Origin of the sequence: Leptotrichia trevisanii DSM 22070 (genome assembly GCF_000482505.1) — a bacterium.
Classification (GTDB): Bacteria; Fusobacteriota; Fusobacteriia; order Fusobacteriales; family Leptotrichiaceae; genus Leptotrichia; species Leptotrichia trevisanii.
This window is the reverse complement of record NZ_AXVL01000004.1, coordinates 1-57,671: the sequence shown is the minus strand read 5'-3', so window position 1 is coordinate 57,671 and position 57,671 is coordinate 1. Positions and strand designations below refer to the sequence as shown.

The 57,671-nt window shown below is 27.7% G+C and carries 60 protein-coding genes and 1 pseudogene (1 of these 61 running past the window's edge); 26 read left to right on the top strand and 35 right to left on the bottom strand.

Going from position 1 to position 57,671, the window contains the following annotated elements; all coding sequences use genetic code 11:
* From hisF to K324_RS0100220, 17 genes are all read left to right on the top strand, one after another.
* Positions 1-194: the end of an imidazole glycerol phosphate synthase subunit HisF gene (gene hisF, locus K324_RS0100305; RefSeq protein WP_026747377.1), read on the top strand. The gene continues 562 nt to the left of window position 1, outside the view; 194 of the gene's 756 nt are visible here — the last part of the coding sequence; the start codon falls outside the window, past its left edge; the stop codon is at positions 192-194.
* 39 nt (positions 195-233) lie between these two features.
* Positions 234-1,121, top strand: a complete 888-nt coding sequence (locus tag K324_RS0100300; RefSeq protein ID WP_026747376.1) for a ketopantoate reductase family protein — start codon at positions 234-236, stop codon at positions 1,119-1,121.
* 117 nt (positions 1,122-1,238) lie between these two features.
* Positions 1,239-1,892, top strand: a complete 654-nt coding sequence (hisIE, locus tag K324_RS0100290) for a bifunctional phosphoribosyl-AMP cyclohydrolase/phosphoribosyl-ATP diphosphatase HisIE (protein WP_026747375.1) — start codon at positions 1,239-1,241, stop codon at positions 1,890-1,892.
* A 102-nt stretch (positions 1,893-1,994) separates the two neighbouring features.
* On the top strand, positions 1,995-2,306 hold the full coding sequence (locus K324_RS0100285; RefSeq protein WP_026747374.1) for a YhfC family intramembrane metalloprotease: 312 nt from the start codon (positions 1,995-1,997) through the stop codon (positions 2,304-2,306).
* Positions 2,234-2,788, top strand: coding sequence for a YhfC family glutamic-type intramembrane protease (locus K324_RS0100280; RefSeq protein ID WP_084533499.1), 555 nt, complete (start codon positions 2,234-2,236; stop codon positions 2,786-2,788). The genes K324_RS0100285 and K324_RS0100280 overlap by 73 nt, the downstream gene beginning before the upstream one ends.
* 123 nt (positions 2,789-2,911) lie before the next feature.
* On the top strand, positions 2,912-3,763 hold the full coding sequence (hisJ, locus tag K324_RS0100275; protein WP_026747372.1) for a histidinol-phosphatase HisJ: 852 nt from the start codon (positions 2,912-2,914) through the stop codon (positions 3,761-3,763).
* A 32-nt stretch (positions 3,764-3,795) separates the two neighbouring features.
* Positions 3,796-4,110 carry a hypothetical protein gene (locus K324_RS0100270; RefSeq protein WP_026747371.1) on the top strand — a complete coding sequence of 105 codons (315 nt, stop codon included), beginning with the start codon at positions 3,796-3,798 and terminating at the stop codon, positions 4,108-4,110.
* Between the two features lie 241 nt (positions 4,111-4,351).
* Positions 4,352-5,404 (top strand): OmpA family protein, encoded by a 1,053-nt coding sequence (locus K324_RS0100265; RefSeq protein ID WP_428829212.1) that lies wholly within the window; start codon positions 4,352-4,354, stop codon positions 5,402-5,404.
* 565 nt (positions 5,405-5,969) lie between these two features.
* A complete protein-coding gene (locus tag K324_RS0100260) occupies positions 5,970-7,454 on the top strand; it encodes a hypothetical protein (RefSeq protein ID WP_026747369.1) in 1,485 nt (494 codons plus the stop codon).
* Positions 7,455-7,513: 59 nt separating this feature from the next.
* Positions 7,514-8,146: a M15 family metallopeptidase gene (locus tag K324_RS14030; protein WP_051354347.1), complete on the top strand. Its 633-nt coding sequence runs from the start codon at positions 7,514-7,516 to the stop codon at positions 8,144-8,146.
* A 33-nt stretch (positions 8,147-8,179) separates the two neighbouring features.
* Positions 8,180-9,691: a bifunctional ADP-dependent NAD(P)H-hydrate dehydratase/NAD(P)H-hydrate epimerase gene (locus K324_RS0100250; protein WP_026747368.1), complete on the top strand. Its 1,512-nt coding sequence runs from the start codon at positions 8,180-8,182 to the stop codon at positions 9,689-9,691.
* Positions 9,692-9,803: 112 nt separating this feature from the next.
* Positions 9,804-10,307, top strand: coding sequence for a bactofilin family protein (locus K324_RS0100245; RefSeq protein ID WP_026747367.1), 504 nt, complete (start codon positions 9,804-9,806; stop codon positions 10,305-10,307).
* A 208-nt stretch (positions 10,308-10,515) separates the two neighbouring features.
* Positions 10,516-11,517: a bifunctional riboflavin kinase/FAD synthetase gene (locus K324_RS0100240; RefSeq protein ID WP_026747366.1), complete on the top strand. Its 1,002-nt coding sequence runs from the start codon at positions 10,516-10,518 to the stop codon at positions 11,515-11,517.
* Between the two features lie 7 nt (positions 11,518-11,524).
* Positions 11,525-12,250, top strand: coding sequence for a segregation and condensation protein A (locus tag K324_RS0100235; RefSeq protein WP_026747365.1), 726 nt, complete (start codon positions 11,525-11,527; stop codon positions 12,248-12,250).
* Between the two features lie 25 nt (positions 12,251-12,275).
* Complete coding sequence (gene murJ, locus K324_RS0100230; protein ID WP_026747364.1) at positions 12,276-13,790, top strand: murein biosynthesis integral membrane protein MurJ; 1,515 nt, start codon at positions 12,276-12,278, stop codon at positions 13,788-13,790.
* A gap of 2 nt (positions 13,791-13,792) precedes the next feature.
* Positions 13,793-14,158, top strand: a complete 366-nt coding sequence (locus K324_RS0100225) for a PBECR3 domain-containing polyvalent protein (RefSeq protein WP_026747363.1) — start codon at positions 13,793-13,795, stop codon at positions 14,156-14,158.
* A 545-nt stretch (positions 14,159-14,703) separates the two neighbouring features.
* The gene (locus K324_RS0100220; RefSeq protein ID WP_026747362.1) at positions 14,704-15,054 is read left to right on the top strand and encodes a hypothetical protein; all 351 of its coding nucleotides are present in this window, start codon (positions 14,704-14,706) and stop codon (positions 15,052-15,054) included.
* 195 nt (positions 15,055-15,249) lie between these two features.
* On the opposite strand, the gene K324_RS0100215 is transcribed toward K324_RS0100220, so the two are convergent.
* Positions 15,250-16,359: a tyrosine-type recombinase/integrase gene (locus K324_RS0100215; RefSeq protein ID WP_026747361.1), complete on the bottom strand. Its 1,110-nt coding sequence runs from the start codon at positions 16,357-16,359 to the stop codon at positions 15,250-15,252.
* Positions 16,360-16,532: 173 nt separating this feature from the next.
* Between K324_RS0100215 and K324_RS16275 the strand changes: the two genes are divergently transcribed.
* Together K324_RS16275 and K324_RS16270 are read left to right on the top strand one after the other, a co-directional pair.
* Positions 16,533-17,084 carry a hypothetical protein gene (locus K324_RS16275; protein WP_248615313.1) on the top strand — a complete coding sequence of 184 codons (552 nt, stop codon included), beginning with the start codon at positions 16,533-16,535 and terminating at the stop codon, positions 17,082-17,084.
* Complete coding sequence (locus K324_RS16270; RefSeq protein WP_248615311.1) at positions 17,074-17,496, top strand: hypothetical protein; 423 nt, start codon at positions 17,074-17,076, stop codon at positions 17,494-17,496. Before K324_RS16275 ends, K324_RS16270 begins: the two co-directional genes overlap by 11 nt.
* 349 nt (positions 17,497-17,845) lie before the next feature.
* Here the strand turns inward: K324_RS16270 and K324_RS0100205 are convergent, their stop codons facing one another.
* The 7 genes from K324_RS0100205 to vapD all read right to left on the bottom strand — a co-directional run bounded on the left by K324_RS0100205 (position 17,846) and on the right by vapD (position 26,411).
* A complete protein-coding gene (locus K324_RS0100205) occupies positions 17,846-18,310 on the bottom strand; it encodes a hypothetical protein (RefSeq protein WP_026747360.1) in 465 nt (154 codons plus the stop codon).
* Positions 18,311-18,437: 127 nt separating this feature from the next.
* Entirely contained in the window at positions 18,438-21,710 is a 3,273-nt protein-coding gene (locus K324_RS0100200; protein WP_026747359.1) for a DUF3427 domain-containing protein, read from the bottom strand.
* 63 nt (positions 21,711-21,773) lie between these two features.
* Positions 21,774-22,412, bottom strand: coding sequence for a 3'-5' exonuclease (locus K324_RS0100195; RefSeq protein ID WP_026747358.1), 639 nt, complete (start codon positions 22,410-22,412; stop codon positions 21,774-21,776).
* 42 nt (positions 22,413-22,454) lie between these two features.
* Entirely contained in the window at positions 22,455-24,251 is a 1,797-nt protein-coding gene (gene lepA, locus K324_RS0100190; RefSeq protein ID WP_026747357.1) for a translation elongation factor 4, read from the bottom strand.
* Between the two features lie 162 nt (positions 24,252-24,413).
* A complete protein-coding gene (locus tag K324_RS0100185) occupies positions 24,414-25,076 on the bottom strand; it encodes a YdcF family protein (RefSeq protein WP_026747356.1) in 663 nt (220 codons plus the stop codon).
* 116 nt (positions 25,077-25,192) lie between these two features.
* The gene (locus K324_RS0100180; protein WP_026747355.1) at positions 25,193-26,104 is read right to left on the bottom strand and encodes an MFS transporter; all 912 of its coding nucleotides are present in this window, start codon (positions 26,102-26,104) and stop codon (positions 25,193-25,195) included.
* Positions 26,105-26,126: 22 nt separating this feature from the next.
* Positions 26,127-26,411 carry an endoribonuclease VapD gene (gene vapD / locus K324_RS0100175; RefSeq protein ID WP_026747354.1) on the bottom strand — a complete coding sequence of 95 codons (285 nt, stop codon included), beginning with the start codon at positions 26,409-26,411 and terminating at the stop codon, positions 26,127-26,129.
* A 163-nt stretch (positions 26,412-26,574) separates the two neighbouring features.
* Here vapD and K324_RS0100170 point away from each other — a divergent pair, with 163 nt between their 5' ends.
* Together K324_RS0100170 and K324_RS16480 are read left to right on the top strand one after the other, a co-directional pair.
* Positions 26,575-27,561: a hypothetical protein gene (locus tag K324_RS0100170; protein ID WP_051354346.1), complete on the top strand. Its 987-nt coding sequence runs from the start codon at positions 26,575-26,577 to the stop codon at positions 27,559-27,561.
* A gap of 124 nt (positions 27,562-27,685) precedes the next feature.
* A pseudogene (locus tag K324_RS16480) lies at positions 27,686-27,907 on the top strand (type II toxin-antitoxin system YoeB family toxin); the annotation flags it as partial.
* Positions 27,908-28,013: 106 nt separating this feature from the next.
* On the opposite strand, the gene K324_RS0100165 reads toward K324_RS16480, so the two are convergent.
* From K324_RS0100165 to K324_RS0100150, 4 genes are all read right to left on the bottom strand, one after another.
* Complete coding sequence (locus K324_RS0100165; protein ID WP_026747352.1) at positions 28,014-29,909, bottom strand: ABC transporter ATP-binding protein; 1,896 nt, start codon at positions 29,907-29,909, stop codon at positions 28,014-28,016.
* Positions 29,909-31,648, bottom strand: a complete 1,740-nt coding sequence (locus K324_RS0100160; protein WP_026747351.1) for an ABC transporter ATP-binding protein — start codon at positions 31,646-31,648, stop codon at positions 29,909-29,911. Before K324_RS0100160 ends, K324_RS0100165 begins: the two co-directional genes overlap by 1 nt.
* 163 nt (positions 31,649-31,811) lie before the next feature.
* Entirely contained in the window at positions 31,812-32,549 is a 738-nt protein-coding gene (locus K324_RS0100155) for an esterase family protein (protein WP_026747350.1), read from the bottom strand.
* 27 nt (positions 32,550-32,576) lie between these two features.
* Positions 32,577-33,782, bottom strand: a complete 1,206-nt coding sequence (locus K324_RS0100150; RefSeq protein ID WP_026747349.1) for an ATP-grasp domain-containing protein — start codon at positions 33,780-33,782, stop codon at positions 32,577-32,579.
* Positions 33,783-34,021: 239 nt separating this feature from the next.
* Here K324_RS0100150 and K324_RS14020 point away from each other — a divergent pair, with 239 nt between their 5' ends.
* Positions 34,022-34,816: an ATP-binding protein gene (locus tag K324_RS14020; protein WP_248615310.1), complete on the top strand. Its 795-nt coding sequence runs from the start codon at positions 34,022-34,024 to the stop codon at positions 34,814-34,816.
* A gap of 128 nt (positions 34,817-34,944) precedes the next feature.
* Here the strand turns inward: K324_RS14020 and K324_RS0100140 are convergent, their stop codons facing one another.
* Both K324_RS0100140 and hisB read right to left on the bottom strand, forming a co-directional pair.
* Positions 34,945-35,124 (bottom strand): hypothetical protein, encoded by a 180-nt coding sequence (locus tag K324_RS0100140; RefSeq protein WP_026747348.1) that lies wholly within the window; start codon positions 35,122-35,124, stop codon positions 34,945-34,947.
* Positions 35,124-35,714 (bottom strand): imidazoleglycerol-phosphate dehydratase HisB, encoded by a 591-nt coding sequence (gene hisB, locus K324_RS0100135; protein WP_026747347.1) that lies wholly within the window; start codon positions 35,712-35,714, stop codon positions 35,124-35,126. The genes K324_RS0100140 and hisB overlap by 1 nt, the downstream gene beginning before the upstream one ends.
* A 149-nt stretch (positions 35,715-35,863) precedes the next feature.
* On the opposite strand from hisB, the gene K324_RS0100130 reads away from it, so the two are divergent.
* Positions 35,864-36,235, top strand: coding sequence for a hypothetical protein (locus tag K324_RS0100130; protein ID WP_026747346.1), 372 nt, complete (start codon positions 35,864-35,866; stop codon positions 36,233-36,235).
* A gap of 63 nt (positions 36,236-36,298) precedes the next feature.
* Here K324_RS0100130 and hisC read toward each other — a convergent pair whose 3' ends face one another.
* The 21 genes from hisC to K324_RS0100025 form a co-directional block, all read right to left on the bottom strand.
* The gene (hisC, locus tag K324_RS0100125; RefSeq protein WP_026747345.1) at positions 36,299-37,378 is read right to left on the bottom strand and encodes a histidinol-phosphate transaminase; all 1,080 of its coding nucleotides are present in this window, start codon (positions 37,376-37,378) and stop codon (positions 36,299-36,301) included.
* Between the two features lie 33 nt (positions 37,379-37,411).
* Entirely contained in the window at positions 37,412-38,134 is a 723-nt protein-coding gene (locus K324_RS0100120; protein WP_006804151.1) for a hypothetical protein, read from the bottom strand.
* A 39-nt stretch (positions 38,135-38,173) separates the two neighbouring features.
* Positions 38,174-39,373 carry an ATP-binding protein gene (locus K324_RS0100115; protein ID WP_026747344.1) on the bottom strand — a complete coding sequence of 400 codons (1,200 nt, stop codon included), beginning with the start codon at positions 39,371-39,373 and terminating at the stop codon, positions 38,174-38,176.
* A 245-nt stretch (positions 39,374-39,618) separates the two neighbouring features.
* A complete protein-coding gene (gene hisD / locus K324_RS0100110; protein WP_026747343.1) occupies positions 39,619-40,899 on the bottom strand; it encodes a histidinol dehydrogenase in 1,281 nt (426 codons plus the stop codon).
* A 129-nt stretch (positions 40,900-41,028) separates the two neighbouring features.
* Complete coding sequence (hisG, locus tag K324_RS0100105; protein WP_026747342.1) at positions 41,029-41,646, bottom strand: ATP phosphoribosyltransferase; 618 nt, start codon at positions 41,644-41,646, stop codon at positions 41,029-41,031.
* A gap of 1 nt (position 41,647) precedes the next feature.
* On the bottom strand, positions 41,648-42,781 hold the full coding sequence (locus K324_RS0100100; RefSeq protein ID WP_026747341.1) for an ATP phosphoribosyltransferase regulatory subunit: 1,134 nt from the start codon (positions 42,779-42,781) through the stop codon (positions 41,648-41,650).
* A gap of 113 nt (positions 42,782-42,894) precedes the next feature.
* Positions 42,895-43,530: a methyltransferase domain-containing protein gene (locus K324_RS0100095; RefSeq protein ID WP_026747340.1), complete on the bottom strand. Its 636-nt coding sequence runs from the start codon at positions 43,528-43,530 to the stop codon at positions 42,895-42,897.
* Between the two features lie 107 nt (positions 43,531-43,637).
* Positions 43,638-44,174 (bottom strand): NUDIX domain-containing protein, encoded by a 537-nt coding sequence (locus tag K324_RS0100090; protein WP_026747339.1) that lies wholly within the window; start codon positions 44,172-44,174, stop codon positions 43,638-43,640.
* Between the two features lie 12 nt (positions 44,175-44,186).
* Positions 44,187-44,936, bottom strand: coding sequence for a hypothetical protein (locus tag K324_RS0100085; RefSeq protein WP_156906948.1), 750 nt, complete (start codon positions 44,934-44,936; stop codon positions 44,187-44,189).
* 34 nt (positions 44,937-44,970) lie between these two features.
* Positions 44,971-45,105 carry a hypothetical protein gene (locus tag K324_RS16475; RefSeq protein WP_282705561.1) on the bottom strand — a complete coding sequence of 45 codons (135 nt, stop codon included), beginning with the start codon at positions 45,103-45,105 and terminating at the stop codon, positions 44,971-44,973.
* A gap of 68 nt (positions 45,106-45,173) precedes the next feature.
* The gene (gene folP, locus K324_RS0100075; protein WP_084533497.1) at positions 45,174-46,256 is read right to left on the bottom strand and encodes a dihydropteroate synthase; all 1,083 of its coding nucleotides are present in this window, start codon (positions 46,254-46,256) and stop codon (positions 45,174-45,176) included.
* A gap of 67 nt (positions 46,257-46,323) precedes the next feature.
* A complete protein-coding gene (locus K324_RS0100070) occupies positions 46,324-47,703 on the bottom strand; it encodes a bifunctional folylpolyglutamate synthase/dihydrofolate synthase (protein ID WP_026747336.1) in 1,380 nt (459 codons plus the stop codon).
* 67 nt (positions 47,704-47,770) lie between these two features.
* Positions 47,771-48,319, bottom strand: coding sequence for a T6SS immunity protein Tdi1 domain-containing protein (locus tag K324_RS0100065; RefSeq protein ID WP_026747335.1), 549 nt, complete (start codon positions 48,317-48,319; stop codon positions 47,771-47,773).
* Between the two features lie 60 nt (positions 48,320-48,379).
* Complete coding sequence (locus tag K324_RS0100060; RefSeq protein WP_169720552.1) at positions 48,380-48,829, bottom strand: hypothetical protein; 450 nt, start codon at positions 48,827-48,829, stop codon at positions 48,380-48,382.
* An 8-nt stretch (positions 48,830-48,837) separates the two neighbouring features.
* Entirely contained in the window at positions 48,838-50,304 is a 1,467-nt protein-coding gene (locus tag K324_RS0100055) for a hypothetical protein (RefSeq protein ID WP_026747333.1), read from the bottom strand.
* 35 nt (positions 50,305-50,339) lie between these two features.
* Complete coding sequence (gene folE, locus K324_RS0100050) at positions 50,340-50,930, bottom strand: GTP cyclohydrolase I FolE (RefSeq protein ID WP_036094824.1); 591 nt, start codon at positions 50,928-50,930, stop codon at positions 50,340-50,342.
* A gap of 432 nt (positions 50,931-51,362) precedes the next feature.
* Entirely contained in the window at positions 51,363-51,851 is a 489-nt protein-coding gene (gene folK, locus K324_RS0100045) for a 2-amino-4-hydroxy-6-hydroxymethyldihydropteridine diphosphokinase (RefSeq protein WP_026747331.1), read from the bottom strand.
* Positions 51,852-51,878: 27 nt separating this feature from the next.
* The gene (gene folB, locus K324_RS0100040; protein ID WP_197735083.1) at positions 51,879-52,235 is read right to left on the bottom strand and encodes a dihydroneopterin aldolase; all 357 of its coding nucleotides are present in this window, start codon (positions 52,233-52,235) and stop codon (positions 51,879-51,881) included.
* A 119-nt stretch (positions 52,236-52,354) separates the two neighbouring features.
* Positions 52,355-53,257 (bottom strand): UTP--glucose-1-phosphate uridylyltransferase GalU, encoded by a 903-nt coding sequence (gene galU / locus K324_RS0100035; protein WP_026747329.1) that lies wholly within the window; start codon positions 53,255-53,257, stop codon positions 52,355-52,357.
* Between the two features lie 133 nt (positions 53,258-53,390).
* Positions 53,391-53,936: a hypothetical protein gene (locus tag K324_RS0100030; RefSeq protein ID WP_026747328.1), complete on the bottom strand. Its 546-nt coding sequence runs from the start codon at positions 53,934-53,936 to the stop codon at positions 53,391-53,393.
* A 179-nt stretch (positions 53,937-54,115) separates the two neighbouring features.
* Positions 54,116-54,628 carry a PH domain-containing protein gene (locus K324_RS0100025; RefSeq protein WP_026747327.1) on the bottom strand — a complete coding sequence of 171 codons (513 nt, stop codon included), beginning with the start codon at positions 54,626-54,628 and terminating at the stop codon, positions 54,116-54,118.
* A 362-nt stretch (positions 54,629-54,990) separates the two neighbouring features.
* Between K324_RS0100025 and K324_RS15085 the strand changes: the two genes are divergently transcribed.
* The 3 genes from K324_RS15085 (at position 54,991) to mscL (ending at position 56,663) form a co-directional block, all read left to right on the top strand.
* Positions 54,991-55,668, top strand: coding sequence for an XRE family transcriptional regulator (locus K324_RS15085; protein WP_051354345.1), 678 nt, complete (start codon positions 54,991-54,993; stop codon positions 55,666-55,668).
* 38 nt (positions 55,669-55,706) lie between these two features.
* Entirely contained in the window at positions 55,707-56,051 is a 345-nt protein-coding gene (locus tag K324_RS0100010; protein WP_026747326.1) for a hypothetical protein, read from the top strand.
* Positions 56,052-56,261: 210 nt separating this feature from the next.
* The gene (gene mscL / locus K324_RS0100005; protein ID WP_036094820.1) at positions 56,262-56,663 is read left to right on the top strand and encodes a large-conductance mechanosensitive channel protein MscL; all 402 of its coding nucleotides are present in this window, start codon (positions 56,262-56,264) and stop codon (positions 56,661-56,663) included.
* The last annotated feature ends 1,008 nt before the right edge of the window (positions 56,664-57,671 follow it).

The following is a 57,671-nucleotide window of genomic DNA, read 5'->3' as shown; positions in this document are numbered from 1 at the left end:
CAATTTTGGCTGAAAAATTGTCAATTCCAATAATTGCGTCAGGTGGAGCTGGAAATATGGAACATTTTAAGGAATTATTTAAAATACCAGGAATTGATGCAGGGCTGGCGGCTTCGATTTTTCACTTTAAGGAAGTGGAAATTATGGATCTGAAAAGGTATTTGAGGGATAATGGAGTGGAAATGAGGATTTGATGCTTATTGAGAGAAAATTTAAAACAGGAATACAAAAATATGAGATTATTAATATACGGAGCTGGGGTGATAGGATCAATTTATGCAGCTTTATTTGCTAAGGCAGGTTATGACACCAGCGTTTATGCAAGAGGAAAGAGATTGAAGGTTCTTAAAACAAAAGGACTTCTTTATTTAGAAAATAAAAAGATTAAAAAGGCAGATGTTTCTGTTTGTTCTGAATTGCTGGATAATGATATTTATGATTTTATTTTTCTGACAGTTAGAGAAAATCAACTATATCAGGCACTTGAGGAATTGAAAATGAATCAGAGCAGATGTATTGTTACTATGGTAAACTCTATTGATGACTATAGCAAATGGGAGAAAATCTGTGGAAAAGAAAAAATTCTTCCAGCTTTTCCAGGAGCGGGAGGCAGTATTAATGGAGATGTACTTGATGGAGCACTTACGCCATGGTTAATACAGCCAACCACATTTGCTGAAATTTCTGGAATGAAATCAGAAAGAACAGAAGCCCTTTCCATGATATTTAAAAAGGCAAATATTCCTTATCAGGAAGTAAAGGATATGCATATTTGGCAGCTTTGCCATTTGGCGTTAGTAGTGCCGATTGCAGATGCATATTATGAAGCCAGTAATCCAAAAAAAATATGGACGGAAAGAAAGATTATGTATAAGACAGCAAGACAATTAAAAAAGAATTTTCATTTTTTGAAAAGAGATTGCGGAAAATTATCGCCTAAAAAAATGAATATATTTCGTTTTGTCCCATTGAGCATATTGGTAATTGTCTTAAAATTTATCTTCAATAGTAAATTTGGTAATAAATTTATGTATCGACATTCAATGAAAGCGCCAGATGAGATGAGACAATTACATAAAAAATTTTATGATTACGTACAGAAGCGAAAACCAGAATGGTAAATTTTAATTTTCTGTATGAATATTCAATTATAAAATTGATGCTAAAGAATTTGACAAGAGATTTTAATAAAATAAATTTGAAAATTTTTATAAAATAAAGAAAAGAAAGGATACAAAATGGAAATAGAAAAAGTAAAATTTGACGAAAAAGGGCTTGTTCCCGCAATAATACAAGATTATTATACAAAAGAGGTGCTGACACTTGCGTATATGAATAAGGAAAGCCTAGAAATAACTTTGAGAGATAAGAAAACTTGTTTTTTCAGTAGAAGTAGACAAAAACTTTGGTTAAAAGGAGAAACTTCGGGAAATTATCAAAATGTTGTTTCAATAAAATATGACTGTGATGCAGATGCTTTGCTTGTGGAAGTGAAAAAGGATGGGCCTGCCTGCCATACTGGCTCTGAAAGCTGTTTTTTCAATTCTTTATTTGAAGCAGAGAATTACAGTAATTTTAGGCCTGAGAAACTTTATAATTTAATAAAAGATAGAAAGGTCAATCCTGAGGAAAAATCATATACAAGTTATCTTTTTGAAAAAGGACTTGATAAAATTTTAAAAAAAGTGGGAGAAGAATGTACGGAAGTTATTATTGGTGCTAAAAATAATGATAATGATGAGTTAAAATATGAAATTGCAGATTTATATTATCATACTTTGGTATTAATGATTGAACAGGGGCTTACGATACAGGATATAAAAGAAGAATTGGCTAAAAGACATATTATTGATCATAAAGTTAAGCAGGAGAAGATGGGTGGTGAGAAGTAAAAAATATTTTTTTTGTTTATTATTGCAAAAATTTTGTATGAATTATTTATAAGAACAAGATATGAATATTATTTATGAAAAATAAAAAATTAGGGGGTAATTATGAATTATGAATATATTGGAACTAGTACTATTACCACAATAATTTTAATGATTATTATTGGAACGACTGTACCTTTAATAATCGCTGCAATATGGAAAATTAAGACAAAAGAGCCAATATCAACTATATTTATTGGAGCTGTTACATTTATTTTATTTGCAATTGTTTTAGAAAGTATTCCTAAAGTGTTTTTGTTTCAGGTCAAAAATCCAATTAGCGACTATATAGCGAATAATAAATGGGTATTTGTGATTGTTCGGCAGGAATATTTGAAGAAAGTGGAAGATTTGCGGCATTTAAATTTTTGTTGAAAAAAAGAAAAAATAAGAAAACTGCTATTTCATATGGGATAGGACATAGTGGGATTGAAATGATATTTATACTTACTTTTGCTGGTATACAATGTCTAGTATTTGCCCAAATGATTAATTCAGGACAGTTTGCAAAACTTTTGGAACAGGCAGGCAATAATCAAGTTCAACTTAAATCATTGCAAGCAATACCTCAATTAATAGCTTCTATCTCTTTTGGAACTTTAGGAATCTCATTAATTGAAAGAATTAGCACAATTTTGGTACATATAACTTGCTCAATACTTGTTTTTTACAGCGTGCATTTTAAAAATAAAAAAATATTATTTCCTATAGCCATTTTATTGCACACTTTTATTGATATATTTGCAGGACTTTATCAGACTAAATTAGTAACAAATTTAGTAATTATAGAAGGTTGGGTATTTGTTATTTCAATTATTATTTTTTCTTTTGTATATAAAAAAGTGTATGAAAAATAATAATAATAATACAAAAAACAAAAAAATAAATCAGAATCATCTTAGAAAAAGTTATAGATTTTGAAAAAAGTGTAAAAAAAATTGAAAAAAGTTTAATTTTTAATAAAGAAGGAGCTGATAAAAATGCAAACTAAAAAAACAATTTTCCCATCAAATCTTCATACCCACACATTTTACTGCGATGGTAAAAACAATGCTGAAGATTATATTTTAACTGCAATAGAGAAAGGATTTACAAGTGTCGGACTTTCGGGGCATTCTTTTACAGCATTTGATACAGAACCGTGTATGACGGAACAAGGAACACAGGAATATTTGAAGGAATTAAAAGAACTAAAAGAAAAATACAAAAATAAAATGCAGGTTTATATTGGAATCGAAGCTGATTTTTATACTGGGTATAACAAGGAAACTGATAAGGAAATGGGACTTGATTTTAGGATTGGATCTGTTCATTATGTGAAAGATAAGAAAAAAGACGAGTATTACTGTGTTGATAACACGCCTGAAATTTTGAAATACGGAATAAAAAATTATGCAGATGAAGACGAAAGGGCATTTATTGAAGCGTATTTTGATAATATCGTGGAAATGGTGCATACTCAAAAGCCTGATATTATTGGGCATTTGGATTTAGTTAGAAAATTCAACAAAGATTTAAAATATTTTGATGAAAATGCGGATTGGTATAAAAATAAAATAGAATATGTGCTAGATGAAATAGCAAAAACAAATGCGATTATTGAAATTAATACTGGTGGGATGTCGAGAGGATGGACACAAACTCCTTATCCAAGTGTTCCAATACTGGAAAGAATTTTAGCTAAAAATATTCCAATTACAATTTCTTCTGATGCACATGAAACTAAAAATATTGACTTTTATTTTGAAGAAAGTCTTGAAATTGCTAGAAAAATTGGATTTAAGAGTGTGAAGATTTTGGACGGTGGAGAGTTTAAGGATTTTGAAATTTAATAATTATCAATTAAATTATGGAGAAAAATAAGATGAAGGAAACTTATTTTGTTTATCGGGATAATAAAGCATTGGAAAGACAAAGTGATGGAGTGGAATTTTGTAAAATACCTGAGTTTTATGATGATAAAATATATTTTTACTGTGCAGAATACATGTTGTTTTGGACTTCGGTTGAAGATGTTGGAGATTTGAGCAAAGGGAAAGATTTTAAATTGAAAAAGAAAATAATTCCTGCCACTTTGAAGGAAATTTGTGATGAAGGGCTGATTGATTATATTAGTCTTATTAAGCAATATAATATTCAGGATAACAAGATTTTAGACATTACATATATTTCAATATAAACTTTTATATGTTTCAAAGGTTAAATAAATAGTAAATAAACCTCCATATGGTTTAATTTTAATATAGTAAATATTTTATTAAATTTAAGCAATTATGGAGGTTTTTATGAAAAAAAGACAGATAATAATTGGATTAGGGATTTTGGCATTAGTTTTTTGCATAAATGCTTGTTCAAAAAAATCGGATAACAGCAACGATAATGCTCAAGTAAATCAAAATTTAAAAACAGGCAATGATGAAATGGCAGTACCAGGTTATGCTTTGGGAGAAATTCCTCTTATTTCACTGCCTGAAATGCCTAATCTTTCTGTAACGGAAAATCCAGCTGCAAAAATTACTTTGGATATGACGAAAAAAATATCTTCAGTTCCAGGCATCACAATTACACCAGTCAGAGTTGAAGACAGTAATATAATTGGTGGGAATTATTCTATGCAGATTGGGAAAAATGGAGAAGGACAATTTCATGATGAGAATAAGGTTGTTCAGACTGATGGGAATGGGGCTGGACAGTATAGTGATGAAAAAGTAACCATTCAAAGAGATGAAGCAGGAGCTGGGCAGTATATAAATAATGTTACGGAGGTTACGCTTCAAGTGGATAATAATGGAGCAGGACAGTATGCTGACAGAAAAAATAAAATTACTTTCCAAGTTGATTCTGATGGATTGGGAATGTATAAGGATGAAAATAGTGAAATAAGCATAATTGTAAACAAAGAAGACACTATTTATAACAGTCCAAATTTAGTAATAGAAAATAATAGTGATGGTAGTGGAAAATATTTTGACAAATCTAAAAATCTTTTGATTGAAAACAATGGAAAAGGTAAAGCGACAATAACATATAACGGAAAAACAGTTGAAGTGGATGCAAAGCCTGTTGGAAAACCAGCAAGATTTTCAAAATTAAAAATGGTTCCGGCTGTCCCCAGCATAGAAGCAAATAGCCTTTTAGTAACTTTGGATTCTGGAGTTCTTTTTGATGTGGATAAATATAATCTTCGTCCTAAAGCGGAAGAAATTCTTAAAAATCTTGCCGTTGTATTAAAAAAAGCGAATATAAAATCTTTTGAAGTTGACGGACATACAGATTCTGATGCAAGTGATGAGCATAACAAAGTATTATCAGAAAACCGTGCCAACTCCGTTAAAGTTTTCTTAGCTTCTCAAGGAGTAAATGCGAACATTGTAACACATGGATACGGCGAAAGCAAGCCAATAGCCTCAAATGATACGCCAGAAGGCAAGCAAAAAAATCGCCGTGTTGAAATTATAATTCCGACAATATAATTTTAAAATTTTAGCTAAAATTATTAATTTTAAAAAGTTGAATTGAGCTTGAAAAAAGAACTATCTTATGTCCAAAAACAAATCTTAAAGTTATTTATACAGAATCTGATGGAGTAAAAATATATGTCGATGTTCAAAAATATGAAGATATAGAAAGAAATAATTATCGGAAACGTGAAATTTGTTTTAACACAGTAGCGAAAATTAGATGTATTAACTTAAATTTTTTTGAATATAACTATAATAATTTTAATATCGAAAATGTTGATAGAGATATTAATTATTTAGATTTTTGGAAAGAAAACAGTTATCATCCTGACTCACTTTTTTATCAAGTAATAAATTCTGAAATTTTAAGTGAAAAGAAGAAGCAGTTTGATCCTAATAACAAATTGGATTTAAAACATTATTTAATAGTTGGTTATGTTGGTTATGTAGAAATAGTAGCTTCCAAATATCAGTATAAATACTTATAAATAAATATATAATTTTTTATTAGAAGAAATTTGTTATGATAACTATATTCTTTTAAAGAATTTCTTAAAAAAATTAAGGAGATAATTAAATGAAAAAAAAGATACTAATACTTTCTGTAATATCCTGTATATTTATTTTTATAATTATTTCTGTAAAAATTGTTTCTGGCAGAAAAGAAAACAAGATAAAATTTGAATATTCTGCAAATGAGCTGGAAAATACTTATTCACGATTTGGGATAGATTTGAAGCAGGAATTGAAAAATGGAAATCTTAAATTTAAAAATGGCACTTACTTTATAAAACTTGATAAAAATATAAATTTTAGGGAAAAAGGCGATTTTAAAGATTTTGTGCTGCTTGAAAAAGTTATGAATGAGAAAATTGTTTCTTCAAAAGATTTTAATAAAAGTATTGGCAAGCAGATAAAGTTTTTTATTGGTGCAAAAAGTTTTTATAATGTCAATTTTGAGGATTTTAAAAATTTATCTTCAAAATCGCAGGAAAAGGTTTGTTACATTTCTATAGATGGCAAAAAGAAGGAGGAAGTGGATATTTCCAAAATTTCAAATTTGAAAAATATTATTAAACTTACTTTAAACAATGTAAATATTAAAAATTTTCATAAGGTTAATGAAATTGAGAATCTTTTGGAACTAAACCTAAATGGAAGCACGATTTTAGAAAAAGAAAATAATAATAAAATTGTTTTAATGCATTTAATAACTTCTGAAAATGATTTAGGGGTACAGGGAGTAAATGTGATTAAAGGAAGTATTTTTCCTGAAAAAAGTGAAATTCTAAAAAAGGATGAAATTGATAAAAATGTTAAAGATATTTTGGTAAACAGGAAAGATTTTACAATGAAATCTCTGGAAGAAAGATACAAAATGTATGGAATAAATTTAGAAGAAGAAATAAAAAAGGATAGCAATATTGTGAAAGTTAATAATGAATATTATCTGAATATGAAATCTGAAATATTTTCAAACTGTTCTGGAGAATATGATGAGGGGAAAGATATTGTAAAAAATTTTAAAAAGTTTAATAAATCTATGGGAAATCAAAATTCGGATTTTAAATCTTACGATTTAGAGGCAAAGCAAAGTGAAATATTTGAAAATGTCAATAGAATTATGGGATTAGTCAAGCTGGATGAAATTTCAAAAAGAACGTGCATTAGAAGGCAGGGTAACAGCAACAGTTTTATGTACGGATATTTAAAATGGTTCATTTCGTTAAATAAAATCGAAAATATTCATACAGATTATATTGAAGAAATAAATCCGATAACTAGAAATCAAATCAAGGATTTTTCTTATGATGATGAAAATTATGACATTATTGACATTAAAGAACTCAATAAATTAAAAAATTTGGAAGATATTTATATTTATAGAAAAAATCGGATTAAAAATATTGAATATGTTCAGTATCTTAAAAATTTAAAAATGCTGTATATTCCTAAAAATATTGTTATAGAAAGCAAAATTTCTGAAATGGATTTGAAAAAAATATTGGATAAAATTAAATATATTGTTATTTATGAAATCTTTGATAAAGAAAAAATTTAAAAAATACTTTAGAATTATGGGAGCATAATTGAATTAAAAATAAAGGAATGGTAATTATAATGAATAAAATAAATTTAAAAAAAAGAATAAAACAATTTACATTACTAACTGCATTAATACTTTCGGCAGCAACTTTAAGTACAGCAAATAACATTTATGAAAATCTATATTCTTTTAGATCTAAGCGAAAAGTTGAGAATCCTGATCCAGATTCTGAATTAAAACAAAAGGTTAAGGATAGAATAAGAGATGTTTCAACAAGAGCAGAAGCTGAATCAAGACTGGTTTGGGTCGAACTGCCTGTCTGGAGGCTAAAGGATGGGAAAAAGGTTTCTGACACAGAGAAAATTCAAGTTTTGGATGTTTTGGCAGATGAGGTAAAGGAGATTTTTCACGAGATACATAAAGGAAAGGAAAAATTTCCAATAAAAAGGTTAATTGGATATTCTTGGCGTGGGAACTTAAAAAGTTTGCACAGTACAGGCCGAGCAATAGATTTAAATCCTGAAGAAAATCCGCAGGTAAATAGTAACGGGAAGGCTATTGTCGGAAAAAGCTGGGAACCAAACAGCAATCCATATTCTATAAAACCTGACGGAGATGTAGTGAGAGCCTTTACAAAAAGAGGATGGGTTTGGGGAGCAAACTTTAGAACACGAGATTATATGCACTTTGGCTTTGATGAAATGTAAAAGTTAAAAAGAAAAATAAAAGAGGCGATAAAAATGTTGTTGGGCGGAAATGAAACTACAAGAAAAATTGACAGTTTTGCGATAAATGAATTAAAAATACCGGGCATTGTGCTTATGGAAAATGCCGCAATTTCGTTTGTGAAACATATTGATGAAAATGAGGATAATTTTCTTATTATTTGTGGTAAGGGCAATAATGGTGGAGATGGTTATGCGATTGCACGCCAATTATTTTCAAAGGGGAAAAATGTCAAAATTTTTTGTATTAGTAATGAAAATATGAGTAATGATTGCACGATAAATTATAAAATTTGTAAGAATATGGGAATTAAAATATTTTATGAAATAGAAGAATTGGATAAGTTGCTTTTGAACTGTAATGTTGTTATTGAAGGGATTTTTGGAACAGGATTAAATTCAGAAATAAAAGGGATTTATTGCGAAATTATTGAAAAAATTAATGCAGTGAGTAATAATAAAAAAATTTATTCAATTGACATTCCCTCTGGAATTAATGGTGATACTGGAGAAATTATGGGAATTTCAATCAAAGCTGATATTACAATTTCATTTGTCACTTACAAAAAAGGATTTTTAAATTCGAAAATAAAAAATTACTTAGGAAAAGTCATTATTGAAAATATTGGATTGAATGAAAGTAATATCAATCATTTAATTAATGAATATTATTTGACACCTGAAATGATAAAAAGTTTTCATATAGAACGAAATGAAGATTCTCATAAGGGGGATTTTGGAAAAGTATTGATTTTTGCTGGAAGTAACGGATTTTATGGTGCAGGGAATATTGTTGCAAAATCATGTGTGAGAAGTGGAGTGGGGCTTACAACTGTGATTACTGATAAAAATAACTTTTCATTAAATGTATTCGTGCCAGAAGCTATGAGTTTTCCAATTAATTTTAATAATATAAACGAAAACTTTGAAAAATTACAAAATGAAATCTTGAACAGCGATGTAATTGCAATTGGGCCAGGAATTGGGAAAAGTCAGGAAGCATTAGAAATTCTTGAAAAACTGATTAACATTGAGAAAAATAATAAAGGAAATATGATAAAACTTGTACTGGATGCGGATGCTTTGAATTTATTGGCTGAAAATAGAGAACTTTTTGGGAATATAAAAAATAGAGCTATTTTAACACCACATTTAGTTGAATTTTCACGGCTTACAGGATTTTTACCAGACGAAATTAATAAAAATAAACTTGAAGTAACAAAAAACTTTGCAAAAAAATATGAATTAACTTTGTTGTTAAAAGGTAAAAATACGATTATTACGAATGGAGAAATGCTTTTTGTAAACAGTACAGGAAATTCTCATATGGCAAATGGCGGAATGGGAGATTGCCTAACAGGAATAATTTGTTCACTTGCTGGACAGAAATACGATTTGATACAGTCTGCCAGCATTGGAGCATATCTGCATGGTAAAATTGCAGATGAATTGGTGAAAAGTCAATATATTGTAAATGCGACAGATATAATTGATAATATTTCTAAGTATATAAATAAAATTTTTTAAGTTAATCTCAAAATATTAAAAAAATATTTGAAAAAACAAAGAAAATGTAGTACAATAACATTATGAGTAATTTCACAATAAAAATTAATTTAATTTCAAGAAAGGAGTAAAAATGGCAATATTTTCTAGCAATAAACCAAAAGAAAAAAGAGAAACAACTGATCTTAGCAAGCAATTTTCTGCAAACAATGAGGAAAATGTGCATGGTGTCAGTACAATTTCAATGGAAACAACAATAACAGGAACTATCGAATCAAATTCTTTATTCAAGATGGACGGTGTCCTAAATGGAGATATTAAAGGGAACAAACTTGTTCATATTGGAAAAACAGGAATGGTAAAAGGTAATGTTACAGCTGAAAATGTAATTGTAGACGGAGAAGTATCAGGAGAAATTGCAGCCACTAAAGTTGAAATAGGAAGCACTGGAAAAGCTTACGCTACAATAACTTCGGCTTTATTTGTAATTCAGGAAGGTGGTGTATTTGAAGGAAGAAAGAAAATGAAAGTTGCTCTTATAAAGGAAGAATCTAAAAATACATCAAATTCATCGTCAGTAGAAAAAAATGAAAAAAAAGCTGATGAAGAAGTAACAAAAGCAAAAAATGAAAAATAAAAAATTAAAAACAATTGAACAAAAAATCATAGTCATTGGCTCAAAATAGATTTACGAGTTTGTGGCTATTTTTTTATCAGTTTTTATTTTTTATTCCTGAAATTATTTAATTTTATCTGTTTAATATCAAAAAGGTTGAGTATAAATTGAAATTATGATAAAATCTAATATGTAAATTGATTAAATAAAAAAGGAACGAGATTTAATAATGAAATTTATTACAGAAAATTTATCCGAAATAGAGGATATTGTAAAATATAATAGTGATTTGGAATTTACTGATTATGATAAAAATCTTAAAGAAATAAAACAGAATAAAAATATTGTGATTTTGGGGAATTTTGACGGTATTCACATTGGACATCAGATTATTTTGCAAAAAGCTGTGAAGGAAGCTAAAGAAAAAAATTTAAAGACGATAGTTTATACTTTTAGCGAATATCCTAAAAATCAGCAGACTAAAATAACGACTTGTTCAGAAAAAGCGTATTTATTAAATGAAAATGGAATTGACTATCTCTATTTGGAACAGTTTGAGAAAGTTAGGAATTATTCGGTTGAAGAATTTGTAGAAAAAATAATTGTGAATATTTTAAATGCAAACGAAGTTTACTGCGGTTTTAATTTTACATTTGGAAAAGGCAAATCCGGAAATGCTGAAACACTTGAAAAATTGTTAAGAGAAAAAAATATAAAGTTAAATGTTCAGAAAGCTGTATTAGATGAAAATAGAGAAATTATAAGTAGCACAAGAGTTAGGAATTGTATCAGGGAAGGAAACTTTGAGAAAGTTAGGAAACTTTTAGGGCATAATTTTATTATTCTTGGGGAAGTTGTTTACGGAAAACAGCTTGGACGTATGATAGGTTTTCCTACAGCAAATTTACGATTTGAAAATAAAATTTATCCTAAATTTGGAGTTTATGGTGTAAAAATCCGTATTCAAGGTGATGAAAAAGTTTATAACGGAGTTATGAATATTGGACGAAATCCTACAGTTGATGTAGGTGTATTGAGTGTTGAAACTAATATTTTTGACTTTAATAAAGATATTTATGGAAAAGTTATTTTTATTGAAATTTTGGAAAATATCCGGCACGAAAAAAAATTTGGATCAGTGGATGAGTTGAAAGAGCAGATAGGCAAAGATGTAGATTACTGGAAAAATAAAATATCATACTGGCGTAAGAAATATCAAAAAGAAAAATAGGTAAAATATGGAAAATACAATACAAATAAAAATTGAAAATTTTGAGGGGCCTCTTGATTTACTTATTCATCTAATCGAAAAAAAGAAAATGGATATAAATGCAATAAATATTTCACAAATAATAGACGATTATTTGAACTATATTCATGTACAAAAGGAATTGAATCTAAAAATTAAAATCGAATTTCTGGTAATGGCAACGGAATTAATCGAAATTAAAGCCTATTCAGTGTTGAATAGGGATAAAAAACTTGAGAAAATAGAAAATTTGGAAAAAAAAATAATAGAATACCAGTTGTTCAAGGAGATTTCAGAATTATTTTCAAAGAATGAAAATGAATACAATATTCCTCACACAAGAACAGGAACAGAAAGTATCGGAGCGGAAATAACAGAATATGATATTTCCAGTCTAAGTCTAGATAATTTGTTTAAAAGTCTAAAAAATTTAATTGCTTCCAAATTAAATGATAAAAATAAACTTGAGGAAAAAATGATTATAAATTTGGAAAAAGATGATTATTCGGCTGAAGATGCTCATACCGAAGTTTCTCAAATTATCCAAGCTAATAAACAGGTAGAATTTAATCATCTGCTAAAAAACAAATTTTCCAAATCCAGAATAGTAACTTTGTTTCTCTGTATTTTAGATATGTTTAAGAACGGGGAAATTGATATCATCGTTGAAGAAAACAATTTTTTTATTAAATCTATGAAGAATAAGGAAATATAATAAAAATAAGAAAGGAAATCAATTAATGTTTAAATCTAGTTTTATAGTAATGATAATAAATATGCTAAGCCGTATTCTAGGGCTTGTCCGTGAAATGATTATTGGAAGCGTATTTGGAGCAACAGGAATGACAGACGCATATTTCAGTGCCACAAAAATTCCCAACTTTTTTACAACGTTATTTGGAGAAGGATCGCTTGGTACAGTTTTCATTCCAATTTATAATCGTGGAATCGAAGAACAGGGGAAAGAGAGGACAGATGAATTTGTTTTTTCAGTATTAAACTTAATAGTTGCATTTACATCGACAATGTCAATCTTAATGATTATATTTTCAAGACAAATTTTAAAAATAACAACAAAGTTTACAGATTCAGAAAGGTTTGAAACAGCCAACATTCTTCTAAAAATAGTTGCTTTTTATTTTTTGTTTATTGCACTTTCTGGAGTAGTATCGTCATTATTGAATAATTATAAAAAGTTTGCAGTTGCAGCTTCAATGGGAATTGTGTTTAATTTGACAATTATAATTGGAACGCTTTTTTTGAAAAATAAAATGGGTATTTACGGCTTAGGAATTGCATATTTACTATCTGGTGTTTTCCAACTGACTATGATGTTACCACAATTTTTTCAGATAGTAAGAACATACAAATTTACTTTTAATTTAAAAGACGAGTATGTAGTAGAAATGTTCAAATTAATGATTCCAACACTAATTGGCATTTTTGGCTATCAAATAAACGAAATTATAGACAACCGTTATGCAACAATGTTACCAAAAGGAACTGTTAGTGCTTTAAATTATGCCAGCCGTCTATACTTGTTACCAATTGGAGTTTTTGCCATTTCATTATCAGTAGTAATATTTCCTACATTGTCAAAAGCTGTGATAAAAAACAATATGAAAACAGTACGAAGAGTAGTTCATCAAGGTTTATACATGTTAGCATTTTTAATAGTTCCATCTTCAGTTATATTATTCGGTTATGCACAAGAAATTGTAGCATTGATTTACAAAAGAGGACATTTTACAACAAGAAGTGTAGTTATAACATCCGAAACATTACAATTTTACGCAATTGGGCTATTATTTTTCTCAACAATACATCTTTTAACAAGAAGCCATTATGTATTTAAAGATAGAACTTTGCCTGTAATTTCTTCATTTACAGCAATTGGTATTAATATTATTTTAGATGAGTTATTATATAGACAGTACCTGCACGTTGGACTGACATTCGCAACATCATTTGCTGCAATGGTAAATTTCTTAATTTTATATACTTCGCTTGCAAAAAGATACGTAAAATTACGGACTTTTAAGTATCTCGTAATACTTATTGTTACATTTGCAATTTCAGGATTTTCTTTTTATATTTCCAAAATGGTAAAATTAAATTTGCTTGGAAGATTTGACATCGCAATAAATTTAATAGTATTTGCTGTGATTTACCTATTTATCTGGTTTATCTTAATTTCAATTTTTAGAAAAGATTTAATCGAAAAAATGCTAAAAAGAGTTTTGAACAGAGGTTAAATATGATACAGGAAAAAACTAGATACACAAAGACAGGCAAACGAATAGAAGTCTACGAATTTAAAGCAAAGTTACACCAAAAAGTAGTAATGAGTAAAAATCAGTTTGAAGAGCATATTTTTCCAAAACATCCTGAAATTTCACTGGAAATAATAAAGGAAGTGCTAGAAAATCCAGATTTTGTAACCAAACAGTCAAAATCCCGAAAAGAACATTTTTATCAAAAGAAAATTGGAAAATTAAATTATTTTGTAGTAATTTCCCAGCATAAAAATGTAAAAAATTTAAGATTTGTATTAACAGCCTTTATGGCAAAAGATACAAACTTTTTGAAAGAAAAAAATATACATTACAGATATAAAAAATAAAAGTACAAATTCAAAATTATTATTTACCTAAATTTTAGGTAAATAATAACAATGTAATTTATAACTTTATATTAAAATACAATATTAAGAAAAAAATCATCGTAATAGAAAGCGTATAAGAGCCTAAATTCAACTTAGCCATTATTTTTATTGTCTTATTGTCGATGATTTTTAATTGCTTAAAATCGTTTATTTTGATTTTTCATATTTTCTATTTATGTAAAACATAAATAGAATTTTTATTAATATAGCTTATAAAATAAATAACACAGTACGTTTTTAAATTTTATAAAGTTCTATAAAAGTTCTATTTTTTATACATTATACATTTTTTAAAATATTTGTGTTATAAAAATACTATATTTTATTTTATATTTATAGTATAGCACCTAAATTTTAATAATTCAATTATTAATTAAAGTTTTAAAATTTTTATACAGGCTATTCTTTTTTAAAAAATATAAGTTATAATTATATTAGATAAAAAGTGCTACTGAAAACTATTAAAAAAACAATAAATTATATAGAAAGGAGGAAAGTTTAAAATGAAGAGAATATTATTTCTATTATTAATTATATTTTGCTCATTTAATATAGCAGCAACAGAACGGATTAAATCGGGATATTGTGAAGGGAGAGGAAAAATTTTGAAAAAAAATTATGATTCGGACTCTTTAACAATTTTAACAACATATAAATCATGCCACATTAATAGCACAAAATATAATAACATCAAAGTTTACAGAACTTATTATAATTATAATAAAAATGCTAAAATTCCTACAAAAGAAGTTTTTTCAAGTAAGAATAATTACTGTGCGGATGTAGATCATAATACAGGCAATTTATTAATTTATAGTACTAATGTTGAAGGTGAATGTGAAATGCTACATTAAATTATCTGAGCAGACGGGATAGGAGAAATTTTAGAAAAGTCTTTTTTATCATAGTGATGCTGAACCTAAATAAAATAAAAAATATAGATTTATGTAAAAATAGGAGTTATATTAAATATCTTTTAGATAACTAATTTTTTAATAAGAGATTAATAAATATAACTCCTGATTTTTATTATTTATAGTTTGACAAAACTATTTATTTAATTTTTCCATTAACTGAGCATTCGCATCCTCATACAAATGAGAATATGTATTTATCGTAGTTTGCAAATTATCATGTCCCAGCCGTTTACTGATAGCAGTGATGTCAGCTTGAATAAATAATAAATATGAAGCGTGAGAATGCCTAAAGTCGTGAAGGCGTATTTTGGGTAAATTTGCTTGCAAACTGTATTTCTCTAAAACATATCGAAGCTGTGAACTTTTTAAATTAAAAATTCTGTTATTCTTTATATTTTTTTTATTTCGATTAATTTTTAAAGTTTCAAAAAAATATAATTGTAAATCTGAAATAAGAGTTTCTGGCAACAAAACTTTTCTTATTGAACCAAAAGTCTTTGGAGTAGTGATATAGTCCTTTTTACTTATATGTGAAAGAGTCTTATTCACATCAATAAATTTTTCATTCAAATTTATATCATTTTCCAAAAGTGCCAAAACTTCACCAATCCTAAGCCCAGTCCAAAACAAAATTTTAAAAACAATAATAAAATCAGAATATTTATCATTTTTCTCTTTATTTTCTAGTTCTAAAACTTCAATAAACTTTTCAAAATCATTAATAGACCATATTTTCATTTCCGAACGATTTTTCTTGCTCCCAAAAGCCCCTATATTTTTACATGGATTTTCATTTAAGTCTTGATATTTCGTAGCCCAGTTAAACATGCTTTTTAATGCCGCATAAATATTGGACTTAGAATTTTCGCTAAACAGTTGCCCATTTCCGTGTTCCTTTTCCAGCATCTCATTTTGCCATTCCCGAATCATAAAAGGAGTAATTTTATTCACTTCAATTTCACTAAAAAACGGTAAAATATGCAAACGAAAAAACGTTTCTACAGTATTAACCGCAGTAGGCTTATGTCTTTTACTATAATCCTCAAAATAAAGCTCATACAGCGATTGAAACGTCATATTCATGGACTTAGCAATTTTTTTCTTAAATTCATATTCGTATTCTTGAGCCTCTTTTTTCTTCTTAAACCCTGTCTTTTTGTACTTTTTATTCACACCTTTATAGTCTTTAGCATAAAACATCGCATACCAAGTCTTTCTATCCGCATTATAATAAACCGGCACTTTAAAGTTCTCCTTACCTCTATGATTTTTAATATAATTATACCATATTTTTAAAATTAAAAACAGCAAATTTCATTTGTTTGTTGTTAAAATAATCAGTTATATTTTAATTTTTTTATTTATTATGGTATAATTAATTTAAAGCTAACGCTAAAAAGAAAGCGAGTGTAACAATGAAATTACTAGAAATATTTAAGGATTCTAAAAAGCAGAAAACATCTCAAAATGTAATTGATGATGAGCAATTAAAAATAAATTTTATTTATCCTGAAGATGAAGAAATAGCAAAAATTGTTGAAAATGAAGTTTTGGCACATAGAAATCTTAAACAAATTCTGAAAATAAAAAATGAGTTAGAAGATATTTTAAATGAAAACATAAAACCAGGTCCTTTCGAATATGATTTGGTGGGACACGACTGTACTGGAACATATTACTATGAAAATATCTGGTTTATAGATCTACTTTCAACAATTTATGAATATACAGATAGAAATAAGAGATCTAAAAGGAAAATATGTTGTGAAGCAATTTTAAGTGATTTTTATTATTTTGGAGTTACTTTTCCTGATAAAGTTTATGCAGATAAATTTAACTATATCGAAAATATTTCCGACGAATTTTATGAAAAAGCCCTTTTAGAAGAACAAAGATTAAAAAAGAAACTGTACAAATTTTCTGATGAATATCTAGAAGAAAAAAATACAAAAATTTATGAATTTTGAAATTTCAAGACATAAAAACGAATATGAAAAAGAAGAAATTGCAGAACTTGAAAGTATACTAAATCAAATAATTTATAATATAGACAACGAATCCGAAGAAGAAGATACAAACATCATTAAAAACAAAATCATTAATTTTATTGGAAATAGCAAAACATTTTCATACCAAAGCAAAAATATTTGGATTATAGAACTGGTAATAAAAATTTTAGAAAATTATTCCCAAGATTTAGCCAAATATAGAGCATTATTTTGTATGAAACTTTTAAATCAATTATATCTTTTTGAAATTGAAGATTTAAACGAGTTAAATAAAACTGAGTTTGAAATGATACGAAAAAAATTATATCACTATTACAGATTTTATGACAAATTAAGGATGGAACGAAAGAAAAAGAAAAAGTTTTTGTAAGGATATTGAAATTAAAAGTAAAAGTAATATAATATGAAACATGAATGAGAAGAGAGCAGAAGTGTTTCATATAAGCTTGCAAAAGAAATGATAACATCATAGCAGTATTACTATAATAATATATCAATTTTACAAATATACATAACATATATTATCGGACAGAATTAAAATAAATATATTTAAAATAATTTATTTTATTACGTCCGATAAAATACTTTATATTAATTATTATGTTATGATTATTATGTTATGTTTTTTAAAATATTTTTTATCCCTTTTGTTTTTAACGTGGAATGTCTGGATATTTATGGCTATTTAAGTACATATTTACATATTAATTCTTCCAGTTTTATAATCCCTTCTTAAAGAAATTCTTAAATTCTGAAACTTCTGCAGCAGATTGAGTAATAGATACTGAATATGATGCTCCTTTAACTATACCTGGTTGATATGTCATAGGTATAAATTGAAATGAAATTTCAGGATTAGACACCATACAATACCCCAATGTAGCTTTAGTCTCGCTTTCATTTCTTTTATTAAATATATAAGCCTCACCATATTCTTTTAATTCTGAATCAACAGGAATGACTACAACTTCTCCTTCTTTATATCCCACAATAAAATTACTGTGTTTTGTAATCTTAACAATAACGGCATTAGTAAGTTTTTCCATATGACAATAAATTAATTTGTAATCATTACCATTAGCAACACAGCCATTAAATATTTCTCTCATTCTTGCTTTGTTTTTTTCATTTTCCTCATCAGTAGCTCCTAAAAATGCTTTTTTTACTAAATCTTTAAGTTTCATTGTTATATTTCTCCCTATTTTAATATTTTTTTATTTTTATAAATTTTAATCATAAACTGATAACTTTATATTTAATTCATTACTTATATTTTTATTGTCAAAAGAAAGTAACATTATATCTCTTCATTTAGTCCAAATTATACAATTCATATATCAATTCTTGTGGTATTTTCTCGTCTAACTTCCATAAAATCCTCATTGGTTTATCTCCATAGCTTTTATAATAATTTGCTTTCCCTAGATAAATAAATGGATTTGTTTTATTATTATTCATAAACGCATATTTCCTTATAAATATGTGGACATTATACCCTAATTCACTATGATTAGTAAACATTTTACCAACACTTGAGTTATGAGCTGTTTTAGGTTGGCTTATCCATTGAATTAGATTGTCAGCAAATAAAGAATTATCGTATTTTAAGTTTTCTTGTAAAATATGGGTCTTGTCAATTGTTGCAAAAAGGCAAATATCCTTGTTTGTATTTGCATAACCTGCTCTCCAGCTGCCTTTTGGTACTTTGGAATCCAGCAAAATTTGGAGTTCTATTCTTTTATATTTTTTGTATGGAATCAGAATATTCTCATTAAATATCGATAAATTATTACTTTTCTTAAATTCTGACAATCCTAAATATAGTAATTCTTTTAGACAAATCTTGAAATTATAATTTGAATTTTGAGAATTATCTAAATTTATAAGTTTTAAGTTTATTTCATTGTTATTATCAATTTTATTTATATTTTGAAATATTTTTCTGTAATTTTCAGAGATTTTAAATAAATTATTATTTTTAGAATTTTGTTCTAAAATTTTATCTTCAACTAATTCTCTAAAAATACGATTTACAACGTATTCTTTTTCAAAATTGTTTTTAATATTAAAATAATTTTTATACTCATTAATAGTAATTTCTGAAGTTATAAACTCATTATTTATCAAATAATTTATAATTAAATACGTAAATGGCTCTACAAGTGTCAATTTTTTTTCTAAATATGCCAATAATTCAATTTCTTCTGAATTTAAAGATATTTTATTTTGTTTTAAAATTTCAGGCTTTTCAAATTGCAACTGTGCATTATAAAATGAGCCTAATTTTAAAGATAATTCTTGAAATAATTCGACATTTGTATCAAAATCGCTTACTTTTAAAATTTCATTTTCAGATTTGCCAATTTCTTCTTTATAATCTAAATACAAGTCTTTTAAAATATTTTTAGAATTAAAGTTAATTTTTTCAATTTTTTCAATAATACGATTTTGACAAACTCTATCCAGCTCTACGTAGCATGATTTTGGGATATTTGAAAATTGATTTTTTATTTCGTTTATAATTTTTTCTTTTTTAGTAAATAAAGTATCCTTGTTGTCAACTTCGTTTGAAAAATAATTTATTAGCAAATAATCTTTCTTGTGATTTCCAATAAAATCAATAATTGTGACAAAATCTTTATTTTCAGCCTTTCTTAATCCTCTTCCAATTTGCTGTATAAAAATTGTTGAGGACATTGTAGGACGTAAAAATAGCAGTAAATTAATTGTTGGAATGTCAATTCCTTCGTTTAAAATATCTACTACACATAAAATTTCAATTTTTTTATTTTTAAATTTGTCTAAAATTTCTGATCTTTCATTTGAACTTGTATTTGCTGTAATTACAGCCGATTTATAACCTTTTTTTGTAAATTCTTCCTTCATGAAAAAAGCATGCTCTATATTTTGGCAAAATGCGACAGCACTTAATTTATTACCATCAAAACCAAACTTATTGATTTTTTCAACAATATAATCGGTACGTGTGTTCAGTAATAAATTTTCTAATAATACTTTTTCATTATATTTTCCATTTTTGTAAGGAATATTATCATAATTAATCATATAATCATTTACGCCAAAATAATGAAAAGGTACAATCAAGTCCTCTTCCAAAGCATCTTTTATTCCAATTTCATCCACAACATTATAGTCACAAAGTGAAAGAATATCCTTACCATCCATACGTTTCGGAGTTGCTGTCAAACCTAGCAAAAATTTACTCTGAAAATACGATAATGTCTTTAAATAACTGTCTGACATTGAATGATGAAATTCGTCAACTATGATATAATCAAAGAAATTATGTTTAAATTCATTGTAACAATTTCTTAATGATTGAATTGAGGCAAAAATCATGCTTTTATTAATTTCTTTTACGCCACCGTAAATTCTTCCAAATTCATTTTTATCAATTTTAAGAATTTTTGAAAAGACATTCATTGCATTTTCCAGCAATTCTTCACGATGAGCGATAAATAAAAATTTTATATTTGAAATTTTGGACTTTCCATCATTTGTTTCAAATAATTTATTTTTATTGTTAGAATTAATTTCAAAAAACTGTTTTATATCCATTGCGGCAAGGTAAGTTTTTCCTGTACCAGTTGCAGAAATTACAAGGCCCTTTTTATTTCCGTTTTCTCTTGTTTGCTTCAACTTTTCCAAAACTCTTTTTTGCATGCTGTTTGGAATAAATTCATCTTTTTGTTTTATTTTTGTTTTTCTATAATCAAATGTATTTTGTGTGCTTATAAATTTTTTATATTTTTCATATTCATCAATAAAATCTTCTGTCAATTCTATTGCTTCATTACTGTGCCACAATTTCTCAAATTGATTTAACGATTTTCCATAAATATTAAAAAAACTACTATCTGTCAGTTTCACATTCCATTCTTCTGCTGAATATAAAGCACTTTGGCTAATATTAGACGAGCCAATTATAACACTATGATATTTTTCTTTTTCAAACAAATATGCTTTTGTGTGAAAACTCTCACTTGAATTATTGTAAATCTTTACTTTTATATTTTTATACGACAAAAGTTTTCGCAACGCCTTTGAGTCTGTGATATTTAGATAGACAGATGTTATAATTTCCCCTTGAATGCCTTGTTTTTCAAGTTCATCTAAAGTACTTATTAAAAGCTGTATACCTGAGTATTTTATAAAACTTACTATAAAATAGAATTTTTTACAGTTTAATAATTCTTGTTTTAAATAAATAAAAAAATTACGAAATTTTACTTTTTCGTTTATAATTAATTCATTTATATTTCCGATTATATCGCTATTTTTTCGTTTTAATGGTAATTCAAAGTGAAAATCAGTATTTTGAGTTTTTATTTTTTCTGATTTATCTGTAAATGCCTGATTTAATAAATACAACTGTTTTTCGGTAAATTCAATAACTTTTTGATAATCATTTTTCCCAATAAAATCAAAAATTTTTTCTGAAAATGTTTCCAGAACTTCAAATTCCAAATTTTCCTTGTATTCAGTTATTTCTAAAAAATTACTATTTTTTTCTTCTGTATTTATTAAATTATTTGGCTCAGATTTTTTTGCTAAAATACTCATTTTCACTCCATTTATTTTACTTTAATTCTATTTTTTGACTTTACATAAATATTTTTTCAGAAATTATTCTTTTTCTAAAAATTCTAAAATCCGCTTATTTCCAGTTTTATGCTTCATCATCTTGAAGAAAATTCTAAACATTATTAAAACATCGTAATAACTGCCGTGCAGCTGGCTTTCTTCAAATGGAATATTATAATAATTGGCACATTCCATAAGTTTTGGCCATTTGTAATTTCCGTACGAAGAACCGTTTACTTTAACGATGTCTATATTTGTTAGCATTGTGTCAAATTGATTTTGTAACGGGAAATCTACGAAACTTCTGTCAAATTTTATGTTATGGGCGACAAAATGGCTTGTGTCCTGACAGAATAAAAAGAAATTATCCATATCTTCCTTAAAAGTCAAAGGATATTCAATTCCTGTATTTTGAATGATGCTCTTTCTTTCACTTAAAATTACATCGTCTGTCAAGCCGTTTACACTAACTGCACCTTCATTTAACTCTTCGCCTTCATTTCTGAAATAAAATCTGTTAAATTCCGACACTTTTTTCCACTTATTTCTTTCTTCTCCAGTATTTTCAGAATTATAATTCACTTTTATTGCAGACATTGACAAAACTGAACTTCCCTGAAATCCATTTGTTTCCACATCAAAAAATATTATATTCTTATTTATTTTTTTTTCTTTGTTCACTTTTTTCTCTTTTCCTTATATTTTTACACAAGATATAAAAAATTAATCATTTAGTTTTAATATTGATAAAAACGCTTCTTGCGGTATTTCTACATTTCCGATTGCCTTCATACGTTTTTTACCTTCTTTTTGTTTTTCTAATAATTTTTTCTTACGTGTAATATCTCCACCATAACATTTTGCAAGTACGTTCTTTCTAAGTGCCTTAATTGTTTCCCTTGCAATTATTTTTGTACCTAATGCAGCCTGCAATGGTATTTCAAACTGCTGTCTTGGAATTACATCTTTTAATTTTTCAACGATTGCACGCCCTCTGTAATAGGCATTATCTTTATGAGCAATGAATGAAAAGGCATCTACTGGATTTCCGCTTACCAAAATATCCACTTTTACCAAGTCTGATTCCTTGTATCCAATCATTTCATATTCAAATGAAGCATACCCTTTTGTACGTGATTTTAATTTATCATAAAAATCAATTACTATTTCTGCAAGTGGCAAATCATAACTTATCATTGTACGAGTTTCATCAAGGTAATTCATGTTAAGGAAAGTTCCTCTTTTTTCCTGACAAAGCTCCATTACGTTTCCAACATAATCCTTTGGAACAATAATTGTCCCTTTTACATAAGGCTCTTCAATGTACTTTTTCCCTTCTGGAAATTCCGCAGGGTTGTCAATTACAATCATTTCCCCTTGTTCAGGTGTTACGTTATATTTAACCGATGGTGCTGTTGAAATCAAGTCAATGTTAAATTCACGACGCAATCTTTCTACAACTATTTCCATGTGCAAAAGCCCTAGAAATCCACATCTAAATCCAAATCCCAATGCAAGTGAAGTCTCTGGGGCATAAGATAACGAAGCATCATTCAACTGTAATTTTTCCAATGCTTCCCTTAAATCTTCATAATCATCTGTTGAAACTGGATAAATTCCCGCAAAAACCATGCTTAATGCAGGACGGTATCCTTCAAAAGCTGTATCTGTCGGATTTTTTACATGCGTAATTGTATCCCCAACTTGTGTATCTTTGATTGACTTAATTCCCGTAATAATATATCCAACTGAGCCAACTGTCAATTCATCAACTTCCTTCATTTTAGGCGAAAAAATCCCAACTTCCAATACGTCAAATTCCTTTTCGGTAGACATAATTTTAATTCTGTCTCCTTTTGCAATTTTCCCTTCGATTATTCTAATGTACGTTATAACTCCTCTAAAATCATCATAATGAGAGTCAAAAATTAACGCCTTCAAAGGATTGTTAATTTCTCCTTTAGGTGCAGGAATATGCTCAATAATTGATTCCAGCAAATCTTCAATTCCAAATCCAGTTTTTCCAGAAACAAGAACAGCATCATCTGCTGGAAGCCCAATAACTTCCTCTATTTCGAGCTTAACCTTATCAGGATCCGCTGAAGGTAAGTCAATTTTATTTATTACAGGCAATATTTCCAAATCGTTTTCCAAAGCCAAATACACATTTGCCAATGTCTGTGCTTCAATTCCCTGTGCAGCGTCAACTACAAGCAAGGCCCCGTCACAAGCTGCAAGTGATCTTGATACTTCGTAAATAAAGTCAACGTGACCTGGCGTATCAATTAAATTTAACTCATAAGTCTCCCCGTTTCGAGCCTTATACTTCAACGTAACTGCCTGTGCCTTAATCGTTATCCCTTTTTCCCTTTCTAAATCCATACTGTCCAGCAACTGATCCACCATTTCCCTTTGGGTTACAGTCCCTGTCTGCTCTAAAAGCCTGTCCGCAATAGTAGATTTTCCGTGATCAATATGTGCTATTATCGAAAAATTTCTTTTATTCTTTTGATCTAACATTTATATTGTTTCCTCCGTCTATCATCTTTTAGTATATTTTATAAAATGAGTAACTATTCCATCCGAACCTAGTTACTCAGCATTATTCATATTATATAATAATTTTACATTTTTTCATAGTCTTTAACAAAAATATTTTATCAAAATTTATTTAATTTCAGTTTATTTTAAAAGCTGATTGCCAGACTGAAAAATAAAATAATTTACATTTGACAAAAATTCCCTAAAATATGATTTTGGTATGGAAATAAGTAGTGTTTTCGCTGGAAGTCCGTAAATTTCATAATTTTCATTGTCAAATCCAACTTTTCTAGCAATATTTTTAGAACGGAAAATATGATAATCATTTGTTGTAATCAAGACTTTAATTTTTCGATTTTTTTCATTATTGTTTAAAATATTTTTACTATTTTCAATATTTTTTATCTTCTCAAGACTGAGTCTAAAATTCTCAACAGTATTCTTAGATTTATCCTCCAAAATAATTCTATCCTCACTAATTCCATTTTTCAAAAGTTCCCTTTTTATCGCCAATCCTTCTGCCACATTTTCATTTTTCCCTTGTCCACCAGTTGCAATAACCTTAACTTCTGGATTTTTCTTTAAATATTCCGTTGCAGCCTTTATCCTTTCCATAAGCGACTTAGTCGGCTTTTCTCCTTTTACTCTTGCTCCCAGTATTATTACATAATCTACTTTTCTATTTTCATTTACGGCTTTTCTATCATTTATATATTCTTTTATTATAAAATATTGCACAAAGCAAAATAAAAAAATAAATAAGACAATAGAGATTTTTATTAATGTTATAATTATATTTTTCATGTTTTATTAATTTCCTTAAATTATAATATTTCTATTTTATCCGAATCATTTCTCATTCGATATTTTATGTATTATTATAAAGTTTGTCCATTAAGTTTGTATTCAATTTTTTTCCACTACTCATCTTTCCCATCAGCATCACTTTCTCCTTTTATCAGACTCGCTGGTAAGTATAAAAACAATTCTAACATATTATCTGTTTCTCTTAAATCTTTCAATTTGTGTACTTTTTTAATATTTTTATTTTCAAGTTCATATTCGCTTAATATAGAATCTGTACTTTTGTCAGTTACCATATACAAATAAATTTTTTCATTACTTTTATTCACTAATGTTAAATATCCATTTACTTTTTCCGCTAATCTATCCATACTTTCATAATTTATATATGTGCTTAAAGAAATCATTATCATATTTTTATTTTCATTATCAGGAATAAAACCAAAATTAAAGGGAAAATAATCAGACTTTGGATAAATTATTTCCTTTTTATTCTCTTTATAATAAATTCTTTTAACCATTGGCATTTTATGAATTATTTCAAGCATTTCATTTTCATTTTTTATATTTGATATTTCTGTACTGTAAACTATCTGTTTAGGTTCACAGTAATGCTGATTATAAAATTCAGTAAAAAAGTAACAACTAAAAAAGTATAGTATCACTTTTATTAATCTTTTTAAACTTTTTTGCTTCAAATATCTTGTAATAGAAAATAAAATTAATTGAAATATCGAAAAAATAACATACACATATATAATAACTATATTCCAAAATTTATTCATATCATTAAATCCAGAATATTTCATTCCAAAAATAGAAATACCAATTATCATCGTTACCCAATAAATATTAAATTTTTTTGTCTTTAAAGCGATAATTAATGATAAAGCAACACAAGTTGCCAAATTTGACAATATTATTATTCTGGTTGTATATCCTGAATAACCACTTGAAAATATAATTATATTTCGAAAAAGAAACAGTAAATATACGATATAAATCCCATTTTTAATTTTATCTTTCACATTTTTCTCCATTTTTATTATATCATTCTTTCACGATAGCTGTAAAATCACTCCAGTCCTCAACTTTAAAAGCTCTAATATCCCTTACAGAATTTTTAAACCATTCGATAGATTTTAGTTTTGTTATGGCTTTATAAACTTCAGCTAAAGTATTTTTTTCAGTACTATTCACATATAAACTACCTTGTGTCCATTCAAAACCCAGTATTTCCAATTCCTGTCGAATTTCATCGTAAGCCCTGTTATATGAATCCCCATAATTTTTTTTCAAATCATCAATTTTTAAATCAAATGCAATTGCATACATCTGTATCCCTCCTCTTTTAAATATTTTACAACAATATTTTAGTACATTTTATCATAATTGTCAATTTCTTGTTTTTATTTTTTTATTGATGTTTTATTTAAAAAATACTATAATAAATTATATAAAAACTATTGAAATATTTAAAAAAGGGAAAAAGATGAAAATGAGAATCAAAAAAATAAAAGATAATTTTTATGAAGAGTTAGGAATGAATAAGTATGATTTTTTTGAAAAAGTAGCTGATTATATTGGAAACTTCCCTATAATTATAGATGGCTTTTATTTTGATAATACAAGTGTTGGAGATGGAGAATATTTGTACGCCTCTATAAATAATGTTAGTTACGAAATTGATACTGTATCGAAAGAAGTAAAAAAAGAAAACTCTGGATGTATATATGTTTTTTATTCTGAAGAAAATGAAATTGAAGTTTATTACGAATATGAAGAATTTTTGCTTTATTTTATTACTTATTATTTAAAAAATATCCATTGTTATGGAGATATGATAGGATTTATAGAGCAAGAATTAATAAAATATTCCATTTATAAAAATGAATTTAGAAATTATAAGGTGAATTTAAATGTTAAAAATATTTTTATAAGAGATAATCTTAGAAATTTCCTTTATAATTATAATTTGGATGAAAATAAATATATTTTAGGTCTTATAAATTATCAATTGAAAGAAATAAATTATTGGGATATCAATATAAAAAAGAAATTTTTTTCATATTTATTAGGTTCAAATAATTTAAAAGAATTTCTGAATGAAAATAAGAAAAAATTTATAGAAAAAGAAAAGGATTTTTTTGGAATGTATGATGGTTATGATATAAAATTTGTTGTTTCCGAAAAAGATGAGAGTTTTATAATAGAATATAATAACTATTTTTTGATGAGCCATAATAGTGGAATGAATCTTTTATACGGAAACAGTTATGGTAAATTTAGTAACCTTATATATGAAAATGAGGCAAAAGTACTAATACCAGAAAAATATAAAAATGAAAGAGAAAAGGAAAATATAGAAATAGTTTCTAAAAAAGATTTCTTAAAAGAACTTGAAATTATTGTTAATGCTTATGAAGATATTTATAATGATAATGAAGTTCAAAAAATGTATGAAAACTTTAAAAAAATTTTTTAAATAAAAATACATTATCTTGCAAAAAAGGATAGATGGCATTCTCAGATGAAAAGTGGAAAAGGACAAGTTCATGATTTAATCGAGGCCGACGATGAATAAATTATGGACTGATGATGGCTGAGCAGATTATTTATATTGGCAATCTCAAGATAAAAAACTTTAAAAAGGATTAACGAACTCATAAAAGATATTGAAAGAAATGGAGCATTGAATGGAATAGGTAAATCTGAAGCTTTGAAATATAGAAAAGTATTTAGTTGAAGAATTGACGAAAACTAACAGGCTTGTCTATGCCATTGATGAAAACGGGGTTTTATGGATAATTTCTTGCAGAGGACATTATTAAAATTAATTTTTTACAATTAAAAAGAGTGGATAGTACCACTCTTTTCAAATACTCTGGTTTTTATGAATATTACTCTAATAACATAATTAAAATTAAATCATTTAATTTACTGATTTTCAAATCCGCCTGTATAAAGCTGATAATAAGTTCCTTTTTGTGCAATCAGTTCATTGTGATTTCCACGTTCGATAATTTTTCCTTGATCAAGTACCATTATTACATCGGAATTTTTGATAGTTGAAAGCCTGTGGGCAATTACAAATACCGTTCTTCCCACCATCAACTTGTCCATTCCTTCCTGCACGATTTTTTCTGTTCTTGTATCGATGCTTGAAGTTGCTTCATCCAGAATTAAGACTGGTGGATCGGCGATTGCTGCTCTTGCTATTGATAATAATTGCCGTTGTCCTTGTGAAAGGCTGGAACCATCACCGCTTAAATAGGTGTCGTAGCCTTGTGGCAAGTGTTTTATAAAATGATCAGCATTGGCAAGTTTTGCAGCCGCATACACTTCTTCATCTGTTGCATCAAGTTTTCCATATCTAATGTTGTCGGCAACTGTTCCAGAGAACAAATGTGTGTCCTGTAATACAATTCCAAGCGATTCTCTTAAATCCTGTTTTTTTATTTTTTCAATGTTAATTCCATCATATCGGATTTTTCCAGAATTAATATCGTAAAATCTGTTAATTAAATTTGTAATTGTAGTTTTTCCAGCTCCTGTTGCACCAACGAAGGCAATTTTTTCTCCCGGCTTTGCATAAAGATTGATATTGTGAAGTATTGTATTTTCATCATTATATCCAAATGTTACATCTTCAAAAACAACATCTCCCATCAGTCTTTCATAAGAAATTGTTCCGTCAGAATGCGGATATTTCCAAGCCCATACACCTGTGTGCTTTTCAGTTTCTGTAATGTTTCCATTTTCATCAATATTTGCGTTTACAAGAGTTACATAGCCATTATCTTGTTCAGATGCCTGATCTAGCAGGTTAAATACTCTTTGAGCTCCAGCCGATGCCAATATTACTGATGTTAATTGCTGTGCAATTTGTGAAACTGGCTGATTTATTACTTTTATAAACTGCAAAAATGATACAAGCCCTCCGATTGTAAAGCCTGCAATATTATTAAACACAATTATTGAGCCAAGAACTGCTGTAAGTACAAAGTTTATATTTCCAAGATTTCCAACAGCAGGGCCTAGAATGTTTGCAAATTTCATTGCATTGTTTGCCCTGTTAAATAATGCCGTATTCAACTTATTAAAACGTTCGTCAGCTTTTTTCTCGTATGAAAATACTTTTACAACTTTCAGCCCTTCTATCATTTCTTCCACATATCCATTTACAATTCCGATATTTCTTTGTTGTGCAGTATAGTTCTTTGAGCTTTTGGAAGAAATAGTCTTTGTTGTGATAATCATAATTATAATCATTATTACTACAAAAATTGTTAGCGGGATATTTAAGATGAACATTGAAATAAGAACACTTATAATTGTAATAATCGAAGATATTACCTGTGACAAGCTTTCTACCAGCATATTTCTTAAAGCGTCAATATCACTTGAATAGACGCTCATTATATCTCCGTGTGCATTTGTATCAAAATACTTTATAGGAAGCGATTCCATGTGTATAAACACGTCATCTCTTAACTTTTTCAATGTTCCCTGTGCAACATAAATCATAAATATTTCATAAATATATGTACAAATAACAGCTCCTCCATATACAGCCACCATTTTTAAAATTAAATTGACAAGCTCATTAATAAAATTGGGGTTATTTTTTCCAATATTAGGCATAATGATTCCGTCAATCAATTCTTTTGAGTACATCGTACCAACAACCATCCCAAACGAACTTAGACAAATAAATATAACAACAAACAACGTCTGTATTTTATAATGTCTAAACATGTATCCTAATAATCGTATTAATCCTTTTATCTGATTTTGAGATTGAGAATTTTCAGTTTTTTTATTTTTACTCATTACTTATCACTCCCTTCTGTCTGGGATTCATAAACTTCACGATATATCTTGCTTGTTTTAAGCAGTTCATCGTGTGTTCCTGACGCTGTGATGATTCCATCTTCCAGAACTAATATTTTATCAGAATCTTTTATTGATGATACTCTTTGACCGATAATAATTTTTGTAATGTGTGGCAATTCATTTTTGAAGGCTTCTCTTATTAATTTGTCTGTCTTTGTGTCAACTGCGCTTGTTGAATCGTCTAAGATTAATATTTTTGGAGATTTCAGCAAGGCTCTAGCAATACACAGCCTTTGTCTTTGCCCTCCAGACACATTCGCTCCGCCACGTTCAATGCGAGTATCGTATTTTTTAGGAAATTTCTGAATAAATTCATCAGCTTGTGCCAATTTGCAGGCATGTTCCATTTCCTCATCAGTCGCATTCTCATTTCCCCAACGTAAATTATCCTTTATACTTCCTGAAAACAGCACATTTTTTTGAAGAACCATCGCCACATTATCCCGAAGCGTCTTTATATCATAATCCTTTACATTTACTCCGCCAACTAGAAGTTCCCCATCTAGAACATCATACAATCTTGGAATTAACTGAACAAGAGCTGATTTTGCACTTCCAGTTCCCCCGATAATTCCAATAGTTTCTCCAGACTTTATTTCCAGATTTATTTTTGTCAAATTCAGCACCTCAGGATTATTGCTGTAACTGAAATTAACGTTTTTAAACACGATTGAACCATCTTTTACCTCTGTTATCCCATTTTCAGGATTTTTAATGCTTGACTCCTCATCTAGAACCATCACAATTCTATCTCCAGATGCTCTTGAAAACACAATATTTACAAGCATCATCGCAAGCATAAGAAGACTCATAAGAATATTGGTTGTATAAGCAAAAAGACTTGTAAGCTGCCCAGTTGTCAGCTCATTTACAACAATCATCTTTGCTCCAAACCATGAAAGCAGCATAATACATCCAAATACTGTTATCTGCATTACAGGAGATACGAATATTATAATATTTTCTCCTTTTAACAGCATGCTTCTCAAACTTTCAGTAGCCTTCTTGAATTTACTAGTTTCATATTTTTCACGAATATACGCTTTTACAACACGGATCCCGTTTATATTTTCCTGAAGGCTGGAATTTATGTCATCATACTTTCTTATTGCAGCTGTAAAAATTGGATGTACCTTAAAAATAATAAAGGCTAAAAAGCTTCCTAAAAATATGACTGCAATAATAAATATCATTGACAGTTTCGGACTTATCATAAACGACATAAATATCGCAACACACATCATAAGAGGAGCCCTTACAAATCCTCTAATTAAAAGCTGAAACGAATTTTGAATATTATTTACGTCTGTCGTAAATCTTGTAATCAGTCCAGCTGTAGAAAATTTGTCAATATTTGTAAATGAAAAAGACTGTATCTTAGAAAATAAATCTTTTCTCAAATTTTTAGCAAATCCAGCTGAAGCATAAGAAGCATATTTACTGGCCTGTATTCCACATAACAACGACAACATCGCCACGCCAAATGTTGCAAGCCCCATTACAACAATAAATTTCATATCTCCCTTTCCGTTATTTCCATTAAGCCCATCATCTATAATCACAGCCATAAGTGTTGGAATGAGCATTTCAAAAATAACTTCTGTTCCAATAAACAGCGGTGAAATTAATGCACTTTTTTTATACTCGCCAAGACGGGAAAATAATTTTTTTAACATATAAATAAACACCTCTTCCTTTCTTTATTTTTAATTTTATTTGGTATTAATATAAATTTAAAAGCACGAAACTTATCGGAAAAATAAAAACTCATTTTCATTAATAAATTTCAGTGCTTTTTATTTGTTATTAAATTTAAATAAATTACTTAAATAAAATTACTTAGATATCCAAATGTTCCATAAAATATCTTATCTGCAATCTCCACCAGTCCCAGTCATGAGCTACATCGTAACCCCAAAAATCTACCCATGCCGGAACTTCTTTTTCATAAAGTATATGAGCCAGTTCCCTGTTACTTGGCAACAATTCCTCTTCCCATGCACCTTGTCCGATACATACAATAATGTTTCTATTTCTGTATATATCTAAATAAGGATGATTCCACGGCATATTTCTCAAAAAATCAATAACAGAATTATTGTAAACCAAATCATCTTTGTAATCTCCAAAGAACATCGAAGCGTCAAACATTCCACTTAGTGAAATCAATGTTTCAAATAGTTCGGGCCTCCGGAAGAACAAAATCCCTGCGTGTGCTCCTCCCATACTGCACCCTGTAACAATAATGTCACTTCTCCAAGAAATATCCTGTATTATAGGTACAAATTCATTTGCGATAAAATTATACCATTTTTCCTGCATTTCTATTCTGTATCTTGGATTTCCCTGAAGATCAGACCAGCTTTCCTTGTCGATACTTCCTACACAAAATAATTGCAGTTTTCCTTGCTCAATGTAGTCTGATAGCACGTCCACCATTCCAAACTCTTCATATTGGTTAAAATCTCCGTCTTGTGAAGGAAATACTAAAACTGGCTTTCCAGCGTGTCCATATCTTTTATATTCCATTTCCCGTCCAAGATGATGGCTATATTGTTTTTTATATTCTATTTGCATTCTTTCTCCTTGTGATTTTATTTATTTTTATTCTTCCACTTTTTTATGTACGAAATCTATAAATTCTTCCATTTCCTCTTTTGTGATAAATTTTGCTGTGTACATATAGTTTCCCATTGCTTCTGCAAAAATATCCGGCATTCTTTCGTCCATCACAATTGCATTTCCATATTTCTGCTTAATTTCATCATGTGAATGAATATAATTTTTGTTATCACGACGACTGGCATAAACACAGTAATTTTTTTCTATATCTTCATTTAATTTAGCCTTTTCGATTTTGTCAAAGGCAACCATATCAGCCCAGATTTGATAAACATCAGTATTATTGGCATAATTATACATATCAGGAGTATATCCACCCGCAGGACGCATATTTGCTTCCAGTCCCACATATTCCCCTTTTTTACCAAGTCCTTTTTTACTTTTATTTAATTTAAAAAATTCGAGATGTATAAATCTGCTTTTTACTCCAAAACCTTTCACAGCTCGTCTTCCTGCATCCAGTAACTTTTCAGGCATTTCCTTTTCTACATAGTAAAACACGTCTAGCCCTTTATTTACAATATCCATAACAGCAGGCTCAACTATCCCTGTTTCAAAAATAGGATTTCCATTGGAATCAATAATCGCATCATAAGACACCAACTCACCGTCAACATATTCTTCCATAATATATTTCACATTTTCATTACGAGTTTCAAAAAACTGCTTCAATTCTTTTTCATTCTTAATTTTATGAGTATCGCTTGCTCCAACTCCATTATCAGGTTTAGTAACTACTGGATACCCAACTTTATCAATAAATTTTTTTGCTTTTGCAAGTGTCGTAACTAATGAAAAATCCATAGCTGGTATTTCTCCCTTTTTATATGCCTTTTTCATTTTCGATTTTTCTTTTATATTTGCAATTTTGTCAGACTTTATCCCAGTTGTAATATTAAAATCTGAACGAAGTCTTGCATCTTGCACAAGCCAGTATTCATTATTTGACTCAAGCCAGTCAATTTTTCCATATTTATGTGTAAAAAAAGCCACCGCCTTTAAAACTTCATCATAATTTTCAAGGCTAGAAACTTTATAGTATTCTGTCAAGCAATCCTTTAATTTTTGATCCAATTGATCATATTCTATATCTGCAATTCCTAATACATTTACCCCATTTTGTTTTAATCTATCGCAAAATTCACAGTTAGTTTTTGGAAATTGTGGTGAAATGTAAACAAAATTCATAATATCTCATCTCCTTCTACTGTTAAATTGGTTTAATATCACTATTGTTGTAATTCATTTTTTTAGTAATTTCATATTATTATAGCATAATTTTTTGAAAAATGTAAATATTTAATATTTTATTCTTTTTTTATTTTTCCTTTATAAAAGAAATAATAAGATATTTTTCGAGTTTTTTCCTTTATAAGTTGAAAAACTTTTCATCAACTACTATAATTTCTTATATAGGCGGTGATAAAATGATAAAAAGAGAACAATATTTAAAAGAAATTAGAAAATTTATGGATAAACCTGTAATAAAAGTTTTCCCTTTATCCTTTAAAGAATTTATAAAATTTTCTAAAATTCAAAATCCACAGAAAATTTACAATACAGAGGAGTATTTTGAACAATATCTGAAATTTGGAGGACTTCCTGCCATTCATAATTTTAGTCAAGATAAAACTTCGATTTATCAATATTTGACTGATATTTATAATTCTGTTTTATTAAAAGATGTTATTTCAAGAAATAATATAAGAGATATTGAATTGCTGGAAAGAGTTATTTTATTTATTTTTGATAACATCGGAAATACTTTTTCTGCAAAAAAAATTTCAGATTTTTTAAAAAATCAAGGCAGAAAGTTAAGCACTGAAACTGTCTACAATTACCTAAAAGCACTTGAAAATGCCTATATTATTTCAAAAGTTCAAAGATACGACATAAAAGGAAAATCCATTTTAGAAACGCAAGAAAAATTTTATCTTCTTGATTTAGGATTAAAACATTCTCAATCAGGATATAGAGCAGATGATATTGCTGGATATCTTGAAAACATTATTTATTTAGAATTATTAAGAAGAAAGTACAATGTAAATATCGGAAAGCTAAAAACAAAAGAAATTGATTTTATAGGACAAAAAGAAAATGAAAAATTATACATTCAAGTTACCTATCTTTTAGCTTCTGACGACACTATTGAAAGAGAATTTGCCCCATTAAAAGACATTAAAGATATTATCCCAAATATGTTCTTTCTATGGACAATTTGACTAAATTCAACATAAATGGAATTAAGCGAAAAAAAATTATAGACTTCCTATTGGAATAATAATTTTAAAAAACTAAATAATTTGTTGGGGGAAAATAAATTAATATTATCCCCTTTAAATTTTTATTTTTATTTCTGCTTTTCTAATTTTTTTTTGATATTTTTTTCAAAAGGAGTTCCAATAAATAAACTTATTGTGGTTTCTTTTAATTCTTTTGCTACATTTTCATTAGATAATGGTTTAGTAAACGAATTTACTGAACACATCAAAGAAAACATACTTATAAACAATATCTTCTTAATTTTCACTAAACCAAAACCCCTTTAGTCGATGGAATCTCATCCCTGTATTTTTCATCAATACTGACAGCCTCCGCCAAGGCTCTAGCAACTCCTTTAAAAATCGACTCAATTATATGATGCGAATTTGTCCCAGCCATATTTTTTATATGTAATGTAGCATTTAAATGCCTTGTAAAGCCAATGAAAAACTCTTCCACCAATTCCGTGTCAAAAGTCCCAACTTTCTCAGTCGGAATATTTACATCAAAATTCAAAAAATATCTCCCACTTAAATCAACAGCAACTAATGTCAAAGCCTCATCCATCGGCAAAAGAAAGTTCCCATACCTTCTCACACCCTTCAAGTCCCCTAACGCCTCATAAAAACATTTTCCCAATGCAATTCCAATATCCTCCGTACTATGATGATCATCCACCTGCGTATCCCCATCACAATAAACCTTTAAATCAAATCTTCCATGCTTCGCAAACAAGTCAAGCATATGATCCAAAAATCCAACCCCTGTATTATTCTCATATTTCCCAGTTCCATCAATATTTAATTCAACTTTTATTTTTGTTTCAAATGTATTTCTTTCAATTTTAGATTTTCTCATATCTTTATCCTTTCGTTATACCTTTAATTATAAATAGTATAATCTATTTTTTTCTCTTTTTCAAGATTGAGCAAAAAACAAGAAATTTATTTTAAAATATTAAAAATCGTGGTATAATTTAATTTATTAAAAATATAGGAGGTGGAAATATGCTTACTTCTGATGAGAGAGCTGAAAATTTTATAAAAAGATTTGGTTTTGACTTTGATAAAATTGATAAAAATCAAATAATTTTTTTAATAAATGAAGAATTTGAAAGAGCCGTTGAAGAGAGAAAAAGATGTTTTTATGATAGTTCTGAATGTCTACGTGTATTGTGCGGATATTTGTATTGCTTAGGTGATATTTCTGATGTTCCGTTATTAGAAAAAGTAAAATATGGTATTGATATGGATGTTGGAACTATGATTGATAGCGAATGGATTGATAGTTTAGAAAATGGTGGGATAGAAGATAAATATACTCGAACAAGAAAAGAAATAATAGAAAATTTTGTAGATTATTATGAAAGTTGGCTCTAATCTAATCAGTATTCTGACAAGGGGAATTACCCCCTTGCATATTCATTTTATTTTTAATTTACATTATTTTTCCAACAAATCTTCCAATTTCTCAATAAAAATCCCCATTTCCTCATCCGTACCAATCGTAACCCTCAAATAATTATCAATCCTATCTTTTGCAAAATATCTTACTAAAACTCCATTTTCTTTTAGCTGTTTATACAAATCACCTGCGAAAACTTTGTTGTGAGAAATAAAAATAAAATTAGCACTCGAATTTAACACTTTAAATCCTAATTTTTTCAATTTTTCAACTGTTTTTTCTCTAGTCTGAATAATTTTAGCATTAGTTTTTTCAAAATATTCATCATCATTAAACGACTCAATTCCAGCTTCAATTGAAATTCTGTCAATCGTGTATGAGTTAAATGAAAATTTTAGCCTGTTCAGCCCTTCAATTATATTTTCAGAGCCAAGTGCATATCCAAGCCGTATTCCCGCCATAGAACGTGATTTTGAAAACGTCTGAACTACAAGAACGTTATCGTATTTATTTATTAATTTTACAGCACTTTCTGCCCCAAAGTCAACATACGCCTCGTCAACGATAACCAGCTGATTCGGATTATTTTTTACTATTTCTTCAATTTCATCCAATTTCAAAGCAATCGAAGTTGGTGCATTCGGATTTGTAATAATTATATGCCCATCCAAGCCAAAATATTTTTGAATTTCAATTTCAAAACTATCATTTAAAGGAATTTTGACTTCCTTTACATTAAATAAATCGGCATAAACTGGATAAAAACTGTATGTAATATCTGGATAATACACTTTATCTTCCGTATTAAAAAATGTCATAAAAATAAATGCCAGAACTTCATCCGATCCATTTCCAATAAACACCTGCTTATGTGTAACTTTATCGTTTATTTTATTAGAAAAATATTCAGCAATAACTTTTCCAAGCTCCGTTACATCTGGATCTGGATACAATTTCAAATCTTCCAAATTCATAGATTTTATTTTTTCTATAACTTTTGATGATGGCGGATAAGGATTTTCATTTGTATTAAGTTTAATATATTTTTTGTCTTTCGGCTGTTCTCCCGGTGTATAAGGCTCTATTTCCTTTATTTTATCATTCCAAAATTTACTCATTTAAAATTACCTCTTTTATTTTTTTATTTGTTGTTATTCATTAAAATCTGTGTTATTAGAACTATTTTCTATATATTTTATGGTTTCATCTATAAAAGTATTAAAATCAAATTCTAATTTCCATTTCCCATTAACTTTTTTTGTTTCAATTTCCAAGGTTTCTTCATTATAATCAGTATTTTTCATTTCTTCTTTAACTCTACTTTCAAGATATTCATAAAATTTATCAAGTTTTGCTTTGTTAATCTTTTCTATATGTTCAAATTCTTTATCTGAAATACCAGTTTTTTGTTGAATTTCATCAAGAATCTCATTAGTATCAAAATCATCCAGATTTTTAGACTTAATTAATATTTTAACCTTTGCGTTACTTTTTTCTGAAAACAAAATTTCGTTTACACTAATTTCAGTGTTATTAAGTTCATTTATCAAATTCCTACCTATAATTGAAGTTATTTTTTCTGAAAATTCTCTAAAAATTTTTCTTTGTTTTTTGGGAATCTCATTTATAGAATCATTAATTTCGTTATTTACGGTTTCATTATAAAGTTCTGCTGTTTTTTCAAATATAGCTTTTTTACCTTCTGTATTATATCTTTCAATAATTTCTTTATTTATAAGATTCTCAATTTCTTTACTATTTCTATCAACTTCACTTTGTGAAATTTTAACTCCACTTTTCACATAAACTTCATAATTACTTTGTGCCATTCCCAATGTTCCTAAAATAAATAATCCTAGTAGTATTTTTTTCATTTATCCTCCAATATTTTGTTATTATTTTTTTATTTTAATTTATTTGTTTTGTACTGTATTTTGCAGAAAATCTAAAATATTTAGATGATTTATTCCATCTTCGCTCAAATTTATTTCATCCATCGAAATTATAAACTTCTGAAAATTATCCTTTACTTTCTTTAATGGCGTTATCTCTCTCTTGAATGTATTTTCATCAAGTATCGTTGCTGACACTTGATAATATTCTCTTTCATTATTTCGTTCTGCTATAAAATCTATTTCCAGATCTCCAATTTTACCAATATACACAGTATATCCACGCCTAATCAATTCCAAATAAACTATATTTTCCAAAATATGACCAATATCACTATGCTTTTTATTTATAAGCAGTTTTCTCAATCCTATGTCAACTATGTAATATTTCTCCAGCGATTTTAAATGCTGTTTTCCTTTTATGTCATAACGTCCAGCTTTGTACAATATAAACGACGATTTCAAGGCTTCTATATAATTTTCAACGGTAGAAGATGTCGTTTTTCTGCCATAAGAAACAAGTGTATCAGCTATTTTTTTTGGTGAAACAATATTTCCAATGTTTTCAAATAGAAATTTTACTACAGATTCAAGCAAAGTAATGTCCTGTACTTTATTTCTTGCAACTATATCTTTTAGCAAAACTGTGTTGTATATTCCCATTAAATAGTCTTTTCTTATGTCATCATCATTTATTTGTGTCGCATAAGGAAATCCGCCATTTTCAAAATATTTATTCCAAGACTGTCTAATATCCTGTATTTCATCCAATTTAAGATATTCAGAAAAAGATAAGGGCAATATGGATATTTCAATATATCTGCCTGAAAGCAGTGTTGCCAATTCGCCAGATAACATCATCGCATTGGAGCCTGTTATATAAATATCTGTGTTATCCTTTATAAACAAAGAGTCCACTGCCCTTTGAAAATTCTCAACTTCCTGAATTTCATCAATAAATATATAATTTTTTTTATTAGGTACAAGTCTTTCGTTTATATATTGATACAATAATTTATAATCTTTTAAATCTTCAAACTTTAAATCCTCAAAATTTATGGAAATTATCTGTTCTTCCAAGACACCAGATTCTATTAAAAAATTTCTAAATTGAGATAGTAATGTAGATTTTCCGCACCGCCTAACGCCTGTGATAACCTTTATTATCTGCATATCTTTTATTTTTTTCAATTTTTCCAAGTATTCAGTTCTTTTAACCATAAAATCACCTCATACAAAGTATACCAAAAAAAAGAAAAATAATCAATTTTTTATTCTCAAATCAAAAAACTCCAAAATTTTGAAAACTTTTTATTTTCTAAAACAAAAACTTTCAAAAATTAAATACTTTTTATTTTAAAAATGAAAAATTTTAGTATTTTGAAAAAGCCTGAAAACTAGAAATTTATAATTTTCAATCTTATCAAAAAATTATTAAAAATCTGTTTTCAGACAAATTCTATTTTTTATTTATCAAATCTTTTTGAAACTGAACGAGCATGTGCTGTAAGCCCTTCATTTTCAGCAAATTTAATTACTTTATCCTTAACTTCTTCAAGTCCTTGTTTTGAATAGTAAATAAACGAAGATTTTTTAATGAAATCGTCTACTGAGAGTGGAGAAGAGAATTTGGCAGTACCACTTGTTGGCAATGTGTGATTTGGGCCTGCTAGATAATCTCCAATTGGTTCAGGCGTGTTGTGTCCCATAAATATTGATCCTGCATTTTTTATTCTTGGCAATAATTCAAATGGATTGTCTACTGCCAATTCCAAATGTTCTGGTGCAACATAATTGCTTACAAAGACAGCATCATCCATATTGTCTACAATAACTATTCTTCCTTGAGTTTCAATCGACGCCCTTGCAATTTCTTCTCTTGGCAATTCCTTTAACTGCTTTTCCAATTCCTTAGTAACTTCATTTGCTAATTTTTCAGAAGTCGTAACTAATATGCAGGCTGCCAGTTTATCGTGTTCCGCTTGTGACAATAAATCTGCCGCTGTATGAACTGGATCTGCACTTTCATCAGCAATTATAAGCACTTCACTTGGTCCTGCTATCATGTCAATCGAAACTTCCCCATAAACCATTTTTTTAGCCATTGCAACGTAAATATTTCCTGGTCCGCCAATTTTATATACTTTTGGAATAGTTTCCGTACCATAACTAAGGGCAGCTATTGACTGAGCTCCACCCACTTTAAAGATTCTGTCAACTCCAGAAATTTTTGCCGCAACAAGAATAGAGGATAAAATTGTTCCATCTGCAGTTGGAGGTGTTACCATTATAATTTCATCACATCCAGCAATTTTAGCTGGAACTGCATTCATAAGCACAGTCGAAGGATAAGCCGCTGTTCCTCCTGGCACGTAAAGCCCAACTTTTTCAATCGGATTAACTACTTGTCCCAAAATTACGCCATTTTCCTGTCTTATTAAAAAATCATTCCTAACTTGTTTTTCGTGAAATTTCTTGATGTTGTCGTGCGAATATTGAATAACTTCCATTAATTCCTTGTCAATTGTGTCAAAAGCTTTTTGAATTTCCTCCTGTGTAACTTCCAAATTTTCCAGTTTTACACCATCAAATTTTTCAGTATATTCTATCAAAGCCTTATCTCCTCTAGCTTTAACATCTTTCAAAATACTTTCCACAGTTTCATTTACATCATCGTACGAAAACTGGCTTCTAGCAAGCTCCTTTTCCAAATCAACATCTTTTGAATACTTTATTGTCTTAATCATAACGCATCACTCCACTTCTTTTTTTATTATATTTATTTAAATATTTTCATAGTAATTTTATTTAAAATAAGCCTTAAAAATTATGAATGTTTTGTGTAGCTACTATATTTTGTTTAATTTTCAAACTATTTACAAAATTTCTTTTATTTTATTAACAATTTCCTCAATTTTTTTATTTTTAAATCTATAACTCGACTTATTGGCAACAAATCTAGCACTTATATCTTCAATATTTGTAAGAACCTTCAAATTATTTTCCTTCAAAGTTGTCCCAGTTTCAACTATATCCATTATCACATCGGAAAGTCCCAAAATCGGTGCTATTTCAATAGAACCATTTAATTTTATAAGCTCTACATCCCTATTAATTGAGTCAAAGTATTTTTTAGCCACATTAAGATACTTTGTTGCAACCACAAGAGGCCTGTCAAAATTTTCCTTAAAATCCATCGGGCCTGCAATCGAAAACCTGCATTTCCCAAATCCCAAGTCCATCAATTCATACACATCAGGATTTTCTTCAAGCAGTATATCCCTTCCTACAACCCCAATATCCGCACTTCCTTTTTCGACATAAACCCCTACATCCGACGGCTTCACCAAAAGAAATCTAATATTTTTTTCCTCATTCTCAAAAATCAGTTTCCTATTGTCTTCCTTCATTTCCGAACTTTCATAACCTATTTTCTCAAATAAATTATACACTTTATTTCCTAATCTCCCTTTAGGAAGAGCTATATTTATCATACTATTCCTCCTTTTTCAATTCCCCATTTTGAAAAATATATTTCTCATCAAAATTAAAAATTTCAAAATCACTTTCACCTAAATTCTCAATATTTTCCGTCCTTACTCTAAGCCCCTTTTTCTGAAAATCATTCACAATTTCCACCAATTTTTCAAAATCGCTGTTATCATAAGCAATCAAAACCTCAAAATCCTTTTTATCAGTATCCTTATAATACCCCTTCAATCCATCAGTCAAAATCGCAAATCCAACCGCTCCAGTATCAACCCCAAATTTTTCAAACAATTTGTCGTATCTGCCACCAGTTAAAATTACGTTTGAAAAGCCTTCAATATACCCTTGTAAAATAATTCCATTGTAATAATTCAAATTTTTTACAACAGAAAAGTCAAATATAATTTTTGATTTCTTGTAAAATTTCATCAATAAACTGTTTAGCTGTTTAAGTTCAGATAATATTTTTTTCGTATTGACATTTATTTCATATTTTAAAAGTTCCTTTTCAATATTTTCCAAATTCCCCGACAATTCAGGAATTTTATAAATTAATTTTTTCACATTTTCTGAAATATGTTCATTTCTTTTTAGTATTTTTTGTATATCGTGGCTGTTTTTTCTATTAATGCAATCCAATATTTGCTCTTTTGTTTCATATTCCAAATCGAAATTTTCAAAAATCGAAGAAATAAATCCCGCATGCGACAAAACAATCATACTTTTTTTATTTATAATATCTAAACTTTTTACTGCAAGATTAATAATCTCAAAATCCAAAAATGTCGATTCTTTCCCAATTAATTCAATTCCCAGCTGTTTATCCTCTTCGTAACCAATATATTTTGTTAGATTGTAAGTATTTTCCTGATAATAAATTTTACTGTATTTCAAAGACTGATCTTTAGACACCTTTTTAGCAACCGACAACGTAATATCGGGTCTCAACGCTAACAATTTTCCATTCGGACTCATAACAGTCAATACATTTCTATCAATAAAATCCTTATTTTCATTATACAAATCATATTCCTCGAAACTCGGAAGAGAAATCTTTTTATATCCATAAGAATCATACATTTTCCGTATATTTAGTAACACTAAATCTTTTTTACTCATATTTTTTATATAATTTTTCATAATTTACTTCACTTTCCACACCTGTTTTGCTTTTATCTTACCATATAATCAGAATAATTGCAAAAAAAGGAAGTTTTTACACTCCCTTTCATTTAAATATTTTCTATAAATCTTTATTTTCTCACAGCCCACATACTCACTGAAAGAACCTCACAAACCTTCTCAATTTTAGAAAATCCAGTTTCTTTTAATAAATTTTCAACATAATCAGCAGATAAAACATTCATTACCCCAGATTGATTACGAAACGTTTTCTCAACTTGCTCTTTCCTTGCTCCTCTTGTCAATGCAAATTCCTTCCAATAATCCAGTTGTCTATTTGAAAAAATACTTATTATGAATATTCCATCTTTATCAAGACTCCTATAAATTCTTTCCAAAAATTTTTTTGGATTGTCAACAAATTGCAAAACTAAAAGACATAAACATAGCTGAAAATTTTTATTATTTGTATAATTTTCAAACTTATCACAAACATACTCTAAATTTTTCAAATTATTACATTCATTTTTTACAATATTTATCATAATCTCACTTGGTTCTACTACTGTTATTTTTGAATCTTTATAAATATCTGATAAATTTTTGATTTCTAAACTTTGTCCACCTATTGATAAAATATTTTTGATTTGCAAAATTTTAGTTTCAACTTTTAAAACAGAATTAAATAATATTTCAATCATTAAATCATAAGCAGGTATTTTCTTTCTTATATCCTCCAAATAACTATCAATCATAAATTCTTTCATAATATCTCTCCTAATTTAACATTTCAAAATATGCAGTAATTCTATTTCAATTTTGAAATTATATGCTTAAAGTTTCTACAAAATTAAATATATAAAAACTAAAAAATTTAGCAATTTAAATACTTATAATACCCCTTAAATTCCTCATTAGCCTCATTCTCAGTCAATAAAAAATATTCCAACTCAGCCTTTTGAACTTCTCTCTCTTCATCCAAAACAAGTTTATATCGAAAATCAATATGAATATGCTCCCCTTCACTTTTTACAGGATTCTCAGGAATCTCAATCATATTCACATCTATCAATCCTATATTTTGCATATTTTCATCAACTTTTGCAAAAAAACCAGTTTCTTCAGAAAATTCACGGATAGCAGTATCTAAAGGTATTTCATCTTTTTCTACGTGTCCTGCTGGCAGTAAAATAGTTTTTAAATACGGATGTTTTATAAAATAACATTTATCATTCTTAAAAACTACAGCACTCGCTGACAAATGAACTTTGGACTTTCTGTTCGTTAAATCCTCTATTTTCATTTGTGATAATATTTTCGAAATTTTTTCTATTTTTATTTTCAATTCAGGCTCATATTCTGCTAAATTTTCTAAATGTTTTTTTAAGAAATTTATATTTTCTATTTTCAAAATGTTCTCCTTTTAGTTATTTTCCTTAATTTCAAAATAGATTTTATTTTTCTGATTAGGAATACTGTATAAAAATTTTTTCCATTCAACTATTATTTTATAAAAGTCTTCTAATGCGACTGTATCATAAAATTGATTATCAAAATTAAAACCTATTTCTATAATTTTTTTATCAATACTAAATATATAAAATGTTTCTCTTATAAAATCAACTTTTGTTCTTTTACCTTCTACAAACTCCTTTATTATCTCTACTAAATCATTAATTTGATCTAATATATTTAAACTATTCCACTCAAATCCCCCATAATCAACAAGAAAACAATCTAAATAATTCTTATAATTTTTATCGTTTGATATTATAGTAATAAACGGTTCTAGCTTATTTTCATAATTCTTCCATTCCATATTAATTTCCATTTTTATATTTTCTTTTATTAATTTTCTAAGGGCAACATAAATATTAATTTTCATAAAATTAGGATTATCAGTGGGAATATATTCTTCAAATTCAACATCATATTTTCTATTTAATTCCAATTTATCCAATTCTTTCCAAAACTTGGGAACTATTTTTTCAGGATTCCCAAATAAACAAAATTTTGCAAATTTACCATTTAGATTTAAAAATTCCCGTTCAAATTGTTCTTTTTTATAATCAAATTTTTCAATATTTTCATTTTTATTTTCTGTTTCATATCCTACAAAATAATCGTAATGAATAATTTTGCCGTATTCTTGATATACCATTCTATTATACACAACTGTCTGATATTCTCCGATTCTATCAATTATTTCATTTTTTTTTCATCATTTCTTTTCTAATGTTTCTTTTATTTGCTTCAATTTGTTCATCTAAAAAATTTATATTGTAAATTACTTTACCTTTGAAAACTCTATTTTGTTTTAATTCAACAATTTCATACTCCATAAATTTCCCTTTTTAAATTCTAGTTCATAATATTTCTAAAAACTATTAAAATTTATTTATTTTTAAAATTAAATTTTATTATAAACTTCCAGCATATTCAAAATATCCCTAGTTTCCTTTACATCATGAACTCTTAAAATCCTTCCACCATCTTGCACCATCAAACTCTCAAATATTAATGTTCCCATAAGTCTTTCTTCCAGCGACAGCCCAAATATTTTTTCATTAAAACTTTTTCTTGAAATTGCAATCATAATTGGTAATTTCATATCTCGCAAATATTTTACCGATTTAATTCTTTCCATATCTTCAGGTGTATTCATACTGTTATTTGAAGAATACCCAACTCCTGGATCTATCGAAATTTTTTCTCTTTCAATTCCAGTTTCTAAAATTGATTTTATCCGCTTAGCAAAATAATTTTCCAAATAATTTTTCAAGTTTGGAATTTTATCAAACCGTCCATTATTCATAACAACCAATGCAGGTTTATATTTTTCAACCAATTTCAATTTCCCTTCCGAAGTAAATCCATTAAAATCATTAATAATATCAATACCCGCATCCAGCCCTTTTTCAATAACTTCCTCAGTATCACTGTCCAAAGCCAGCACAATATCTGGAAACTCCTTTTTCACAGCCTCAATATATTTTTCAATCCGATTCCACTCTTCTTCTGCCGAAATATCATCAAAATTAGGCTTCGACGATTTCCCTCCAAATTCAAATATCTTAGCCCCATTTCTAACATCTTCTTCAATTCGCTTCAAAACCTTATCTAGACTCGAATTTCTCCCACCATCATAAAATGAATCTGGCGTAATATTCAAAATCGAATAAATAACCGACTCAGTCGTCAAATCAAACTCAAACCTATTCCCTTTCCAAATCAATCTATTTCCTTGTAAAATCTCTTCCAATTTTTCAATTCCATTTTCAAATTCAAAACTGTTTTCTTTTTTCAAAAGTTCAACTAACTGTTTTAATTCTGAATATTTAAAAATAGTTGTAATCCCTTCATTTTTATTAAATGAAAAAATATTTTTTTCTTCCAAAAAATTCTCAAATTTACGCAGTTCTTCTTTATTTCCATTAAATTCAATAACAATATTTTTTGAATCCCTATTCTTAATTTCATTAATTTTAATCATTTTTTATTTCTTTCCCTTCTTAAATAATTATGTCTATTTTTTTGTTTAAATCTTTATTCTAATTAAATTAAAAATATTTTTCAATAGCCTTCTTTACTTCCCCTAACAAGTAAAATGATCCCACTACAAAAATACACTCATCTTCATTCTCTCTCAATTCCAGCGCTTTCAAAAAAGCCTTCTCAATATTCTTTTCAGAAATTATAATATTTTTAGGATTTTCAATTTTTTTATCTTCAAAATATTTTTTTAAAATCTCTGAATCCAATTTTCTTTCTTCATTATTCGGCTCTGTAAGTATAAAATTATCTCCAGCTATTTTTAAAAGATTCACACATTTCTCCACTTCCTTATCCTTTAAAAATCCAACTACAAAAAATTTTTTTCTATTATCAAAATTCTTTTTAACATAATCTACAAAAGCCTCAACACTATCCTCATTATGTGCCACATCCAAATACACATTTTTAATTTTCTCAACTTTTTCCATCCGTCCTGCAATTTGCAATATTCCCAAAGCTCTATCCAATATTTTTTCTACATTTTCTAGAATATTTTCATCAAAAAATCTAAAATACCACGTTAAAACTGTCGCTAGATTCTCCAACTGTTGTTCGCCTTTTAGCTCAAATCTAAAAAAATACTCATTATTTTTAAAATTTTTCCCAAAATCATAATTTCCAATTATTTCAGCTTTAATTTTATTTTGAAATTCTAAACTGTTTTCAGATTTTAAATCTTTTTTTTCGTAAATATTTTGGCTATTTTCTTCTATATTTTCCACTTTTTCAATCTTTATATTTTTTTCAGCTAAAAAAATATCACAATTTTTATATTTTGCTTCTTTTTCCAAAATTTCATAAACTGCATCTCTCTGATTTGGAGCAATTATAACATTGCTCTGTTTTCTTATAATTTTTGATTTTGTTCGACAAATTTCCTCAATCGTATTTCCCAAAATATTTTTATGATCAATCCCAATCTTTGTAAAAATAGTATAATCAATTTTTGAAACTGCATTCGTTGCATCCAGTTCTCCTCCAAGTCCACATTCCAAAATCAGAACATTCACATCCTTATTTTTAAAATGTATCATCGCAATCAAAAACACCATCTCAAAATACGATAAATCATTTTCCAAATCCAAATCCAGCTCATTCAAAACCTGTCTTAACTTATTTTTATACTCTTCAAATTCCAACTCAGTAATTTCAACCCCATTAACCTTAATCAATTCATAAATTGTCCTTATTTGAGGACTCGTAAATAATCCAACTTTATATCCCATTTCACACAAAATGCTATTAATCATATAACAAGTCGAACCTTTCCCATTCGTCCCGCTAACATGAATAACCTGGACATCACTTGCAGGATTATTCATTTTATCCAAGATTTCTGCAAGCAATTTTACTCTTTTCTTTTCCCCATATAATGATTCTTTCATCACTTTTTTCTCCTATTTTTGTAAAAATTATCATTCGTTAAGTTTATTTTGATATTCCAGTTTAATTCTAATCATCTATTCCCACTTTCCCCACAAGTTCTGTAATCAAGTAAATATGTGTCAAAGTATCCCCTTTATCTAAATTATCAACACTTTTCTTCCCACCTAATCCTAATAATGGAACAAAATAAAAACTTTGATTATACTCTAATTCTCCATATTTTTTTACAGCCTTTTCATATAACTTTAAATCAAAGTATTTGTCTGTAAAATTTTTTTCAGTATAGATATCTGAAAAAAAGAAATCCATACCAGAAGCCATTATTTCAAAGTCTTCCAACTTATACAACACTATTCCAATAGACTCATTTTCTTGCCATGTTATTACATCTGCAAAAGCTGTTGTAAACAAAGGTATTGACTCTTTCCCTCTAAAGTAAGTTTCTTCTACTAATTCTTTATAATCATCTGGATTTATCACCCTTAAATACCCATTCAAAAAACTTCCCAATCCATAATTTTTCCAGATTTCTATAACCTTATCTGGCACTTGCCCTTTATATTTTTCAATAATTTCTTTCGGCATTTCTTTTTCTTTTTTAAAATCTTTTAACACTATACTTCTCCTGTAAATACTCTAAAAAATTAATTTTGTTACTTAATATTTATCCATTATTCATTTATTCTTAATATAATTTTCTTTTATTTTTTCAGTATTTCCTTTATCAAAAAAATCTTTTATAACTTCACAAACAAATTCTTTATCTTCCGTAAACATACTTAAAGGAACTTTATGCAGATTATTGTCTATTAAATCTGGATAATTTGGATAATATGTCAATGCTATCGGTGCGTTTGGATTTATATAGAAATAATTTTCATATTCTTCATCATCTTCATCAATAACTTCCAGTAAAAATTTCCCATCTAACATTGATATACTCAAACTTTTAGATATATACGGGATCTGTTTTTCTATTTCAACTAAATCTAATCTTAATCCTAAAGCCTGATTTTTATTTTCTAATGAACTTTTATATTTAGATTCTAAAATAGCTTCAGCTTCTTCAAAAGTTGTTTTTTCGTTATTTACAAATTTTATATAATAATTATTTTCTTCAAACATTTTTTTGCTCACTTCGTTGTTTTCTTATAAATTCTATCTATTTTCGCTTCAGGGATTAATCCTTTTTTTCCAAATTTTACATAATCATAAGGAAATTTATTTTTGCATTTCCAGTCGAATATTTCTTCTATTTCTGGTTCTATTAACAATTTCATTTCATTTATTTTTTCATTCATATCCGTTTCTTCGATATAATCATCCCATATGTGAAAAGTAGTTAATCCTTCTTTTTTATTAAATGTTATAAAAACAACAGCGTCACTTTCACCATTTAGTTTTCCTCTATCTAAAATCGAAAAAATTTGTATTTCTTCAACTTCATTTTTTTCTATCATTTCTTTTATTCTTTTATCTGTTGATGTATCTAAATATTTTAATGAATTATCTTTATTTAGCCAACCATTATCTGTTCTTAATTTTACATAATTATTTTCAAATGAATGAAAATCTAAATACCATTTCATCTGTTCATACCATTTTAATTCCTTTTCTCTGTTACCTATATATTTACCTTTTATATATGCCACCCTTATTTCTACCATATATAAATCTTCCTCTTCCATAGAAATATTAGTTGCTCCTTTTCCATCCAGTTTTTTTAGTGCTTCAAAATATGGAGTAAAATCAAAATCCGTCTTGTGCATTGTCAAAACATATTCACAATATCTATCTATCGCTTCAGCCGGGTTGCTAAGTATTTTCATATTTTCTATATCGCCATTTTGTATTGCATATACAATTCCATCTTTTAAATGTGTCTTCACAAATAGCGTTGTTTCAATTTCATTTTCATTTTCTTCATATCTTGTATCCAAAAAACTCATAAAATCCATACACGTTCCGCCCAATGATTTCAAATCAAATTTCGGTATAAATTGTTCCATCCATTTATACCATTTCTTCTGTTTCCCTTTAGGAATTTTGTACGAGTCCATATATCCATCAAAACTATCCCAGCTGTTACAAGGTAATACAGATCCGATTCCACTAGTTCCAAATCCACTAAACTTATAAAAATAAGCCATCTTTATTTTTTCTGGAAGAGAATGATACCTATTTATTTCTTTAGATATAGTTTTATTTTCCTCTTTATCACATAAGTTATTTCCATAAAAATCTCTTTCAATTTCAATTATTGTATTACTACATTCTAATCCTAAAAACGTATTACCAAGTTCTCCTTCTTTTGTATATTCTAATTTTGTATCTAAATCTACTCCACCAAAAAGTTTAGAGTTTTCCTTTAAAATTTTTCCAGTTCTAGGCTGATATTTGTATACATATTTCAATAACCAATCTTTTCCCTCTTCTTTAAAAGGTGTCAGTATGTCGTATGAATTTTCATTCTTATAAATATCTTCTTTTAATATTTGTAATAAATTTTCAGATATATCCTCGTATTTTTGCCAAAAAACATATTCAGAATATTCTTCCATTAGTTCATAAAATTTTTCCTTAGTTATTAACTCCATCATATTTTTCTCCAAACTAAAAAAATATCCTTAAAATTTTATTTTATCCCATCCAAAAACTCCTTCTTCCTATCCACATTCTCTTTAAATTCCCCACTATAAAACGAAGTTCTAGTCACAGAACCAATTTTATTAATTCCTCTCATTTCAATGCACATATGCCTTGCTTCAACTACAACAGCTACTCCTAATGGATTCAATATCTCTATTAATTTCTTTGCAATATTTACAGTGATTTCCTCCTGAACACTTAATTTTTTTGAAATAAATTCCACAAGTCTTGGTATCTTGCTAAGTCCAATAACTTTATTATCTCTCGGAATATAAGCAACATGCACCTTTCCAAAAAATGGCAACATATGATGTTCACACATTGAAAAAAATGGTATCTCCTTTACAAGCACCATTTCTTGCGACTCACCCAGATTCACATCAAATAATTTATAATTCTCAAAATCATTCACATTTTTTGTACTCAAAATCTCCTCATACATTTTTGCAACCCTTTTAGGAGTTTCAATAAGTCCTTCTCTATACACATCTTCACCAATATTTATCAATATTTCACGTACTGCATTTTCAATATTTTTTAATCTTGTTTCTTTATCTATACTTTTGTTTTTTTTCATTTTTTTACCCTTTCTTTTTATTTCAACAACAAATGGTATTCTTCAATTCTATTTTGACAAACTTTATTCTTATATATATCATTAAATAAGTCTAGTTCATATTTATTACATGATTTTATCTTTGTAAATTATTATTTACAATAAATGATATTTAGACTTGTCCATAACTTAACATTATTCATCTTTAATAAAAAAGATTAATTCCTTTATAAATAATAGTTATTTAATTATATTCTAAATTCATTCAATTACATTAGTAATTGTAAAATGAGTTGTTGTAATGATTTAATAGTTGTAAATAAAATAATAAATAATATAAAATAATTAACGTCCGATAATTTAATTTTAAAATTCAAAAAAATATAAGAATTATTACAATTCTTTTTATGTTATTTCCTAATTTGGGTTACCATAAGTTACTAATTAGTTTTTTCAAATTTTTTCAATTTTTTGATCTCCTACTTTAACTAACTCATTTATTTTTTGCACAATTTCTTCTCTTCCAAGAAATTCCCCATCATAGATTTCAGCTAATGGTATTAATACAAATAACCGATTCAACATTTCCTTATGTGGAACTATCAAGTCAGATTCATCAATTTTTTTATCTGAAAAAATTAAAATATCAATATCAATCGTTCTTGGCCCCCATCTAATTTCACGTTTTCTATCCAGTTCCGCTTCAATTTTATTTATAATTCTCAAGATTTCTCTTGCTGAAAAATCAGTTTTAATCTTAATTACTGCATTTAAAAATAAATCCTGCTCCAAATATCCAACTGGTGTTGTTTCATATAATCCAGATTTTTTCAATACTTTAATTCCATCTGTTTTCTCAATTGCTTCAATAGCTTTTTGTATATATTTTTTTCTATCGCCAATATTACTGCCTAAACTTAAATAAACTTCATTTTTTGCCATTTTTATTTTACCCCTTTCTCTGTATCCCTAATCTTTTATCTGGATTTCAACACTATCAAAAATTCCATTAATCGGAACTGCCAGTTTTCGTATATTTACCTGTACATTTTCAATTTCCCCATTTAATTTCTTTATTTCCTTTATAATGTCCAAAGCCAATGTTTCCAGCAAATCTACTCTGCTTTCTTTAACAATTTTCTCTATTTTCCTATAACAGTCTCCATAGCTCAATGTGCTATTTATATCATCATTTTTAATAATCTCCTTTGAAAGTGAAATTATTAAATCAATTTCAATGTTTTGCCCAATTTTTTTTTCTTCCTCATAAACACCTATATATGAATGAAATTTCATGTTATTAATCTTTATTTTATACAATTGCATCTCCTTCGTTTCTATTTAAAGTTTGTGTATATTTTAACATATAAAATCTTAAAAATAAATAGTGCTCGGGTAAAAAGAAAAGAGCATAAAGCTATCATCTTATGCCCTTAATACAAAAATTATAATTTTTCTACTAAATCTTTCAAATAATTTTTTACTCTATCCTTCAATTCCTCGTGTCTCAACCCAAATTCAACATTTGCAACAAACATTCCAAATTTATCTCCAGTGTCATATCTTAGCCCATCAAAATTATACGCATACAATTTTTCACCATCATTCTTCATTGCCAAAATTGCATCTGTCAACTGAATTTCTCCACCTTTTCCAGGTTTTGTCCTTTTTAAATATGAAAAAACTTCAGGTTCCAACACATATCGCCCTAATGCCGCAAGATTACTCGGAGCTTCATCAACTGATGGTTTCTCAATGAAATCTTCAACTGCCACTGTTTTTTCGTCAATTTGCTTTAATGGCTTTATTATCCCATATTTTGAAACATTTTTGTGCGAAACTTCCTGAACTCCTAAAATTGTTCCACCTTGCAATTCACTGTATTTTTCTACAAGCTGTTTTGTGACAGGTTGCTGCCCTTTTTCCTTATCTGTATAAATAATGTCATCTCCCAGAAGTACAACAAACGGCTCATCTCCTACAAATGCTTCTGCACAGCTTATTGCGTGTCCCAATCCTAACGGCTTTTTCTGACGGACATAATAGATATTTGACATTTCAGAAATATTGTTTACTACTTTCAATAAGTCTTCTTTCCCTTTTTCTTCTAATGTTTTTTCCAATTCATAAGAATAATCAAAATGGTTTTCAATAGATCCTTTGTTTCTTCCAGTAATAATTAATATTTCTTCTATTCCTGCTTCAACCAGTTCTTCTACAAGATACTGCAATGCAGGTTTATCAACTATTACAAGCATTTCTTTAGGTTGTGCCTTTGTTGCCGGTAAAACTCTTGTTCCAAGTCCCGCTGCCGGTATAACAGCTTTTCTTATTTTTTTTATACTCATATTTAATTTCCCTCCTGAATATATGTTCAAACCATCATAAAATTTGATTGACAAGACTATATGGATTTAAATTAGTAACATAATCATAATTTTAAACTCCGTTTTAAAATATTTTCTCTGTGATTTAATTATTTTAATATATATGTCCTTCATCAGAGTAAGTTATTTTTGTTGATGCTAATGGAGCAAATAAATTTATTTTCTCAAAATAATCTTTTGCCTTTGAGTTAGCCACTAATTGATATTCCTTAGTTTTTAAATCATATTCGTATTTTCCTATTATAATAATACTTTTTTCATCTGGAAATTGGATATAGAAACGTACAATTTCCTTGTCTGGAAGTGGTGTTTTTCCTAAATTTTTTGTATCAATTTTTGTAAAGAAATTTTTATAATCATTAAATTTTTTGTAAAAGTCCTTTTTAAAGTCATCATTTGATGTTGTAGCACTAACTTTTATTACAACACCTACATTTGCATTATAATCTTCATCTTCAATGGTATAATACGCCATCTTTATTTTATCTCTGTCGCAAAAAATATCATCTGTCCGCTTTTCAGATTGAATCTTTTTTATAACTCTGTCTAAAAAAGTATCTGGATTAGTTGCAAAGCTACATGTATCACTAAATCCTTGCATTCCAACTAAAAATAAAAGTGAGAATATTAATTTTTTCATTTTATCTACATCCTTCCAATATATACTCGAACCTTTCAAAATCAAACTAACAAAACTATAGATGTCCTAAAATCATGATAATCTTATCAATTTAATTTCAAATTAGTTTCATTATGCTATTTCAATTTTATATAATTATATCACAATTTTTTAAATTATTGTATACTTATTTTTTGATTTTATTTCAAAAGTTCATTCTTTTTTTTACTAAATTCCTCCTGTGTAATAACGCCTTCATCCATCAGCTTTTTAAATTTTATTATCTCATCAGCCACTGAAGACTGGTTTAACGGCTTTTGCAATTTTTCAAACTCCTCTATCGAATCATTTACAGCATTTACAAATGGAATAAGCGTTCTTTTTAATATGTTTGTCACTTTAATCATTGAAGCCCCGTCCCATATTTCTATTTCCCCAAGAAAAAATCTTTTTCTATACTTTATTGAATTTACCTTGCTAAGTGGCACTTCAATCTGATTTACACCAAAAAGCATTCCCTTATCCAGAAAAATAATTCTTTTATTAGTTGAAATAACTAGCCATGTATGTCCATCATAAACACCTGAAGTAGCATAGGTAATAATTTCGTCATCACCAATAATATTTGGAAGCTCTTTTACTTCCTTCTTCGTTCCCCAAATCGCCGCCCCACATTTTGCCAACATTGTTTTTATATCCTTCAAAGTTCTCATATTTAAATTCCCTTCTTAAATCATTTCCTTAATTTTAAACCTATATTTTTATAAAATATATTACTATAATTGTACTATGTTTTTTTAAATTAATCAAAGAATTTTTTGTACCTTTTGAGGAACTTTTTAAATACTATATTTATAATTTTTATAAAAATATTGCACTTAAATCCTTTAAAATCTGTATTTCCCTTAAAATTTTTATTTTTATATTGATATTTTTAAAAATTTTGTTGCTTTTTAGGAACAAACGAGGTATAATATACTAAAATAAATTAATTTAAATTAAACTAAAAAATGATAACCATCCCACCTACAACCTCATAAATTCATAAATTATAAAAATATTGGAGGATTATTCTATGAATATCGGCAACCGATTAAAAGAATTACGTAAAAATAATAAATTATCAATGGACACTTTAATTGAAAAACTGAATCAAAAATATAATCTACGTATAACTAAAAGTATGGTATCACGCTGGGAAAACAACTTATCAGAGCCAAGCAGCAAATTTGTTACTGCATACGCAAAATTTTTTAATGTTGATTTAAATTACCTGGCCGGTATAACAAATTTTGATTCTCACAATAAATATAATGCTATTTCCCATGGAAATTTGATTCCTGTCGAAATAACCGAAATCCCAATGTACGGTAAAGCCAGTGCAGGAACTGGCTACATCAATCTTTCAGAAGAAATTGGAAGCTATTCCATACCAAAAGACATCTATAAAAATGGACTTTTTGCTATAAAAGTTTCTGGCGACAGTATGAACGGCTTTGATAAAAGCATTCCAGATGATTCAATCGCCATTGTTGATCCTGAATTGTGTACTAATCCAATAAGTCTAAACGGTAAAGTCTGTGTATTTGAATATGATGATGAAACATACATAAAGCAATTAATAATAGATAAACAGGGAATTGTCAGATTACATTCATTTAACCCTGATTATGATGATATTATTATTTTAAATACCGAATTACTATATTGCAAAGGACGAGTAATCAGAACTTTTGTAGAAAATCAATGGTGAAAAAGCAAAATAAAATTAAACTAGAGGAGGAATAAAAAATGACATTAGTTAAAGAAGCTATTTCCGCAGTTATTGATGAAAATGGAAATTTTAATTTTGAAAAAGACAGAGCAACTTATTTTAAGGAAGTAAAAACATACAGTCTGGATAAACTAAACAAGGAAGTGCAAAAATACAATCTCTCAAATGATGAACGAGTAGAAAAATTAAGCAAATGGGAAAAAATTCAATATATTAAATGTCTGATTTCTGACTCATTTGTTTATACTAATAACGGTACTATCACTAATGAAGCTAGAAAAAAATTATTAATTTCACTCAACAAGGTATTTTTTAAAACATTGGAAATCTATAAATCAAAAAAACAAAAACATACAGTTTAAATAGTTTATTCTTAATTATACTATAACTTCAAGATTAAATTCAAAAGTTACAACTATTCCATTTAAACTTTAAATTTATTTTATATTATTTCGGTTTTAAAAAGAGCAAATATACCATTACTATGAAAAATTTTTTTATAAAAAAGTTGCAATTTTATATAAAATACATTATAATAAGCGGTATAGAATTTTGAAAGGAGAATCTTTTTAATGTTTAAAGAATTCAAGGAGTTTATCTCAAAAGGAAATGTAATGGATTTGGCAGTTGGAGTTATAATTGGTGCTGCTTTTGGAAAAATAGTAACTTCGTTGGTTGATGATATAATTATGCCGATTATTGGGATTATTTTAGGGAAAATTGATTTTTCAAACTTAAAAATTATTATTACACCCGCTACAAAAACAGCTCCAGAAGCTGCAGTAAAATATGGATTATTTATCCAAAACGTAGTTAATTTCTTAATCATGGCATTTGTTATTTTCTTAATGGTAAAATTTGTAAATAAATTAAGAAAACCCGCATCAGAAGCAGTTGAAGAAGTTACTGAGGTTATACCGACAAAAGAGGAAACATTATTAGCTGAAATTAGAGATATTTTAAAAAATAAATAAATTATATTTAAGAGATGCTGTCATCGTATCTCTTTTTTTGTTACTAATACTAACTCCCATTTAAAAATAGGAATAAATTTTTTTAATAGGGTTGTTTGATAGCTAATTCATACTATTTCCCATTTAAATAGTAGAAATCAGAAAATTTATAGGATTAAAACTTTTTTTACAAGATTATGCTATTATACAATCTATTAACTATTAAAATATCCTTTAATTAAATTTTATTGTCAAGTATCCATATAAGAGATTTTTATTCAGAATTTGAAAAACTGCTTATTGTTAATATATGTTTTCATAATTCTATGTTTTTTCTTTTTATATAAGCAAAATTTTGTTATTGTTAAAGGAAAAATAACTAAATACGAATATATTTCTTTCGCCATAATTTTTATAATATTAAAATTTATTAATGTTAAAATAACTCTTATTTGCGAAAGTGAGCGTAGTTTTACGAAGCGAGTTTTATTTTTTCTTTATAAGAAAGTTTTGCGTAAAGCGGGGTGATTCGTAGAACATTTCGCTATTATCTCTAAGTAGTAGTCAGTTAAATATGTTTATTGCGAAAAAAGGCATGGCGTCTGATGCTCTTACATTACAAAAAATTCAATAAGAAATAGAAAAAACTATTATTAGTCATAATATTTATAAAAAAATTATAAAAGTCCTTAAGATGGATACTTAAAAATTAGATTTGATTTTTTTAATAAAACTATCAAATTAATTGTTATAGAATTTTATTTCTATTTTTTAAATAGGGTTTAGTATTAATTATTTAAAAATATTGGGTTATTATCCTTCATTAAAAAAAGTTTGTAATAAATCTGTTATTTAAATGGTTTAGTATTAATACGAAAAAAAGACAGCAAAACCTAAGTTCCACTGTCCTTTTATTTTTTCCTTTTTTAAGTCCTTAACTCAAACATCTGTTACATTTTTAGTTGTTAAAGTTATTCTCTTTCTTTCCAATTCTTCGTTCTAGTAAATAGCTCTAAATCCAATACCTGC

What these genes read in the sequence shown, in the direction of transcription:
- hisG (WP_026747342.1), bottom strand. Translation starts at nt 41,646, where the DNA reads ATGATAAATATAGCTCTTCCTAAAGGGAGATTAGGAAATAAAGTGTAT.
- folE (WP_036094824.1), bottom strand. Translation starts at nt 50,930, where the DNA reads ATGAAAAAAAACAAAAGTATAGATAAAGAAACAAGATTAAAAAATATT.
- K324_RS0100280 (WP_084533499.1), top strand. Translation starts at nt 2,234, where the DNA reads ATGGGTATTTGTGATTGTTCGGCAGGAATATTTGAAGAAAGTGGAAGA.
- K324_RS0100030 (WP_026747328.1), bottom strand. Translation starts at nt 53,936, where the DNA reads ATGAAAAAATTAATATTCTCACTTTTATTTTTAGTTGGAATGCAAGGA.
- murJ (WP_026747364.1), top strand. Translation starts at nt 12,276, where the DNA reads ATGTTTAAATCTAGTTTTATAGTAATGATAATAAATATGCTAAGCCGT.
- K324_RS0100010 (WP_026747326.1), top strand. Translation starts at nt 55,707, where the DNA reads ATGACATTAGTTAAAGAAGCTATTTCCGCAGTTATTGATGAAAATGGA.
- folP (WP_084533497.1), bottom strand. Translation starts at nt 46,256, where the DNA reads ATGATTAAAATTAATGAAATTAAGAATAGGGATTCAAAAAATATTGTT.
- vapD (WP_026747354.1), bottom strand. Translation starts at nt 26,411, where the DNA reads ATGTATGCAATTGCATTTGATTTAAAAATTGATGATTTGAAAAAAAAT.
- hisC (WP_026747345.1), bottom strand. Translation starts at nt 37,378, where the DNA reads ATGAGTAAATTTTGGAATGATAAAATAAAGGAAATAGAGCCTTATACA.
- K324_RS0100245 (WP_026747367.1), top strand. Translation starts at nt 9,804, where the DNA reads ATGGCAATATTTTCTAGCAATAAACCAAAAGAAAAAAGAGAAACAACT.
- K324_RS0100270 (WP_026747371.1), top strand. Translation starts at nt 3,796, where the DNA reads ATGAAGGAAACTTATTTTGTTTATCGGGATAATAAAGCATTGGAAAGA.
- K324_RS0100235 (WP_026747365.1), top strand. Translation starts at nt 11,525, where the DNA reads ATGGAAAATACAATACAAATAAAAATTGAAAATTTTGAGGGGCCTCTT.
- K324_RS16275 (WP_248615313.1), top strand. Translation starts at nt 16,533, where the DNA reads ATGAAATTACTAGAAATATTTAAGGATTCTAAAAAGCAGAAAACATCT.
- K324_RS0100225 (WP_026747363.1), top strand. Translation starts at nt 13,793, where the DNA reads ATGATACAGGAAAAAACTAGATACACAAAGACAGGCAAACGAATAGAA.
- K324_RS0100150 (WP_026747349.1), bottom strand. Translation starts at nt 33,782, where the DNA reads ATGAATTTTGTTTACATTTCACCACAATTTCCAAAAACTAACTGTGAA.
- lepA (WP_026747357.1), bottom strand. Translation starts at nt 24,251, where the DNA reads ATGTTAGATCAAAAGAATAAAAGAAATTTTTCGATAATAGCACATATT.
- K324_RS0100070 (WP_026747336.1), bottom strand. Translation starts at nt 47,703, where the DNA reads ATGAAAGAATCATTATATGGGGAAAAGAAAAGAGTAAAATTGCTTGCA.
- K324_RS0100130 (WP_026747346.1), top strand. Translation starts at nt 35,864, where the DNA reads ATGCTTACTTCTGATGAGAGAGCTGAAAATTTTATAAAAAGATTTGGT.
- K324_RS0100170 (WP_051354346.1), top strand. Translation starts at nt 26,575, where the DNA reads ATGAGAATCAAAAAAATAAAAGATAATTTTTATGAAGAGTTAGGAATG.
- K324_RS0100025 (WP_026747327.1), bottom strand. Translation starts at nt 54,628, where the DNA reads ATGAGAACTTTGAAGGATATAAAAACAATGTTGGCAAAATGTGGGGCG.
- K324_RS0100060 (WP_169720552.1), bottom strand. Translation starts at nt 48,829, where the DNA reads ATGTTTGAAGAAAATAATTATTATATAAAATTTGTAAATAACGAAAAA.
- K324_RS0100100 (WP_026747341.1), bottom strand. Translation starts at nt 42,781, where the DNA reads ATGAAAAATTATATAAAAAATATGAGTAAAAAAGATTTAGTGTTACTA.
- K324_RS0100095 (WP_026747340.1), bottom strand. Translation starts at nt 43,530, where the DNA reads ATGAAAGAATTTATGATTGATAGTTATTTGGAGGATATAAGAAAGAAA.
- K324_RS0100185 (WP_026747356.1), bottom strand. Translation starts at nt 25,076, where the DNA reads ATGAAAAATATAATTATAACATTAATAAAAATCTCTATTGTCTTATTT.
- K324_RS0100160 (WP_026747351.1), bottom strand. Translation starts at nt 31,648, where the DNA reads ATGTTAAAAAAATTATTTTCCCGTCTTGGCGAGTATAAAAAAAGTGCA.
- mscL (WP_036094820.1), top strand. Translation starts at nt 56,262, where the DNA reads ATGTTTAAAGAATTCAAGGAGTTTATCTCAAAAGGAAATGTAATGGAT.
- K324_RS0100300 (WP_026747376.1), top strand. Translation starts at nt 234, where the DNA reads ATGAGATTATTAATATACGGAGCTGGGGTGATAGGATCAATTTATGCA.
- K324_RS0100250 (WP_026747368.1), top strand. Translation starts at nt 8,180, where the DNA reads ATGTTGTTGGGCGGAAATGAAACTACAAGAAAAATTGACAGTTTTGCG.
- folK (WP_026747331.1), bottom strand. Translation starts at nt 51,851, where the DNA reads ATGGCAAAAAATGAAGTTTATTTAAGTTTAGGCAGTAATATTGGCGAT.
- K324_RS0100120 (WP_006804151.1), bottom strand. Translation starts at nt 38,134, where the DNA reads ATGAAAAAAATACTACTAGGATTATTTATTTTAGGAACATTGGGAATG.
- K324_RS0100240 (WP_026747366.1), top strand. Translation starts at nt 10,516, where the DNA reads ATGAAATTTATTACAGAAAATTTATCCGAAATAGAGGATATTGTAAAA.
- K324_RS14030 (WP_051354347.1), top strand. Translation starts at nt 7,514, where the DNA reads ATGAATAAAATAAATTTAAAAAAAAGAATAAAACAATTTACATTACTA.
- hisJ (WP_026747372.1), top strand. Translation starts at nt 2,912, where the DNA reads ATGCAAACTAAAAAAACAATTTTCCCATCAAATCTTCATACCCACACA.
- K324_RS0100265 (WP_428829212.1), top strand. Translation starts at nt 4,352, where the DNA reads ATGGCAGTACCAGGTTATGCTTTGGGAGAAATTCCTCTTATTTCACTG.
- K324_RS15085 (WP_051354345.1), top strand. Translation starts at nt 54,991, where the DNA reads ATGAATATCGGCAACCGATTAAAAGAATTACGTAAAAATAATAAATTA.
- K324_RS0100200 (WP_026747359.1), bottom strand. Translation starts at nt 21,710, where the DNA reads ATGAGTATTTTAGCAAAAAAATCTGAGCCAAATAATTTAATAAATACA.
- K324_RS0100115 (WP_026747344.1), bottom strand. Translation starts at nt 39,373, where the DNA reads ATGGTTAAAAGAACTGAATACTTGGAAAAATTGAAAAAAATAAAAGAT.
- K324_RS0100260 (WP_026747369.1), top strand. Translation starts at nt 5,970, where the DNA reads ATGAAAAAAAAGATACTAATACTTTCTGTAATATCCTGTATATTTATT.
- K324_RS0100205 (WP_026747360.1), bottom strand. Translation starts at nt 18,310, where the DNA reads ATGAAACTTAAAGATTTAGTAAAAAAAGCATTTTTAGGAGCTACTGAT.
- K324_RS16475 (WP_282705561.1), bottom strand. Translation starts at nt 45,105, where the DNA reads ATGGAGTATGAAATTGTTGAATTAAAACAAAATAGAGTTTTCAAAGGT.
- K324_RS14020 (WP_248615310.1), top strand. Translation starts at nt 34,022, where the DNA reads ATGATAAAAAGAGAACAATATTTAAAAGAAATTAGAAAATTTATGGAT.
- K324_RS0100055 (WP_026747333.1), bottom strand. Translation starts at nt 50,304, where the DNA reads ATGATGGAGTTAATAACTAAGGAAAAATTTTATGAACTAATGGAAGAA.
- K324_RS0100220 (WP_026747362.1), top strand. Translation starts at nt 14,704, where the DNA reads ATGAAGAGAATATTATTTCTATTATTAATTATATTTTGCTCATTTAAT.
- hisD (WP_026747343.1), bottom strand. Translation starts at nt 40,899, where the DNA reads ATGATTAAGACAATAAAGTATTCAAAAGATGTTGATTTGGAAAAGGAG.
- K324_RS16270 (WP_248615311.1), top strand. Translation starts at nt 17,074, where the DNA reads ATGAATTTTGAAATTTCAAGACATAAAAACGAATATGAAAAAGAAGAA.
- K324_RS0100155 (WP_026747350.1), bottom strand. Translation starts at nt 32,549, where the DNA reads ATGCAAATAGAATATAAAAAACAATATAGCCATCATCTTGGACGGGAA.
- galU (WP_026747329.1), bottom strand. Translation starts at nt 53,257, where the DNA reads ATGAGTATAAAAAAAATAAGAAAAGCTGTTATACCGGCAGCGGGACTT.
- K324_RS0100165 (WP_026747352.1), bottom strand. Translation starts at nt 29,909, where the DNA reads ATGAGTAAAAATAAAAAAACTGAAAATTCTCAATCTCAAAATCAGATA.
- hisB (WP_026747347.1), bottom strand. Translation starts at nt 35,714, where the DNA reads ATGAGAAAATCTAAAATTGAAAGAAATACATTTGAAACAAAAATAAAA.
- K324_RS0100285 (WP_026747374.1), top strand. Translation starts at nt 1,995, where the DNA reads ATGAATTATGAATATATTGGAACTAGTACTATTACCACAATAATTTTA.
- hisIE (WP_026747375.1), top strand. Translation starts at nt 1,239, where the DNA reads ATGGAAATAGAAAAAGTAAAATTTGACGAAAAAGGGCTTGTTCCCGCA.
- folB (WP_197735083.1), bottom strand. Translation starts at nt 52,235, where the DNA reads ATGCAATTGTATAAAATAAAGATTAATAACATGAAATTTCATTCATAT.